This window comes from Bacillus canaveralius, from assembly GCF_002860125.1.
In the GTDB taxonomy this organism is placed as follows: domain Bacteria; phylum Bacillota; class Bacilli; order Bacillales; family Cytobacillaceae; genus Bacillus_BJ; species Bacillus_BJ canaveralius.
Map to the genome: position 1 here is coordinate 1 of NZ_PGVA01000055.1, position 56,754 is coordinate 56,754.

At 42.3% G+C, this 56,754-nt stretch carries 57 protein-coding genes, 2 tRNA genes and 1 rRNA gene; 3 read left to right on the plus strand and 57 right to left on the minus strand.

Going from position 1 to position 56,754, the window contains the following annotated elements; all coding sequences use genetic code 11:
• The 20 genes from CU635_RS18770 to spoIIE form a co-directional block, all read right to left on the minus strand.
• Positions 1 to 95 (minus strand): 16S ribosomal RNA (locus tag CU635_RS18770); the annotation flags it as partial.
• Positions 96 to 434: 339 nt separating this feature from the next.
• Positions 435 to 1,931 carry a lysine--tRNA ligase gene (gene lysS, locus CU635_RS18780; RefSeq protein ID WP_101578914.1) on the minus strand — a complete coding sequence of 499 codons (1,497 nt, stop codon included), beginning with the start codon at positions 1,929 to 1,931 and terminating at the stop codon, positions 435 to 437.
• A 186-nt stretch (positions 1,932 to 2,117) separates the two neighbouring features.
• On the minus strand, positions 2,118 to 3,119 hold the full coding sequence (gene dusB, locus CU635_RS18785; protein WP_101578915.1) for a tRNA dihydrouridine synthase DusB: 1,002 nt from the start codon (positions 3,117 to 3,119) through the stop codon (positions 2,118 to 2,120).
• A gap of 15 nt (positions 3,120 to 3,134) precedes the next feature.
• Positions 3,135 to 3,365 (minus strand): helix-turn-helix domain-containing protein, encoded by a 231-nt coding sequence (locus CU635_RS18790; protein ID WP_101578916.1) that lies wholly within the window; start codon positions 3,363 to 3,365, stop codon positions 3,135 to 3,137.
• On the minus strand, positions 3,317 to 3,847 hold the full coding sequence (gene folK, locus CU635_RS18795; RefSeq protein ID WP_101578917.1) for a 2-amino-4-hydroxy-6-hydroxymethyldihydropteridine diphosphokinase: 531 nt from the start codon (positions 3,845 to 3,847) through the stop codon (positions 3,317 to 3,319). Before folK ends, CU635_RS18790 begins: the two co-directional genes overlap by 49 nt.
• Before the next feature lie 4 nt (positions 3,848 to 3,851).
• Positions 3,852 to 4,211, minus strand: a complete 360-nt coding sequence (gene folB, locus CU635_RS18800; RefSeq protein ID WP_101578918.1) for a dihydroneopterin aldolase — start codon at positions 4,209 to 4,211, stop codon at positions 3,852 to 3,854.
• Positions 4,204 to 5,043, minus strand: a complete 840-nt coding sequence (gene folP, locus CU635_RS18805) for a dihydropteroate synthase (protein ID WP_101578919.1) — start codon at positions 5,041 to 5,043, stop codon at positions 4,204 to 4,206. Before folP ends, folB begins: the two co-directional genes overlap by 8 nt.
• Positions 5,044 to 5,054: 11 nt before the next feature.
• Positions 5,055 to 5,915: an aminodeoxychorismate lyase gene (gene pabC, locus CU635_RS18810; RefSeq protein ID WP_101578920.1), complete on the minus strand. Its 861-nt coding sequence runs from the start codon at positions 5,913 to 5,915 to the stop codon at positions 5,055 to 5,057.
• Positions 5,909 to 6,526, minus strand: coding sequence for an aminodeoxychorismate/anthranilate synthase component II (gene pabA / locus CU635_RS18815; protein WP_101578921.1), 618 nt, complete (start codon positions 6,524 to 6,526; stop codon positions 5,909 to 5,911). Before pabA ends, pabC begins: the two co-directional genes overlap by 7 nt.
• Positions 6,510 to 7,925: an anthranilate synthase component I family protein gene (locus CU635_RS18820; protein WP_101578922.1), complete on the minus strand. Its 1,416-nt coding sequence runs from the start codon at positions 7,923 to 7,925 to the stop codon at positions 6,510 to 6,512. Before CU635_RS18820 ends, pabA begins: the two co-directional genes overlap by 17 nt.
• 130 nt (positions 7,926 to 8,055) lie before the next feature.
• On the minus strand, positions 8,056 to 8,985 hold the full coding sequence (cysK, locus tag CU635_RS18825) for a cysteine synthase A (RefSeq protein WP_101578923.1): 930 nt from the start codon (positions 8,983 to 8,985) through the stop codon (positions 8,056 to 8,058).
• Between the two features lie 156 nt (positions 8,986 to 9,141).
• Positions 9,142 to 10,020, minus strand: a complete 879-nt coding sequence (locus CU635_RS18830; protein WP_101578924.1) for a peptidyl-prolyl cis-trans isomerase — start codon at positions 10,018 to 10,020, stop codon at positions 9,142 to 9,144.
• A gap of 23 nt (positions 10,021 to 10,043) precedes the next feature.
• Entirely contained in the window at positions 10,044 to 10,922 is an 879-nt protein-coding gene (gene hslO, locus CU635_RS18835) for an Hsp33 family molecular chaperone HslO (RefSeq protein WP_101578925.1), read from the minus strand.
• A gap of 7 nt (positions 10,923 to 10,929) precedes the next feature.
• Complete coding sequence (locus CU635_RS18840; RefSeq protein ID WP_373270836.1) at positions 10,930 to 11,781, minus strand: type III pantothenate kinase; 852 nt, start codon at positions 11,779 to 11,781, stop codon at positions 10,930 to 10,932.
• A 169-nt stretch (positions 11,782 to 11,950) separates the two neighbouring features.
• Positions 11,951 to 13,957 carry an ATP-dependent zinc metalloprotease FtsH gene (ftsH, locus tag CU635_RS18845; RefSeq protein WP_101578926.1) on the minus strand — a complete coding sequence of 669 codons (2,007 nt, stop codon included), beginning with the start codon at positions 13,955 to 13,957 and terminating at the stop codon, positions 11,951 to 11,953.
• A 131-nt stretch (positions 13,958 to 14,088) separates the two neighbouring features.
• Positions 14,089 to 14,634 carry a hypoxanthine phosphoribosyltransferase gene (gene hpt / locus CU635_RS18850; protein ID WP_101578927.1) on the minus strand — a complete coding sequence of 182 codons (546 nt, stop codon included), beginning with the start codon at positions 14,632 to 14,634 and terminating at the stop codon, positions 14,089 to 14,091.
• A gap of 22 nt (positions 14,635 to 14,656) precedes the next feature.
• Positions 14,657 to 16,045: a tRNA lysidine(34) synthetase TilS gene (gene tilS / locus CU635_RS18855; RefSeq protein ID WP_101578928.1), complete on the minus strand. Its 1,389-nt coding sequence runs from the start codon at positions 16,043 to 16,045 to the stop codon at positions 14,657 to 14,659.
• Positions 16,046 to 16,162: 117 nt separating this feature from the next.
• Positions 16,163 to 17,134, minus strand: coding sequence for a protein kinase domain-containing protein (locus CU635_RS18860; RefSeq protein ID WP_101578929.1), 972 nt, complete (start codon positions 17,132 to 17,134; stop codon positions 16,163 to 16,165).
• Positions 17,103 to 17,972, minus strand: a complete 870-nt coding sequence (locus CU635_RS18865) for a vWA domain-containing protein (RefSeq protein WP_257985636.1) — start codon at positions 17,970 to 17,972, stop codon at positions 17,103 to 17,105. Before CU635_RS18865 ends, CU635_RS18860 begins: the two co-directional genes overlap by 32 nt.
• Positions 17,930 to 20,407, minus strand: coding sequence for a stage II sporulation protein E (gene spoIIE / locus CU635_RS18870; protein WP_101578931.1), 2,478 nt, complete (start codon positions 20,405 to 20,407; stop codon positions 17,930 to 17,932). The genes CU635_RS18865 and spoIIE overlap by 43 nt, the downstream gene beginning before the upstream one ends.
• A gap of 329 nt (positions 20,408 to 20,736) precedes the next feature.
• On the opposite strand from spoIIE, the gene CU635_RS18875 reads away from it, so the two are divergent.
• A tRNA-Met gene (locus CU635_RS18875) sits at positions 20,737 to 20,813 on the plus strand.
• A gap of 13 nt (positions 20,814 to 20,826) precedes the next feature.
• Positions 20,827 to 20,898, plus strand: a tRNA-Glu gene (locus CU635_RS18880).
• Positions 20,899 to 21,070: 172 nt separating this feature from the next.
• Here CU635_RS18880 and CU635_RS18885 read toward each other — a convergent pair.
• The 26 genes from CU635_RS18885 to metG form a co-directional block, all read right to left on the minus strand.
• A complete protein-coding gene (locus CU635_RS18885) occupies positions 21,071 to 21,535 on the minus strand; it encodes a S1 domain-containing RNA-binding protein (protein WP_101578932.1) in 465 nt (154 codons plus the stop codon).
• Positions 21,536 to 21,619: 84 nt separating this feature from the next.
• On the minus strand, positions 21,620 to 22,015 hold the full coding sequence (locus CU635_RS18890; RefSeq protein WP_101578933.1) for an FtsB family cell division protein: 396 nt from the start codon (positions 22,013 to 22,015) through the stop codon (positions 21,620 to 21,622).
• Between the two features lie 16 nt (positions 22,016 to 22,031).
• The gene (yabQ, locus tag CU635_RS18895) at positions 22,032 to 22,661 is read right to left on the minus strand and encodes a spore cortex biosynthesis protein YabQ (protein WP_101578934.1); all 630 of its coding nucleotides are present in this window, start codon (positions 22,659 to 22,661) and stop codon (positions 22,032 to 22,034) included.
• On the minus strand, positions 22,658 to 22,963 hold the full coding sequence (gene yabP / locus CU635_RS18900; RefSeq protein WP_101578935.1) for a sporulation protein YabP: 306 nt from the start codon (positions 22,961 to 22,963) through the stop codon (positions 22,658 to 22,660). The genes yabQ and yabP overlap by 4 nt, the downstream gene beginning before the upstream one ends.
• A gap of 95 nt (positions 22,964 to 23,058) precedes the next feature.
• On the minus strand, positions 23,059 to 23,331 hold the full coding sequence (locus CU635_RS18905) for an RNA-binding S4 domain-containing protein (RefSeq protein ID WP_101578936.1): 273 nt from the start codon (positions 23,329 to 23,331) through the stop codon (positions 23,059 to 23,061).
• A gap of 27 nt (positions 23,332 to 23,358) precedes the next feature.
• On the minus strand, positions 23,359 to 24,819 hold the full coding sequence (gene yabN / locus CU635_RS18910) for a bifunctional methyltransferase/pyrophosphohydrolase YabN (RefSeq protein WP_101578937.1): 1,461 nt from the start codon (positions 24,817 to 24,819) through the stop codon (positions 23,359 to 23,361).
• Positions 24,816 to 26,444 (minus strand): putative polysaccharide biosynthesis protein, encoded by a 1,629-nt coding sequence (locus tag CU635_RS18915; protein ID WP_101578938.1) that lies wholly within the window; start codon positions 26,442 to 26,444, stop codon positions 24,816 to 24,818. Before CU635_RS18915 ends, yabN begins: the two co-directional genes overlap by 4 nt.
• A 157-nt stretch (positions 26,445 to 26,601) precedes the next feature.
• Positions 26,602 to 27,138 carry a stage V sporulation protein T gene (gene spoVT, locus CU635_RS18920; protein ID WP_101578939.1) on the minus strand — a complete coding sequence of 179 codons (537 nt, stop codon included), beginning with the start codon at positions 27,136 to 27,138 and terminating at the stop codon, positions 26,602 to 26,604.
• A 276-nt stretch (positions 27,139 to 27,414) separates the two neighbouring features.
• Positions 27,415 to 30,945, minus strand: a complete 3,531-nt coding sequence (gene mfd, locus CU635_RS18925; protein WP_101578940.1) for a transcription-repair coupling factor — start codon at positions 30,943 to 30,945, stop codon at positions 27,415 to 27,417.
• A gap of 133 nt (positions 30,946 to 31,078) precedes the next feature.
• Entirely contained in the window at positions 31,079 to 31,309 is a 231-nt protein-coding gene (fin, locus tag CU635_RS18930; RefSeq protein ID WP_101578941.1) for an anti-sigma-F factor Fin, read from the minus strand.
• 108 nt (positions 31,310 to 31,417) lie between these two features.
• Entirely contained in the window at positions 31,418 to 31,978 is a 561-nt protein-coding gene (gene pth, locus CU635_RS18935) for an aminoacyl-tRNA hydrolase (protein ID WP_101578942.1), read from the minus strand.
• 379 nt (positions 31,979 to 32,357) lie between these two features.
• Entirely contained in the window at positions 32,358 to 32,984 is a 627-nt protein-coding gene (locus tag CU635_RS18940) for a 50S ribosomal protein L25/general stress protein Ctc (RefSeq protein ID WP_101578943.1), read from the minus strand.
• A gap of 155 nt (positions 32,985 to 33,139) precedes the next feature.
• Entirely contained in the window at positions 33,140 to 34,096 is a 957-nt protein-coding gene (locus CU635_RS18945; protein WP_101578944.1) for a ribose-phosphate diphosphokinase, read from the minus strand.
• An 18-nt stretch (positions 34,097 to 34,114) separates the two neighbouring features.
• The gene (gene glmU, locus CU635_RS18950) at positions 34,115 to 35,488 is read right to left on the minus strand and encodes a bifunctional UDP-N-acetylglucosamine diphosphorylase/glucosamine-1-phosphate N-acetyltransferase GlmU (RefSeq protein WP_101578945.1); all 1,374 of its coding nucleotides are present in this window, start codon (positions 35,486 to 35,488) and stop codon (positions 34,115 to 34,117) included.
• Positions 35,489 to 35,901: 413 nt separating this feature from the next.
• Entirely contained in the window at positions 35,902 to 36,192 is a 291-nt protein-coding gene (gene spoVG / locus CU635_RS18955; protein WP_003347151.1) for a septation regulator SpoVG, read from the minus strand.
• A gap of 292 nt (positions 36,193 to 36,484) precedes the next feature.
• Positions 36,485 to 36,859, minus strand: a complete 375-nt coding sequence (gene ridA, locus CU635_RS18960) for a 2-iminobutanoate/2-iminopropanoate deaminase (RefSeq protein ID WP_101578946.1) — start codon at positions 36,857 to 36,859, stop codon at positions 36,485 to 36,487.
• Positions 36,860 to 36,883: 24 nt separating this feature from the next.
• Positions 36,884 to 37,705: a pur operon repressor gene (purR, locus tag CU635_RS18965; RefSeq protein WP_101578947.1), complete on the minus strand. Its 822-nt coding sequence runs from the start codon at positions 37,703 to 37,705 to the stop codon at positions 36,884 to 36,886.
• Between the two features lie 57 nt (positions 37,706 to 37,762).
• Positions 37,763 to 38,632: a 4-(cytidine 5'-diphospho)-2-C-methyl-D-erythritol kinase gene (ispE, locus tag CU635_RS18970; RefSeq protein WP_101578948.1), complete on the minus strand. Its 870-nt coding sequence runs from the start codon at positions 38,630 to 38,632 to the stop codon at positions 37,763 to 37,765.
• Between the two features lie 322 nt (positions 38,633 to 38,954).
• A complete protein-coding gene (locus tag CU635_RS18975; RefSeq protein WP_101578949.1) occupies positions 38,955 to 39,131 on the minus strand; it encodes a small, acid-soluble spore protein, alpha/beta type in 177 nt (58 codons plus the stop codon).
• A 159-nt stretch (positions 39,132 to 39,290) separates the two neighbouring features.
• Positions 39,291 to 39,554, minus strand: coding sequence for a biofilm formation stimulator Veg (gene veg, locus CU635_RS18980; protein ID WP_101578950.1), 264 nt, complete (start codon positions 39,552 to 39,554; stop codon positions 39,291 to 39,293).
• Positions 39,555 to 39,766: 212 nt separating this feature from the next.
• A complete protein-coding gene (gene yabG / locus CU635_RS18985) occupies positions 39,767 to 40,645 on the minus strand; it encodes a sporulation peptidase YabG (RefSeq protein WP_101578951.1) in 879 nt (292 codons plus the stop codon).
• A 214-nt stretch (positions 40,646 to 40,859) separates the two neighbouring features.
• Entirely contained in the window at positions 40,860 to 41,738 is an 879-nt protein-coding gene (gene rsmA / locus CU635_RS18990) for a 16S rRNA (adenine(1518)-N(6)/adenine(1519)-N(6))-dimethyltransferase RsmA (protein WP_101578952.1), read from the minus strand.
• Complete coding sequence (rnmV, locus tag CU635_RS18995; RefSeq protein WP_101578953.1) at positions 41,731 to 42,291, minus strand: ribonuclease M5; 561 nt, start codon at positions 42,289 to 42,291, stop codon at positions 41,731 to 41,733. Before rnmV ends, rsmA begins: the two co-directional genes overlap by 8 nt.
• Before the next feature lie 606 nt (positions 42,292 to 42,897).
• Entirely contained in the window at positions 42,898 to 44,091 is a 1,194-nt protein-coding gene (locus tag CU635_RS19000; RefSeq protein ID WP_101578954.1) for a resuscitation-promoting factor, read from the minus strand.
• A gap of 243 nt (positions 44,092 to 44,334) precedes the next feature.
• Positions 44,335 to 45,102 carry a TatD family hydrolase gene (locus CU635_RS19005; RefSeq protein ID WP_101578955.1) on the minus strand — a complete coding sequence of 256 codons (768 nt, stop codon included), beginning with the start codon at positions 45,100 to 45,102 and terminating at the stop codon, positions 44,335 to 44,337.
• A gap of 202 nt (positions 45,103 to 45,304) precedes the next feature.
• Complete coding sequence (metG, locus tag CU635_RS19010) at positions 45,305 to 47,257, minus strand: methionine--tRNA ligase (protein ID WP_101578956.1); 1,953 nt, start codon at positions 47,255 to 47,257, stop codon at positions 45,305 to 45,307.
• A gap of 689 nt (positions 47,258 to 47,946) precedes the next feature.
• Between metG and CU635_RS19015 the strand changes: the two genes are divergently transcribed.
• On the plus strand, positions 47,947 to 48,237 hold the full coding sequence (locus CU635_RS19015) for a transition state genes transcriptional regulator AbrB (RefSeq protein ID WP_180955677.1): 291 nt from the start codon (positions 47,947 to 47,949) through the stop codon (positions 48,235 to 48,237).
• A gap of 41 nt (positions 48,238 to 48,278) precedes the next feature.
• On the opposite strand, the gene rsmI is transcribed toward CU635_RS19015, so the two are convergent.
• From rsmI to CU635_RS19070, 11 genes are all read right to left on the minus strand, one after another.
• Positions 48,279 to 49,151, minus strand: a complete 873-nt coding sequence (gene rsmI / locus CU635_RS19020; RefSeq protein ID WP_101578958.1) for a 16S rRNA (cytidine(1402)-2'-O)-methyltransferase — start codon at positions 49,149 to 49,151, stop codon at positions 48,279 to 48,281.
• Positions 49,123 to 49,416 carry a GIY-YIG nuclease family protein gene (locus tag CU635_RS19025; RefSeq protein ID WP_101578959.1) on the minus strand — a complete coding sequence of 98 codons (294 nt, stop codon included), beginning with the start codon at positions 49,414 to 49,416 and terminating at the stop codon, positions 49,123 to 49,125. The genes rsmI and CU635_RS19025 overlap by 29 nt, the downstream gene beginning before the upstream one ends.
• The gene (locus CU635_RS19030; protein ID WP_101578960.1) at positions 49,406 to 50,146 is read right to left on the minus strand and encodes a tRNA1(Val) (adenine(37)-N6)-methyltransferase; all 741 of its coding nucleotides are present in this window, start codon (positions 50,144 to 50,146) and stop codon (positions 49,406 to 49,408) included. Before CU635_RS19030 ends, CU635_RS19025 begins: the two co-directional genes overlap by 11 nt.
• 93 nt (positions 50,147 to 50,239) lie before the next feature.
• On the minus strand, positions 50,240 to 50,614 hold the full coding sequence (gene yabA / locus CU635_RS19035; protein WP_101578961.1) for a DNA replication initiation control protein YabA: 375 nt from the start codon (positions 50,612 to 50,614) through the stop codon (positions 50,240 to 50,242).
• A 267-nt stretch (positions 50,615 to 50,881) separates the two neighbouring features.
• Positions 50,882 to 51,709, minus strand: coding sequence for a PSP1 domain-containing protein (locus tag CU635_RS19040; protein WP_101578962.1), 828 nt, complete (start codon positions 51,707 to 51,709; stop codon positions 50,882 to 50,884).
• A complete protein-coding gene (gene holB / locus CU635_RS19045; RefSeq protein ID WP_101578963.1) occupies positions 51,702 to 52,709 on the minus strand; it encodes a DNA polymerase III subunit delta' in 1,008 nt (335 codons plus the stop codon). Before holB ends, CU635_RS19040 begins: the two co-directional genes overlap by 8 nt.
• A gap of 13 nt (positions 52,710 to 52,722) precedes the next feature.
• Positions 52,723 to 53,163, minus strand: a complete 441-nt coding sequence (locus CU635_RS19050; protein ID WP_101578964.1) for a YaaR family protein — start codon at positions 53,161 to 53,163, stop codon at positions 52,723 to 52,725.
• A gap of 22 nt (positions 53,164 to 53,185) precedes the next feature.
• Positions 53,186 to 53,515 carry a cyclic-di-AMP receptor gene (locus tag CU635_RS19055; protein WP_101578965.1) on the minus strand — a complete coding sequence of 110 codons (330 nt, stop codon included), beginning with the start codon at positions 53,513 to 53,515 and terminating at the stop codon, positions 53,186 to 53,188.
• Positions 53,516 to 53,741: 226 nt separating this feature from the next.
• Positions 53,742 to 54,380 (minus strand): dTMP kinase, encoded by a 639-nt coding sequence (gene tmk, locus CU635_RS19060; RefSeq protein ID WP_101578966.1) that lies wholly within the window; start codon positions 54,378 to 54,380, stop codon positions 53,742 to 53,744.
• 3 nt (positions 54,381 to 54,383) lie between these two features.
• A complete protein-coding gene (locus CU635_RS19065; RefSeq protein WP_101578967.1) occupies positions 54,384 to 55,838 on the minus strand; it encodes an aminotransferase class I/II-fold pyridoxal phosphate-dependent enzyme in 1,455 nt (484 codons plus the stop codon).
• A 186-nt stretch (positions 55,839 to 56,024) separates the two neighbouring features.
• Positions 56,025 to 56,243, minus strand: coding sequence for a sigma factor G inhibitor Gin (locus CU635_RS19070; RefSeq protein WP_373270837.1), 219 nt, complete (start codon positions 56,241 to 56,243; stop codon positions 56,025 to 56,027).
• Positions 56,244 to 56,754 lie beyond the last annotated feature (511 nt).

Sequence of the window (56,754 nt, forward strand, 5' to 3'; positions counted from 1 at the left end):
ACGAACGGGAGCAAGCTCCCGCACGTCCGCTCGACTTGCATGTATTAGGCACGCCGCCAGCGTTCGTCCTGAGCCAGGATCAAACTCTCCAAAAAAGAGTAAGATTAGCTCTTAAATAAAAATAAACTTAACGTTGACGTTTTGCTTGCTTGTTCAGTTTTCAAAGAGCAATAAATAACTCGTTTGTCGCTCAAGGCGACTTTTTAATACTATCAGGTTTCAATTCGAAAGTCAATAATTTTTTTGTTGTTTCTTGCTTCGTTGCTTTCCGTCTCACAGGCAACAGATAATAATATAACACCTTTATTCCGAGGTGGCAATACATTTTAATCGAAATAGCACAAGAGAAATTTTCCCGCGAATTTTTATCTTCATTGCTATTCGTCTTTAAAATAAAAGCCCCAATTTCTTGGGGCTTTAGCTTTACCATCTGTTTATTTGTGTCTCATTAACGGGAACAACAGAACATCCCTTATCGAAGGTGAGTTCGTTAACAGCATGACAAGACGGTCGATTCCAATTCCCAAGCCGCCGGTGGGAGGCATGCCGTACTCCAAAGCTTCAACAAAGTCTTCATCCATCATATGGGCTTCATCATTACCCTGCTCACGTTCTTTAAGCTGCGCTTCGAAGCGTTCGCGCTGGTCGATTGGATCGTTTAGCTCTGTAAAAGCATTCGCATGTTCGCGAGCGACAATAAATAATTCGAAGCGATCTGTAAAGCGTGGGTCTTGATCATTCTTTTTAGCCAGCGGAGAAATCTCCACTGGATGCCCATATATAAAAGTAGGTTGAATAAGCTTTTCTTCTACTTTTTGTTCAAAAAACTCATTGACGATATGGCCATATTGCATATTTTCATTGATTTCCACATTATGTTCTTTCGCAAGCTGCCTTGCTTCTTCAATACTCATCTGTTTCCAAAAATCTGCTCCGGTAAATTCTTTAATCGCATCAACCATGTGCAGACGGGTCCATTCAGGCTTTAAATCCACTTCATAGTCGCCATATTGGACGGTTGTTGAGCCGGTAACTTCTTTGGCAATGTGCGCGATCAAGTTTTCTGTCAAGCTCATAATATCGCGATAATCAGCATAGGCTTCATAGAGCTCAATCATTGTGAATTCAGGATTATGCCGGGTTGAAACTCCTTCATTTCGGAAAACGCGGCCGATTTCATATACTTTTTCCATACCACCGACGATAAGACGTTTTAAATGAAGCTCAATCGCGATTCGCATAAACAATGGCATATCGAGCGCATTATGATGGGTTATAAACGGCCGTGCGGAAGCTCCGCCCGCAATACTGTGCATCATCGGTGTTTCTACTTCCAAGTAGCCGTGGTCATCCAAATAGCGGCGCATCGACTGAATAATGCGGCTGCGTGCAATAAATGTCGTCTTGCTCTCCTGGCTCATAATTAAATCCAGGTAGCGCTGGCGGTACCTTTGTTCAACATCCTTTAAACCATGGAATTTATCTGGCAATGGCCGAAGTGATTTTGTCAGTAATTCAAAGCTCTCCGCTTTAACTGATAATTCTCCTACCTTTGTTTTGAATAACGTTCCGGTAATGCCGACAATGTCACCAAGATCAGTTGTGTCGAAGAGCTCGTATTGCTCCTCTCCTACTGCATCTAGTCTGACATAAATTTGGATTTGCCCTGTTAAGTCCTGCAGATGGGCAAAACCCGCCTTTCCTTTTCCTCGTTTCGTCATGACCCGGCCGGCGATCGTAACGGAAATGTCTTTGGCTTCTAATTCATCTTTTTCAAGCTCGTCATATCGATCAACTAAATCCCGGGCATTATGGGAACGCTCAAATCTTTTTCCGAAAGGATCAAATCCTTTTTCACGGAGACTATTCATTTTTTCTCTTCTCACACGCAATTGGTCATTTAACTCTTCACTCACGCTCATCCACTCCATATTAAAAGTCACTTTATATACAGCTCAGTATATACACCGATTTCAATAGATACTATATTATTTTACACAAACTTATAAAAACAGACATCAAAAAGCAAATAAATAGAATAAAACTGCCAGTATAGGCACTGGCAGTTTCTTTTTGCAATACAGGTATTATAGAAAAAGAACGTCTCAGTGTCAAACTTAACCAACCTGAGAGTGAATCTCCTGCTTGCTTTCAATCTCAACTACTAAATTGTTTAAGAGTGCAGCAAGTTCATCTCGTGTGTTGCATTCATTAATCGCGTTGCGGACTCTGGCATTGCCACGGATTCCTTTTAAGTACCAGGCTGCATGCTTTCTCATTTCACGGACGGCAATGTCTTCATTTTTCAAAGCAATCAAGCGGTCCAGATGAAGAATACATACATCGATTTTTTCCCGAACAGGCGGTTCGTCCATTAATTCCCCTGTTTCCAGATAGTTAACGGTGCGATAAATCATCCACGGATTACCGAGTGCAGCCCTGCCGATCATAACACCGTCTACTCCGGTTTCATCAAGCATCCGTTTTGCATCTTGAGGGGTTTGTACATCACCATTTCCGATAACCGGAATGTTGACTGATTGCTTTACTTCCCGGATTATATCCCAATTTGCAGTACCTTCATACATTTGTACACGAGTCCGTCCATGAACGGCAACCGCTTTTCCGCCGGCCCTTTCGACTGCTTGAGCGTTTTTGACTGCATAAATATGATCTTCATCCCAACCGATGCGCATTTTTACCGTTACCGGCTTTTCGACCGCATCGACAACGGCAGAAACCATTTCATAAATTTTATTTGGGTCAAGCAGCCATTTAGCTCCCGCATCACATTTTGTAATTTTCGGGACTGGACAACCCATGTTTATATCAATAATATCCGCATTGCTATTTCGATCGACATACTTGGCAGCCTGGACTAAAGTTTCTTTTTCACCACCAAATATCTGCAGGCTTAATGGCTTTTCACGCTCATCAATATAAAGCATGTCCATTGTTTTTTCATTTTGGAATACGATCCCTTTATCGCTGACCATTTCAGCGCAGACAAGCCCTGCTCCGAATTCCTTGACCGTCAGCCTGAATGCTGAATTGCATACACCGGCCATCGGGGCAAGAACTACAGGATTTTTCATGGTGATATCACCGATTTTAAGCATTTTTTTACCTCCTTTTTAAGATTGATCTTCTCTATCGTGATCCTCAGGTGGAGTTAGTTCTTCTCTGTTTATATTTAAAAGATGGGCTGCACGGTGAAGAAACTCCTCCGTGGGCATTCGGTTACCTCTTTCTATTTCGCCGAGGATGGATACTGAAACACCGAGGCCTTTAGCAAAACCGTCTTGTGTAAACCCTTTTAGCTTTCGAAAAGCGCGAATACGTCTTCCCCATTTTTCTGCTTCCATATTCGAACTCCTTCTTTGTCAGATAATCCTTCCAACCAAAATTCAAGTATCTGGATGTCCACGACCGGCGGCATACTGCTGCGGCCAACCTCAAGCAGAGGTATGAGCACAAAAGCTCTTTCTTGGATCCGAGGGTGAGGAATGATTAGTTTCTCTGTTTCAATATTTTCTTGGTTATAGAGGAGAATGTCAAGATCTATTGTCCGGGGTCCCCATAATATTTCCCTTTTCCTGCCAAGGATTTGTTCGATATTTAAACAGACAGCCAATAGTTCAACAGGGTTCAACCCTGTCGATATTTGGATTACTAAGTTTAAAAAATTTTGTTGTTCCAAATAGCCAACTGGGTCTGTCTCATAAATCGACGAAATATTTACCACATGAATTTCTTTATGGTTTTCTAAATGGACAATCGCTTTTCTTAAATATTCGGCTCGATCTCCAATATTGGATCCTAAACCGATAAAGGCAGTGTTTTCCATTTTTTTATCTTCCCCTTGTGATTTCAACAGCAACCGATTGATAATGGCCCGGAATCGGGGGATCAGGCTTAATTACCTTCACAGTGCAATGCGTTACGGCTTGAAATTGTCCGAGAATACGTGCAGCAATCGTTTCGGCGACCGCTTCCACCAGCTTAAATGGTTTTCCTTCGACGACTTCTTGACAAGCTTGATACAGCTCTGCATAGTTGATTGAATCATCAAGGCTGTCACTTTTTCCGGCTTTCTTTAAATTCAATTCGACAGAAAGATCGACGATAAACCGCTGGCCGAGCTTTGTTTCTTCAGGGAAAACTCCGTGATAACCGTAAAACTCCATCTTGTTAACAAAAATTTTATCCATGATGCTCTCCTTTTCCGATCAGGGCGTCCATCATTCTCGCCACCCGGGTCATTTCCATCACATCGTGGATACGGATCATCTGACAGCCCATCTGAATACCGTAACAGACGGTTGCAGCAGTTCCTTCCATTCGTTCTGTGACAGGAAGATCGAGAACCTGCCCAATCATCGATTTCCTTGATGTTCCGAGCAACACAGGATAACCCAAGCCAACGAGTTTATCCAAATTACGCATCATTTCAAGGTTAAGCGAAAAATCTTTCGCAAATCCGATGCCTGGATCAAGGATGATTTTTTCGTCTTTCACTCCCGCTTGTTTTGCTAGCGTAATACTTTCATACAAATCATTGGTCACATCGCGAACGAAATACCGGTAATCAAGATTATCCCGATTGTGCATTAAAATGATCGGTACATCACATTCAGCAGCGACAGAAGCCATATGCTTATCCGCCTTTGCGCCCCATATATCATTTATAATATGGGCGCCCGCGTTTATGGCGCGCCTTGCTGTTTCTGCTTTGTACGTATCGATCGAAATCGGGACCTTCACCGCTGCTGAAACGGCTTCAATAACCGGAATCACTCTATCAAGCTCTTCCTCCAGGCTGACCGGATTGCCTCCGGGCCTTGTCGACTCACCACCGATATCGATGATATCCACACCATGTGCAACCATTTCTTCTGCACGCTTTACCGCGTTTTTGACCGTATGAAAACGTCCGCCATCCGAGAACGAGTCCGGCGTGGTATTTAAAATGCCCATCACGATTGTTTTCTTTTCATAGTTAAGTGTGTAAGGACCAGCTTGTATTTTATGTTGTCCCGTCATTGAAATGCCTCCTATCCAAGCTCTTTCCTGCTCCATAAAGATTGGCAGCCTTTTCGGTATTTTTGATGCAGAAGAGAAACAAACTGACCATCGCTCCCAATTAATCGTTGTCCGTTAAAAGATGAGAGGGGGACGAGCTCCTGAATCGAATTCGTAATAAACATCTCTTCAGCTTTCTCCGCATCCCCTGGCGTGAAAAAGCCTTCTTCGGTTTTATAACCAAGCATATCCGCGAGCCGAAGAATATATTGCCGCGTAATTCCATTTAATATCCCCGTCTGTACACATGGAGTGAACAGGGTATCTCCGATAAACCAAAAAAGGTTCGAAACAATTCCTTCGGCCAAATACCCTTTGCCTGTTAAAAATATTCCTTCGACATCCTGATCATCACCCAGTTCGCGTTTGGCGAGGACATTATTTAAAAAATGGTGTGATTTTAGCCGTTCCGCACCTTCAGGTGTATTTCTCGCTAGTTTTAAGAGCACTGCTTTTTTTTCGAGGATGCGGCCCGCTGGAGGAAGCAGCCTTGCAAATATCAAAAGATTAGGTTGCGGATAAGCATCTGTTTGCAGCCCAATTTCTCCAGTTCCAGCTGATACATTTATGCGGATATTGGCATTTTCAAAACCATTTACCTTTAAAACGACTTGTATAGCGTCGTTGATTTCCTGCCGCGAATAATGTGCGTTAATGTTAAGGGCCTTGAGGCCGCGGTTCAGTCGTTCAAGATGGTCATCAAGCAAAAAGGGATGGCGTTCGTAAACCCTGATTGTCTCAAACAGCCCGATTCCATATAAAAAGCCATGGTCAAAAGGAGAAATCGTGATATCTTCTTTTTTTATAAGATCGCCATTTTTATATATCAACATCCCTGTGACCTTCCTGTACCGACGCTGAGGACTGAACCGGCATCCTGATAATGAACCAGAAAATTTTCCAGCAGTTTTTTTCCATGCTTGGTCATGATCGATTCAGGGTGGAACTGAACACCTTCAATCGGATGCTCTTTATGGCGGATTCCCATTATTTCTCCCGCTTCGGTCCAGGCTGAGATTTCAAAGCAATCAGGAAGGGTGTCTTTTTTCACGATAAGCGAATGGTATCTCGTTGCTGAAAAAGGGTTGGGAATCCCGGTATAGATCGTTTTTCCATCATGAAAAACTTCAGAAGTTTTGCCGTGCATCAGGCGTTCTGCTTGAACGACTTCTCCGTAAAACACCTGGGCAATCGACTGATGCCCGAGACAAACGCCAAAAATCGGCATTTTTCCGGCAAAATGGCGGATCGCATCTTGGCTGATTCCCGCCTCATTCGGACTGCATGGTCCTGGTGAAATCATCAGGAATTTTGGCTTCAGCTTTTCAATCTCCGCCAATGTTATTTCATCATTTCTTTTAACGACAAGTTTTTCTCCGAATTCTCCTAAGTACTGAACCAGATTATATGTAAAGGAATCATAGTTATCAATCATTAAGATCATGCACAACACCTTCTGCCATTTCTTTTGCTTTCCAGAGGGCAAACGCTTTTTTTAACGATTCTTTATACTCATTTTTTGGATTTGAATCGATGACAATTCCAGCTCCGGCCTGAACATGGGCGATTGCATCTTTGACGAGCATCGTCCGGATAATAATATTTAATTCCAGATCTCCATTAAAGCCGATCCATCCCATCGATCCGGTATACGGTCCCCTGCTTACAGGTTCAAGCTCTTCAATAATTTCCATCGTACGAATCTTCGGCGCGCCAGTGATTGTCCCTCCCGGAAAAACCGCATCAATCAAATCAAATCCATCTTTGCCATCAACCAGCTTACCGCGGACGTTAGAAACGATATGCATAACATGCGAGTATTTTTCGATGACCATAAACTCGTTCACCTCAACCGAACCGTATTCACATACTCTCCCCAGATCGTTTCTTTCTAAATCCACCAACATCACATGCTCGGCACGTTCCTTTTCATTCTCTATTAATTCGCCGGCAAGTGCGCGGTCCTCATCTTCATCTTTCCCTCGAGAGCGAGTCCCGGCGATCGGACGGGTACTCACTTCCAACCCTTGCTTTTTAACAAGAAGCTCTGGGGAAGCACTGACAAGCTGAAAGTCCGGCGTGTGGAAATACCCCATATATGGGGAAGGATTCAGCAGCCTCAGCTTTGCATATACATCGAGAGCCGAGACTTGAAGAGGTTTTGACTGGCGAACTGACAGATTAACCTGGAACACGTCACCCCGGGAAATATAGTGCTGAATCTTTTCGACAGCCTCAATAAAATCCGCTTCCGATAATGACATTGCTAAATTATCTGTCTTTATTAACCAGCTCGCCTTATTGATACTCTCTGGACCGGCAGACCATTGCTGTTCCCAGAACTCTACCCTCTTTTCCGCTTCCCGGTATTCTCCTTCTTCATATAAACTGAGCAGGAATAATTCATTCCTGTCATGATCAAAGACAAACCACTCTTTATAAATCAAAAAATAAATATCTGGTATCAATAAGTCATCAACAGCATTAGCAGGAAGCCGTTCAATTTGCCGTGCATAATCGTAATTTAGGAAGCCCATCGCCCCGCCCTGAAAGTCAGGGAGTCCAGGCGCAGTCTCGATAATATAATGACTCATCCAGGATCTTAACAGATGAAGCGGATTTCCTTGAAGCGTTTCCGTTCCCGCTCCTGTCTGGATTAACAGCTCATTCCCTTTACCGTAACAGATCGTCTCCGGAAGTAAACCCGCGATGCTGTAACGCCCGCCGCGTCCGCTCTCGAGGAGGACGTGATGGCTCAGTTCCCTCGTTAAACAACTGTATTGGTTAAAAAACCGTTCAATCGTATAAGGAATAGTTTTTGAAAAAATTTTAAGCTGTTTCATTGGCCGTTCCTCCAAAATCATCTCTTTTTCCATCATACATGAAGAAGGTACAGCTTTCATTCGTAAAAATCAGCTAGGCTAATATTTTATATTATAAAAGGCAAAAGCACTATGCTTTTGCCTTCAAAAATTATTCGGTTTCAAATTGGTACAAAGGGGTGCTTAAATAGCGTTCTCCGTTGCTTGGGATAATCGCTAAGACCTTTTTGCCTGCACCAAGCTCTTTTGCTACTTTAAGAGCTGCATAGATCGCCGCTCCTGAAGAAATTCCACCGAGGATTCCTTCTTCTTTTGCAGCACGGCGCGCATATTCAAAAGCTTGATCGTTCGTTACTTGGATCACTTGATCATAGATTTCTGTGTCGAGAATATCTGGTACAAAACCTGCACCAATTCCCTGGATCTTATGCGGGCCTGGCTTTCCTCCGGATAATACCGGTGAGTCCGTCGGCTCGACAGCATAAATTTTCACATCCGGATATTGTTCACGGAGCACTTGTCCTGCACCTGTAATCGTGCCGCCTGTGCCGATGCCTGATATAAAAGCATCAAGCTGGTCGCCCATTTGCTCGACAATTTCTTTTCCTGTCGTTCTTTTGTGAACTTCAGGATTCGCCTCATTTTTAAATTGCTGTGGCATAAAATATCCTTTTTCTTTAGAAAGCTCTTCAGCTTGGCGAATTGCGCCACCCATTCCTTCAGGACCAGGAGTCAGAACCAACTCCGCACCATATGCACGCAATAGGTTTCTCCGTTCCATGCTCATTGTTTCCGGCATAACAATTACTGTTTTGTAACCTTTAGCAGCCGCAATCATCGCCAGGCCGATCCCTGTATTTCCGCTGGTCGGTTCAATAATCGTGTCGCCTGCCTTTAAGGCCCCTTTTTCTTCCGCGGCTTCAATCATAGCGAGGGCAATCCGGTCTTTTACACTGCTGCCCGGATTCATATACTCAAGCTTTAAATAGACCTCTGCACTGTTTTCTTCACCCAAACGGTTTAGTTTTACGATCGGGGTTTGCCCGACTAAATCAGCAATCGAATTTGCCACACGTACCACTGCTTCCACCCCTTAATCCGAGTATTTTTATTGGTTTTATTAAAATTTACCAATCTTTATGGCGGCTGTCAATTATTTTGCGAATTTTTAAAACGTATTTCCGGCAATCATGATTAAAAGCCTTCTTTCCTCAAAGATAGGCTTTCATAAGTCCCGCTAATTTTCCGTGTCTCCGTAAAACCAATCTACGTCTGCCTCATCCCAGAAAGGTTTCGCGGATGCCGGCATGTCCATTTGCTCAAGAGCAAGCTGCCGTCTTATTTCTGATTTTACTTCATCATAAGAATACTTCTTTCCAGGAATTTGTTCGTGTACAAACAAGATAGAATAGCCTTCCGCCGATTTGACCGGTTTGCTCCAAGTTGCAACTTTCAGATTCTGAACATGTTCAATCATCGATCTGTCGAGCCGGCCATCCGCTTCACTAACAAACCCAAGATCCCCGCCTTTGTTGGCGGAAAATTCATCGATTGACCGCTCCATCGCCAATGCGGCAAAACTTGAACCTTGTTCCAGCTCCTTGATCGTCTCGTTCGCAGCCTCTTTCGTTTTCACGACAATCTGTGAGACGTGATACGAAGGAGGAATATTAAATGAGCCGCTGTTTTGATCATAAAATGCTTTTAAGTCCTCTTCCTTGACCACGACGTCCCTAGTTAAAAGTTCTTCGAGTGCTAGTTGATGTTTTACCTGCCGCCTTAACTGCTTGTCATCGGCTGTTTGGCCATCATAGGTACGGTATATTGTTTTGATCATTAACAATTCCCTGTCGATTTCTTCCTTTGGAATCTCAATGTTGTATTTCCCCGCAAGCTGCTCAACCACTTTTTCATCAACAAGCGCGGACAAAATATCTTTCCCGTGACTTGCTTCGATTTCCTGCAGCCAATCTTCTCTTGTTATTGATTCATTTCCAATCGTTGCAACGGCTTCATCATCGGCACCAGATAAAGGTCGCCCAAGGAAAAATAATAATGTGAAAATATTAAAACCAATCAAGCCGGCGATTACCCACCACATCTGCTTTTTCCCCAACGTTCTTCCCCCAACATTCAAGCTTATTTTGATTCTGCTTTAAGCTCCTCAAGCTCTTCTTTTGTGAAATGATAGCTTTGGTTGCAGAAATGGCATTGTGCTTCCGCTTTGCCATCTTCTTCAATCATATCATTGATTTCAGACGCTCCTAAGCTAATAATAGCAGCAGCGAATCGTTCCTTGGAACAGTTACATTGAAATGATACAGGAAGCGTCTCAAGGAATTTTACATTATCCTTGCCAAAAAGCTCTTCCAACAACTGTTCCGGCGACAGGCCTTGTTTAATCAGTTTTGAAACTGGCGGAATTTCTTTCAGCCTGTTTTCTAAAAATGTAATCGTATCATCTTCAGCACCAGGCATAACCTGAAGAATGAACCCGCCCGCGGCCAAAACGGAATTATCCGGATTCACCAACACACCGACTCCGACAGAGGACGGTACCTGTTCTGATGTTGTTAAATAATAAGTGAAATCTTCTCCCAACTCTCCGGAAATGATCGGAACCTGGCCCGAAAAATGTTCGCGCATTCCGAGATCTTTGACAACGGTAAGGGTTCCTTCTGTCCCGACTGCTCTGCGGACATCCAGCTTCCCGTTTTCGTTTAAGTCAAAATGAACATGCGGATTAGATACATAACCCCGTGCATGGCCCTTCGCGTTGCTATCTACAAGCACCAGTCCGATCGGACCTCCGCCTTCTATTTTTATCGTCAGTTTGTCCTCGCCTTTTAGCATCGCGCCCATCATGGTTGCTGCTGTCATCGTTCTGCCTAAAGCGGCGGATGCAATCGGCCACATATGGTGGCGGCGCTGGGCCTCGCTGACCATGTCTGTACTTTTTACTGCATATGCACGCACTTGCCCATTGAAAGCGAGTGCTTTAACTAAATAATCATTCATTCCTATGTTAACCCCTTTCGATTTCCAAGCCGGGAACTTCTGGTCCATTTTTTAGACTCCCCATATTTCGCTTATAAATTAATTGCAGTCCCTTCAGAGTCAAAAACGGATCGATAATGTTAATTATTTCAGATTCTTTCGCGATTAAGTTAGCCAGTCCGCCAGTGGCAATAACATGCGGATCTTGCCGGCTTTGAAGCTTCATTCTTTTAACAATTCCCTCAACTTGGCCAACATAACCGTAAAAAATCCCTGCCTGCATTGCGGCAACGGTATTTTTTCCGACAATTTCATCAGGCCTGACAATTTCAATCCTCGGCAGCTTCGCTGCTTTGGAATACAACGCTTCTGTTGAGATGCTAATTCCCGGGGCAATTGCGCCTCCCATGTACTGTTTACGCTCATTAATATAGCAATAGGTGGTTGCGGTTCCAAAGTCGACAATAATAAGCGGGCTCCCATATTCATGTATGGCCGCAACTGCATTAACAATCCGGTCTGCCCCAACTTCCCGGGGATTTTCATACTTAATATTCAAACCTGTTTTAATGCCTGGTCCAACAACAAGAGGCTTTAGGTTAAAATACTTTTGGCACATTCTTTCGAGAACAAACATGATCGGTGGTACAACTGAAGAGATAATGATTCCATCTATTTCTGAAAAAGAAAGTTTTTCGTGTTCAAACAAGGATTTTATAAGCATTCCATATTCATCTTCGGTTTTGGAACGATTCGTTTCTATCCGCCAATGGTGCTTTAACTCATCGCCGGCAAAAACTCCGAGTACCATATTCGTATTTCCAATATCAAAAACAAAGATCAACAGACTCACCACTTCATTGTATATTCGTTTTTTCATTGCCCATCATATCACAGATTCCAAAAAGGTTGCGAAAATAACATATCACAGTGGACTAGAATTGCTCCATAACCGAGGATTTTATAATGAAGCAAAAAAAAGGATGCCCTTTTTAAGAGCACCCTATCTTATATTTAGTATTGTAAAACGTTCAGCGAACCAGTTTCATTTACGAATTGCGGCGGTCTTCATCAATATCTCTTGGTGAATCCAGATCGCTTCCTACTGGAATTTCCTTGATACCCTCATGGTCTTGAGGAGGAAGTTCGTCATCCTTTTTACTATTAATATTCACCTTGATATCGCCGTTATCTCCTGTTTCAGCAGGCGAAACCGGACGTTCAGGCAATTTGCCGTTCTCGACCAAATATTTTATCTGTTCAGCATCAAGTGTTTCAACTTCCAATAGCGTAGTGGCTATTAAATCAAGCTTGTCGCGATTTTCTGTTAAAACATTTTTTGCTTTTTCATAACAATCTTTAATGATCCGCTGAATTTCAAGATCGATTTCATAAGCAATCTTATCAGAGTAGTTTTGCTCATTATGGATATCACGGCCAAGGAAAACCTGTCCGCCTTGACCTTGACCAAACTGAAGCGGCCCCAGCTTATCGCTCATCCCATATTCTGTTACCATCCGGCGTGCGATTGCTGTTGCACGCTGGAAGTCATTATGAGCTCCTGTGCTCACTTCGCCAAAGACAACTTCTTCGGCTACACGCCCGCCCAGCAAACCAACAATTTTGTCAAGCAGCTCGGGCTTTGTCATAAGATAACGATCCTCTTTCGGCAGCATCACTGCATAACCGCCTGCCTGTCCACGAGGTACAATCGTCACTTTATGAACGGTTTCAGCTTCATCAAGCATTAAACCGATAACGGTATGTCCCGCTTCATGGAAGGCAACAATTTTACGTTCTTTTTGTGAAACGACACGGCTCGTTTTCGCCGGACCGGCAATGACCCGATCTGTCGCTTCATCGATATCTTCCATGTCAACCTTCTTCTTGTTTCGACGGGCCGCTACAAGCGCAGCCTCATTCAATAGATTTTCTAAATCAGCTCCGGAGAATCCCGGTGTCCGCGCAGCAATGCTCTTTAAGTTTACCGACTCCTCAAGCGGTTTATTGCGGGCATGAACCTTGAGGACCGCTTCCCGCCCAATAACATCCGGCCGGTCAACCGTAATCTGCCGGTCAAAACGTCCTGGACGCAATAACGCCGGGTCTAAAATGTCAGGTCTGTTTGTAGCTGCAATGATGATAATCCCTTCATTTGCACCAAAACCATCCATTTCAACAAGGAGCTGGTTCAACGTTTGCTCCCGCTCATCATGGCCTCCGCCTAAACCGGCACCGCGCTGGCGTCCGACTGCATCAATTTCATCAATAAAAATAATACACGGCGCATTTTTTTTAGCCGTTTCAAATAAATCACGAACACGGGATGCACCAACCCCGACAAACATTTCAACAAAATCCGATCCGCTTATTGAGAAGAACGGAACGCCCGCTTCACCGGCTACAGCCCGAGCAAGCAGGGTTTTCCCTGTACCTGGAGGGCCCACTAACAGGACACCTTTCGGAATACGTGCTCCAAGTTCCGCAAATTTGCGGGGATCTTTTAAAAATTCAACCACTTCAACAAGCTCTTGTTTTTCTTCATCCGCACCCGCAACATCTTTGAAACGGACCTTTTTCTTATCTTCGTTGTAAAGCTTCGCCTTGCTTTTACCAAAGTTCATGACCCGGCTGCCGCCGCCCTGAGCCTGGTTCAGCAAGAAGAAGAACAAGATAAAGATGATAACAAACGGAATAATCGACGTGAAGAATGTTACCCAGCCGCTCGTTTCTTTGGCAGGCATGATGTTAACTACATCAATTTCCCCGGCCGCGGCCGCTTCGTTAATGCGGTCAAGAATAGTGTCACTCGGCCAAACATAAGTCAGGAAATACTCGTCTTCTTTATATCCTTCGAGCTGTCCGCGCACCTCATAAACGCCCCTTACAGGCTCTGTCGAAAGATTCTCTATCTTTCCGTTTTCCAGGTGCTCTACAAATGTGTCGTAAGATATATCTTTTGTTGGTTCGTTGCTGCCGCTAAAAAAGCTAACAACCCCAATAATGACTAAAAATATTAATAAATAAAAGATGGTATTACGGAAGATCCGATTCATCTCTTACCTCCTCCCACAGTAAACAAACTATATAAAATAGTATCATAGAAAATCATGTCGATACAAGGAATAACCCTTATGTGAATGCTTGTTTCTCTTGACAGCCTGAAATTCCTCTTCATAGCTTTTGCTCAAACATTATTGCTGTATACCTCCGGTTTTAAAACCCCAATATATGGAAGGTTACGATACTTTTCTGCATAATCGAGACCGTAACCCACTACAAACTCGTCAGGAACGATAAATCCTACATAATCAGCGCTAATATCAGCCCTTCTTCCGGATGGCTTATCAAGCAGCGTGACAATCTTGATTGATTTTGCTTTTCGGTAGCGAAACAACTCAACCAGATAGCTCAGTGTTAAGCCGCTGTCGATAATATCTTCGATAATTAAAATATCCCTGCCTTCAACCGATGTGTCTAAATCCTTTAAGATTTTTACTTCACCGGAAGAAACCATCGCATTGCCATAGCTTGAAACATCCATAAAGTCCATTTCAAGATAGGTATCAATTCGTTTTAAGAGATCGCCCATAAAAGGCAAAGCTCCCTTTAAAACACCGATCGCCAGTGGAAAACGGTCTTGATATTCTGCTGTTAACTCGAAGGCAAGATCCTTTATTTTTTCCTGGATCTCCTTTTCCGAAATTAGAACTTTCTCAATATCATTGTGCATAAATGGTGTGCCCCCTAGAAGATCATTGCTTTTTATATGTTAACAGGATATAGCTTGCATCGTCGGATTTCTTAATAGGCAGGCTTGATTTTTTCAAGCCGGGCAGCCAGATGATATTGCCATCCTTATCCGTTACAATTGGCCATTCTTCCCGTTCGGACAGCGGAATCTTACGATCAATAAAGACAGCCTTTATCTTTTTTGTCCCTGTCATCCCTTTGATCGACATACGATCACCATTCTTCCTGGTCCTGATGATAATCGGGAATTGGACAGCACCGCTTTGAAAACAAAAACGGTCCAAGCCGTTATCGGACTCGCAGTCTTCGACGGTTTCTATTGTGATAACCCCTCCATTTGGCAAATTGACTGTTCCTGTTTTTGTAATTTCTATATAAAAAGGATGTATTTCGGCCTTTTCAAACTGAAAATGACAATTATCATAAGAACGGACAACTTTTAAGTCGTTAGGGAAATCCAGTGTTCCGGAAGGTTGAGGGCTGTTAAACAGCGAAAGAACTTGATCAATATGTATAGCAGAAAGAGAAGCAGGTTTTTCCTGATAAAGATAGTTTAATATTAGTTGAATCCCTCTCCTTTGTAAAGGCATTGGCATTGCGCGAAACGTTTTGCGGTCGATTGTGAGTTTGCCGGGATCCTTGTTCTTGATTACTGTATTCATTTTTTGGACAGTTAATTCGCGCAACAGCTCTTCATCGTCCTTTAGTTCCTCGCTAAAACGCTGGAATTGCTCGTGAACGCGTGGGTTTTCATCTTTTAAGAATGGCAGGACGTTTATCCGAAACCGGTTTCGTAAATAAATGCTTTTGTCGTTACTGTGATCCCGGCGCGGCTCCAGGTGATGCCTCTGACAATAACCCTCAATTTCCTGCTTGGAAACACACAAAAACGGCCTGATAATTTCCCGATTGGCAAATGGACGTTTAAACAAAATACCAGCTCTTGCCATTCCTGTGCTTCCACGTGTAAGCCTCATCAGTATCGTTTCAATTTGGTCATCGCCATGATGACCAAGTGCAAGAAGGTCGACATCGTTGTTGTTTATTACTTGTTCGTAAAAATCGTAGCGGCAATCACGCGCCGCTGTTTGCGAACTTTTCCCGGTTTTCTCCATATATTCAGCTACGTTAATTTGCGCCATTTCAAATGGGATATTGCGCTGAAAACAAAACTCCTTTACAAACATCGCTTCTTTATATGATACCTCTCCACGGAACATATGGTCGACATGAGCAGCCATAACAGTATGTCCCCAGCTCGCCTGCCTGCTCCATAGATAATGAAGCAAAGCGAGAGAGTCAGGTCCGCCTGAGACTCCAATCAGAATCCGCTTGCCTCGCAAATTTTGCCGATGGCTTTTAAGAAAATCCTCTACCTTTTTTTCTAACATTTTTAATCTTCCTTAGGCTTTCCAAAATATTTAGTTCCATTTACCCTTATGCCATGTTCAACAAACAAATAAAAAGTTCCTTATTGTTAGTTTGTACGTGTTAAACAAAAAAAGGTTTCATAAAATTTGCCCATACACGTAAACAGCATACAGAATAAAAATAACAAAAATAACTAAGACCGTCTCGGTTAAATTGCCCTTCTTTTTTTGTTTTTTATAGGTCTGGCGGCTCCGCGCCTGGCGAGTCCCCCGGCTGCCAACCGCATGAGGAACGGCTTTGTTTTTATCGCGGCGGTTTATCTCTATAATATCATGCCTCATAGCTGCTGCCGATTGATATTGCCCTTCAAGAGCCTTCTTAATGATGTTTTCATAGCTTTGAAGTTCATTTTTTTGCCTGATCGCAGAAATCAGCTGGTTAAGCCCCCCTGTTGTTTTTACAAATCTTTTTGGATAGGCGCTATTAATGATGATCATTCCAGCCGCAAACAAATCGTACGCTGGGTCTGCTTTCCGGGACCCCAAACCCCAGTAGCCCCTGTCATAAAACTCGGTAAACTCTTTAATCGCTCTTCCTTGAATCGTTGTTCCGCCAACATCAATACACCTGATTGTCGGAGGAGGACCGGTAATTATTAAGTTTTCCGGCTTTAAGTCGCCAAATACCCAGCCTTTTTGATGGAGCTTTTCAAGGTCTGATAGAAGCTGGAGCACTAAGACGCTTACCCACGCTTTCCCTTTTTGCTGTATAAAGGACATAAAATCCGGCCCATGGATATACTCCATCGTATAGAAAGAGATTTTGCCTGCTTTCGTTTCCCAATCATCAACATCGAGTAAAGAAGGCCCAAGGGCTAAACCCTGGGCCTTTGCAAACGATTTTAACACATTGACCTCTGAGGTTATCGACATTCCATTTTCGCTCATTTTGATTGCAACATGCTGATTTTGAAATTCCGCTAAATAAACAATCCCATTAGCTCCACAGCCAAGCTCTTTTATGATTGTATAACGGTTTCCGTGCCATTTCCCTTTTACGATCGTACCCGGGGTTACTTTAAATTGATTCTTCAAAGAATTGTTCATCATCACGAGAAAGCAGACTCCTTAACGAACGTTTTTTCTTGAATGACGTTAGTGCTTCGCGGAGCGCCGGGCCGGTAGGAGTCATTCCTCCTGTCGATAGCTTTGAAAAAATGCTTGTCAGAGATTCAAGCTTTGGTGTCCAATCCAATAATTTTTCGACATCATTCCTTTTCCCGGGAAATACAAATACCGAAAATTGATTATCGCCTGTACGGGCATTCAAGCTGAGGGACAAGTCCAACAATGCTTCTTTTACTGTTGGAAGCTTATGTTTCATGCTTGCACTTGTGTCGACAAGAATCAACACTTCTAATTCAACCGTCTCGCCCAGCTCGTCAACAACCTCCATAACCTCTCCTCTTTTCTCAGGCGGGAGATCCTCAACTGTTTGCGAGCGGCCAAGAATTTGCTGCAACTCCTTATTAACAACACCCTGCAGTGTTTGAGTCATTGCTTTTCTCGTTACCATCTGCACGGTCTGTGACAGCTGTTGGGAATAGACGACCTGACTGACGCCGCCTCCCGACATCGCAATATTGTCGATTTCCTTCATACCCTGTTCATCTATTACATCCTGTTCCATAACTCCAATGACATTGACCGTTATTCCCTGCTCCTTTGCTAACGCCGCCATAGCGACCGGGTCTTCCCCGTGATTCGAACATCCATCAGTAATAAGTAAAATTTGTTTTAACGTTCCCGTTTTCATAGAGTTCCCCTCCGTCTTCGAATTGTTACCATTTTCGACGACAATGAAGGGATTTATACATATTCCTGAAGAGACGCAATTTTGTGGGGTCAGGCCCTTTTGCGAATGCCTTGAACAGGTATCGACGACCATTTCGGCGTGTTATGTTGAATCTTCGCGACAACTACTGTCATATCGTCCTCGATTAAACCCGTCCGGGAACGGATCACATCTTCCATAATTAAATCAGCAACCTGTTGCGGGTCATCCGTTTGCAGCTCCTGGATTTTTCTTTTCATCCATAGATCATAGTTTTCGACGTGCTTCGGCCCTTCAAACACACCATCACTCATCATAATAAGAAGGTCTCCGGCTTTGAGTTGTTCACTGACAACATCGACCTCAAATTCGTGAAGAAATCCCATTGGAAGGTTGCTTGCCTGAATCTTGATCACTTTGCTGCCCCTCTTAATAAAACTGGGAGTTGAGCCAATTTTCAGGAATTTAATTGCGGCATTTTGCAAATCAACCATGGCAAGATCCAAGGTTGAAAAAATTTCGTCTGTGGTCCTTAAGGATAAAACCGAGTTTACTGATTTTATCGCTACTTTTTCTTCAATGCCTGATTGCAAAATTTGCTGCAATAACAACAATGTTTCCTGGCTTTCGGAATGGGCCCTTTCCCCGTTTCCCATGCCATCGCTGATCGCAATTGCAAATTTCCCTGTCCCGAGCTCGATCATCGAGTAGCTATCACCCGAAACAAAACCACCGTCCTTTGCCGCATGTGCTACGCCGGTTTCAACCATGTAAGCTTTTGCAGACCGAAAAGTAATCTGGCATAAACCGCCTGGATAGCTGCCGCACTCTTCCTTGTTCACGACAATCGTTTCTTCCAAAATGTCAGACAGCATTGGGGCAATCAGCTTTTCACATTCCCCATGCCCATTGCAGTACGGAATCGCCATATCAATATCGACATTGCCCTGCTCCAGGCTATATATTTCGACTTGTTCAATTTGAATGCCAAAATCCCGGAGCGCATCAAGAATTAATTCTTCCTGCTTGTGATGATTTTCCCGTTCCCGTTGAATCTCTTTTGCAAAATCACCCATTACTTCAGAAACACCTAACAGTTGGTCGGCTACGAGCCTTCGGCTTTCCTGGACTTGTTTTTTCAAGCGTTGATTGGCCTGGTAATACGTTAACTGCTGCTGCATCACTTCATAAACTTTTTTCGACCTCGAGCAATGCTTGTCCCATTCCCTTGTCAGCCCTTGCGAAACAATTCCAGCATTTTGATCCATTTCCATCATAATTTCCTTCATGTAATCATAGGTTGTATTAAAGTTTCTCGTCCAGCAATGCTCTTTCTTAAAACAAGTCTGGCAAGTCTTTTCGGTTACATTGCTTAAGAAATAATCCAATTCCCGGTCGGAAGAGTCTCGCTCCGCCATCGATTCATCAAAGGAAGAGAAGCTTCGTGACAGAGATTGGAAAACGGTTGAAAACTGGGCAACGCGCTGCGCTGTCACATCCCGCATTTTTCTCATATATTGCTGTTGTTCTGCCGCATATTCGGGAGTTCCCGGAATATATTTGGCAAGCCTCGATGTCAATGCCGATGGAGTTAGAAAGAATAAAAAAGCAGCTGCCGATGTTTCCAGAATGGTCGTTGTCAGCAGTTCTCCACCTTCTCCATACATGCCGATCAGCAGGGTTGCAATATATAAACCAATTGCCACCCCTATCTTTTTGCCTTCTTTTAAAAGGCCGCCCAGCAGGCCGGAAAATGCGAGCAGGCTCATATTGAAAAAACTCGTAACGTTGGCAAGGCTAAAGATCAAGCCTGTTACTACACCAACTGTCGAGCCTACAGTCGCTCCGGCCACAAACGCAAACAACAGAACAAGATAGCGTGACATAATATGTTCGACAGATAGATCATAAACCGACCAGCCAATTGTTCCTGTCATCACAGATGCAAGCATAATAATCAAGCAGACAATTTCCTCTGTTTTGAGTGATTGCCTCCGTTTACTTGGCGACAACAACGGAAGGCTCTGTAAAAAAATTAAGGTCAAGATATAGCCAAGACTGGCTTCGACTCCGGACATCAGTCCATCAAAAAGAGTGATCTGCCCGGTGATCACGAATCCGGAAGCTAGCTTTCCGCTTAATAAAACAAATAAGACATAGAGCGGCATTGCTTTCAGTTCATTTTTTAACCATTTCTTTGTGATCCGAAAAACGATTAAAAAAAGGGCTACTATTCCCCCGGTAATTGCCGCCTCCGTTATGGATAAAGTCGCTGCACCTGCCAGGACGCCAATGAGCGCCAGCGGAGCCTTATCCCTCCTGACATAATAAACTGCCGCAAAAAAAGCAAGGCTGAATGGTGTAAGCTGTGCCAATATCAGCGCTCTCCCCAGCAAGAATCCAATCAACAGCAAAAGGAAACCGTTTTTCAGAAAAAACGCTTCGAGTTTTAATTGAAATTTATGTAAACCATTGGCGAGTTCTATTTTAGGACCTTCAAAATTTACCTCCGCGACGGGTTCTATCAGATTCCGTTCGACCTTTCCCATAAACCCCACTCCTCGTTTTCATATTATTGCCACAATTATAAGAGTGTCGTTTATAAAAGTTTGTCAAAATGCCGGACAACCCATTAAATTTCGTTCGACTCATTCATCGAAAATTCTTTAATAATGAACGTGCCTGAGCATTTTTATCCAGGTCGATTAGAGGCTAATTTCTCATTTATCGACCAGCGATGCATGATTAAATTCAGCGTTATTATCTGATAGAAATATTTCACGACAATATGTATTTGGCAGGCGACATTTTCCTCTGAAAATCTAGTTGACATAGCCTTTTTTACTATGTATTATATTTCTTGTGCCAAAAAATCTATGGCGGTGTAGCTCAGCTGGCTAGAGCGTACGGTTCATACCCGTAAGGTCGGGGGTTCGATCCCCTTCGCCGCTACCATATCTAATATGACGGCCCGTTGGTCAAGCGGTTAAGACACCGCCCTTTCACGGCGGTAACACGGGTTCGAATCCCGTACGGGTCATACATTAAACGCAACGATTAAGCAGCAGCATAGTAACCAAAGAAGCTCCAGAGCGTCATTACTCTGGAGCTTCTTTTTTTTATGTAAAAAAGACAAGCCCGGGAACAGCCTGTCTTCATAAATATATATTAGTAGCGGATAGAACCTGCTATCTATTTAAATAAGCAGCAAGTTAACCTCTTCTGGCACCTCTGCCTCCACGCTTAGATTCTGTGTTGCGCTTTAAAGATGATAAACGGTCTTCACTGTCTTTTAGGAAGCGGGCCATTTTTGATTCAAAGTTTTCGCCTCTGCTGTTCACACGTTGATCGTTGGCTCTCCCTTGACGGGGACCGCCTGGCCGAGGGCCTCCCTGGCGCGGTGGACGTGGCGAATAAGATTGTGGTTTTGATGCTTCTGGTCTGTCTACTGCTTTTTTGATGGATAAACCAATCTTTCCATCCTTTTCGACATTGATAACTTTTACCTCAACCTGATCGCCTACCTTCAGGTGATCATTGATGTCCTTAACATAGTTATCAGCAACCTCACTGATATGCACTAAACCAGTTGATCCATCCGGCAGCTCCACAAACGCTCCGAAATTTGTAATCCCTGTTACCTTTCCCTGTAACTTGCTGCCTACTTCAATTGACATAAAAAGATGTTTCCTCCTTAAGGATATAAAAAAATCATACTTATTCTATATTATACAAAACTAAAAAAAAGAGTGTCAATAAACCTACTCTTCAGAAGAATTTACCTTTTTATCTTCCGGTAGTTGAAAAATGATTTCATTAATATCTGAAAGAAAATACTCCCTTCTTGCCAGCTTCGCAATATACTCATCATCATGGAGCTTGACGATTTCTTCTTCAAGCACAACCTGGTTTTTTTCCAATTTCGCAAGCTGTTGCAGCAGCTTCTCTTTTTCCACTTGTTTTTCTTCAATAGTGGAAGATTGGGCGATGAGTGTTGAAATCATCGAAAAAGAGATGATAATGACCAAAACAAAAAAAGCAGCCAGCCGCCTGAAAAGAAGTTTACGCCGTGATTGGGCAGAGAGTTCTGCCGTTTCCTGCTGTTTCGCATAGGTTGTTTGGATTCTTGCAACTTTTCGTTTTCTGATGGCACTCATGTTGTCGGCCTCCTTATCATTTCGTTTTCTTCCATCTATTTCGCACTGTCTCAATATAATTCTTGATCCGAACGCAAAACCCTTTTAGATTATTATATAACTTCTCGACGATTTTTTTAACATTTTTCGGTAAAAGTTTCCAAACAAAGAGAAATAACAGCTTAACTGGCTTCCAAAATACCTTTGTTATAAATAATAAAATGGACAGCCCGAGTTTGGCAAGAGAAAAAACGCCTCTTGCCAACAATAAGATGATTGAAATTAAAAATAATACCAGTGATTTCAACGGTCTGAATATCAGTAGTTCGATGCTTTTCACAACAATTTTATACACCGCAATGACGATTGCGATAGCTATTTCCAGCAGCTTTAAATAAAACTTTTTGAATAAGCTTTGGTAAGCAGCAAAACCACAGAGCAAGGCGATAAAAATGTAAAATCTTATTTCTCCGTGATTAATGAGATATAAAACATAAAAGATAACCAGCCCCTGCAGGAGCCAGAATAGAATATCATGGATAAAAACGATCCAACGCTTTCTTGCCGAACGATGCAAAAAACGGTTATAAGTATCAAGACAGGCGCCAAACAGGCTGCCCATTCCAATCATCGTAATCATCGTCACGAATTGTGTGGAGAGAGTCATCGAAATAACTTGCTAAAGAGCCCTTTAGCCTTCTCCCCATGCTGCTCATCCAAGTATACGAGGTCAAAAATCTTGCCTTTAATGGACACGACCCCTTTGTCAACATCCAGGTTTTTCATCTGCAGGTTTTGCCCCTTAATGGCTAAGAAGCCCATCACCGTTTCGAGCAAAAATTCCTCATTATCGAAGCTTTCCACCTGCTTTACACCCGTTATCTCAAGAAGCCTTCTTCCTCTCATGATGACATCATGCTCTTGTACTGTTGTGTTTTTACCTGCATTTTGATCATAATATTGGCTCATTATCCATCCCCCGAATCACATAGTACAACCTTTTTGTACATGTGTATGAGGAAAGTGTCCAAGTTAGAACAATCTGGTTTCATTCCGGTTCAAGACTATTCGTTTCCTGAAGCACCGGCATTCTCTTCCTTGAGAATCGTATACATTTCGGCCGCTTCTTCCTTTCGGCTCATTTCCTGAAGCCGCTCAACTTTTACGGTAACGAGCTTTTGCCCGAATCGGATTTTTAATTCATCGCCAACTTTAACTGTTGAACTCGCTTTAGCCTGCTGGCCGTTTATCAATATCCTTCCTTGATCGGATACTTCCTTTGCCAAAGTCCGCCTTTTAATTAACCGTGAAACCTTCAAAAACTTATCCAACCGCATCTTTCTCACTCTCCCCTTCCATCATCATTATAAACCTGCTTTTTTTGCTTCATCCCAGTAATAATCCAATTCTGCCAACGTAAAATCCTCAAATGTCCGACCGCTTTCGGCCACTTTATTTTCAATATAGGAAAATCTCCTGATAAACTTTTGGTTCGCTTCAAAAAGCGCCTCTTCCGGATTTATAGCAAAAAAACGGGCCACATTGACTAGGGCAAAAAGCAAATCTCCATATTCCTTGATTAAATTCTCGTCCGGACTGGTTTTTGTTAACTCTGCTTCAAGTTCGCAAACTTCTTCTTTTACCTTCTCCCAGGCCGGCGTTATCTCCTGCCAGTCAAATCCGACTTTAGCCGCTTCCCGCTGCAGCGATTCAGCTTTTAACAAGTTGGGCTGACCTTTACCGATTCCATCGAGCCGTGATGTTGATGTTCCTTTCTCTTGTTCCTTGATTTTTTGCCAGTTTTTTAATACTTCAGCCTCTGTGTCCGCATTTATTTCAGCAAAAACATGGGGGTGGCGTCGAATCATCTTTGCCGTTATTCCTTCAATGACATCCGTGATTGAAAAGTAACCCTCATCTTCGCCGATCTGGGCATGGAGCATCACTTGAAGAAGCACATCACCCAACTCTTCAATGATGTTGTCTATGTCATTTAGGTTAATCGCTTCAATTAATTCATACGATTCTTCTATTAAGTATTTTTTTAACGATTGATGAGTTTGTTTTTTATCCCACGGGCAGCCATTCGGTCCGCGCAGCTCGGCAATAACCTGGCGGAGTTTGCTGAATTGCTTATATAAAATCTCTTCGCGGGAAACGGGTGGCACATAGACCGTAGTTAAATTGTTTAAGCCGATTTCCCTGTCCAGTTCAAATAACGGCACCTTGTTAATCTGTTCATTTGCACTGCCCGCTGCGGTCACAATCGCGACTTCGTAATCATCAGGCAGCAGCTCCATCAAGGTCAGCTTCACATTGGAAGCGACGAATTGGTCATACACTTGAGCAATCATGATATGCTGGGTGATCTGCAATGCATCTTTCTGTATGTCGGTTCCGTCTAAAAGCTGAAAGCCTTCAATCGGATCAATGCGGACAGCTTGAAACAGCGAATCAATAAAGCTTTGGCCACCGCCTATTTCTATCTCAATCCCCCGGCTGCTTCCACCTTCGAGCAAAAGCTGGACGGTTCTTTCAGCAACGAGAGGATGTCCAGGCACCGCATAAATGAGCGGATCTTTTTCTGTTGATGCAAACAATGTCTCTGCAATTTCATGATAAACATCCTCAAATTGCTCGTGTTTTTCATAAATTGAATCAAAAGAGCGGAACACCGCACCCTCTTTTTCAAGCGCTTGCACAACCGGATGTTCCCTTGTTCTTAAGTAAACAACATCTGCCTGGATAAGTTTATTATAAATCCCAAGTGGAAGTTGGTCGATATCTCCGGCACCAAGGCCGACAACAACAATCTTCTTATTCATTCGCTTCGTCTCCTGTTCCTGTTAGGCAATAACCACGACAGCCTGCTCCCAAGCGGGAACAGTACGAGCTCCTCCTCTTTGAAAACAGATCCTTTTAAAATAACTGACAAATAAAGAAAACCGCCAAGCCCGGCGCCGAGCAGTGCCTGGGCAGCAGCGCCGATTCGATTTGTTTCACCTGAAAAGCCAATAGCGCCAGTTCCCCAGAGGAAGACTTTTAATGCCGCGACCATCACTGCCAGCGCAAATCCGGTAATCAAGTAGAAACGGGCTGGCAAAAAGGTGATCCCTGTTTCATTTCTTAATTTTACAATCATCAGTATTAACATGAATACAAGTGAAATATTCGAAGCAAGAGCTGCACCCATCGTTCCAAAAACAGGCACAAGCCAAATATTCAACATCCATTTCCCGGCGAACCCCAATAAAATGACGACAGCCGGATAGAGCGAAAAGCCAAGCCCCTGCAATACACTTGAAATCGTAATGATGACCGAACTCATCAAAATGATTAAACTTAAAAGAACTAAAACATTTGAGCCTAATGTATTTTCAAACAGCATTTGGTTAACGGGCCGGATAATGACGGATAAGCCAAAAGTAGCTCCAGCTCCGGCAACAATGCTGATTTGCAAGGCTAATGCGATTTTTTTCTTTAAAAGTTCCTTTTTGTGACGAAAAGCGCTGCTTGCAATAAGCGGAACGAGCGATAAAGATAAAGAAGTGGCAACCACAGTCCCCAGCTGGAGGAGCGGCTGCCCGCGATCATAGATTCCTTTGAGCTTTTTCGCTTCATCTCCATCAATCCCTGAACTGACAAGCAGGGAATATAAATTCAACGAATCTGCCAGCTGCAGAAAAATAAGCAACATTCCCGAAATACAGATTGCAAATCCCTGAACCGTTAATGCTTTCGCTATATCTTTTGCTTCTGTCCATTCATGATAACTAAATGAAATTCTACATAACTTTTGTTGCTTTCTTTTATAGATGAAAAAATATCCGAGAATGATAGCTGCAGCAATTCCACCAGTAATAGACCCGAATGCTGCCCCACCGCCTATATGGTAGAGGGAAAATCCTTTTTCCGTCAACAGAATGGCCAGCAGGAGGATCGTTATAACCCTTAATAACTGTTCACCAACCTGCGAAACAGCTGTCGGCACCATATTGCCCTGCCCTTGAAAATACCCACGTAAAACAGCGATAAATGGAAACAGTAAATAAACAAATGAGATAATTCGAAAAAGACCGGCAAGCTTGTGATCACCCATTGAAGCTGCAATCCACTCCGCCTGAAAATATAGACCAAAAAACGCAATCAAGCCGAAAATAAACAAATAGATAAACGAGAAGATCAGAAGCCTTGGCCCTGCCGCAGGCTCTTTATCCCACTTCCGTTCAGTATAAAGCTTCGAAATCACAACCGGAAAACCATAAGTGGACAGGATCAGTGCCAGTCCATAAAATGGGTAAACTTGTTGATATATGTAAAAACCGATATCACCGGTAATGTTTTGAAAAGGAATCCGATAGCCGGCACTTAGTATTTTCGTTAACAGAGCGGCAACGGTAAGAATAAATGCCCCTCTTAATAATTGTTTTGAATCGTTTCCGGGCTTCATCGCCCCTCTCCTTCCAAAAATGGAATATCGATAATTATAACATAGTGAAAAAGGCTGTGTTGATAAAACCAATTTTGCCTCAATTTTATGTAAAAGAAAAAAGGCAGCATTTATTGCTACCCCTTTCATCTGAGAATTATTTTTCCCACCCTATATATTATTGCTCCATTTGCCTTGCCAGAAAGCCTGCAGCCGTTTCTACTGCTTTCTGTTCCACTTCACCAAGAGATCCTTCTTTGGCAACAATCATGACTGCGCCAATAGGATCACCATTTGCTATAATTGGGCCGATCGTGTAAGCTGAAACAGGTTCTTCATTCCCATCAACCAAAGACACAGTCGATTGCTGGTTGGTCAGGACAGAGCTACGGTCTTCCATTGTTTTTTCCACGAGATCACTGATATTTTTGTTTAAATAATCCTTCTTTGAACCGCCTGCAACGGCTATATAAGTATCCCTGTCACAAATTAAAACTGGATTTCCCAAGCTATCATATAACGCTTCAGCATATTCTTTCGCAAAATCTCCCAATTCGCTGATTGGGGAATATTTTTTCAAGATGACTTCTCCATCACGATCCACAAAAATCTCTAATGGGTCCCCTTCACGGATTCGCAGTGTTCTGCGAATTTCTTTAGGGATGACGACACGACCCAAATCATCAATTCGACGCACTATTCCCGTTGCTTTCATTCACTGTTGCCCCACTTTCATATGATGATTTTTTTTTATTGGCCATGATTCATGTTGCCTTAATATGAAAACATCACCAAGTTTGAACTTAGTATCTTTCATAAGAAGAGTTCTATACACAGACTTCATTTTTTTCTCCTTTGTGATAAAGATGGCAAATACGGTTAATCATACCAGTCAGAATAGCTGCACACGGATAAAATACCCCCGTCCAAACCGGATAAAACATCGTTATCATTACAATTTGGTTACAAATGAAATCTTTTCCATAGAGAATTACTGTCCAACATGGTCTTTACTGGCTTCATGAAGGCCATTAATCATCACGAATGCAGCATTTAACCATTCCTTTGCTTCGATCCCTTTAATATGAAGAACCATTTTCAGCTTCTGCCCATCCATTCCCAGTCCGATCATTCTGCCGTACTTGCTGCTTAACTGAAAAAGTTTTTGCCCATCAATCCGACTGCTTCCTTTTTCAGAAAGTAAAATTAACACTTCGTGTTTTGTTTGTTTGATCAGCTCTACACCCGACTGCTGAGCGAGGACCTTCATCTCAGCAATTTGAAACAGGTAGGAAACTTCATCAGGATAATCTCCGAAACGGTCCCTCATTTCATCCTGTAATTCTTGTAAATCTTCAAGGGATTCAATCCCCCTGAATCGTTTATACATCTCAATTTTTAAATGGCCATCCGACAGATACGTGTCAGGGATATAGGCATCTACTTCCACATCAATCTCAATTGAAGATGTTTTCGTTACTTCGTAATCGCCTTTTCGTTCTTCAATGGCTTCCTTCAGCATTTGGGAATATAAATCAAACCCGACAGAATCAATAAAGCCATGCTGCTCTGCCCCTAATAAATTCCCGGCCCCGCGAATCGATAAATCGCGCATCGCAATTTTGAAGCCAGAGCCGAGCTCCGTAAATTCTTTAATGGCCTGCAGCCGCTTTTCTGCTACTTCGCTTAATACCTTATCCTTTCGATAAGTGAAATAAGCGTATGCGACCCGGTTTGAGCGGCCCACCCGTCCTCTCAGCTGGTAAAGCTGGGAAAGACCCATTTTATCAGCATCATACACGATCAATGTATTAACGTTTGGTATATCCACTCCCGTCTCAATAATCGTCGTACTGACGAGAACATCAAATTCACCTTCAAGGAAACCAAGCATCACTGATTCGAGTTCATTTTCGGACATTTGTCCGTGAGCATAAGCAACGCGGGCATCTGGAACAAGCATCGAAATTTCCTCCGCTTTTCTTTCAATATCTTCAACCCGGTTGTAAAGAAAATAGATTTGACCGCCTCTGGCCAGCTCTCTCTCAATTGATTCCCTGACCAGGCCGCCATTGTACTCCATTACATAGGTTTGGACAGGAAAGCGGTTTTCAGGTGGCGTTTCAATAACAGAAAGATCCCTTACTCCAAGCATCGACATGTGGAGGGTGCGCGGAATCGGAGTTGCTGTTAATGTTAAAACATCGACATTGGTTTTCAGTTGTTTAATCTTTTCTTTATGTGTTACGCCAAATCGCTGCTCTTCATCTATAATCAACAGGCCGAGATCGCGGTAGGTGACATCTTTTGAAAGAATCCGATGTGTGCCCACAACGATATCAACTATGCCAGCCTTAAGTCCTTTCAACGTTTCCGTTTGCTGTTTCCGCGTCCGAAAACGGCTTAGAAGGCCTATCTTAATCGGATAATCCTGAAATCTCTCACGCAGCGTTTCAAAATGCTGTTGAGCGAGAATCGTTGTTGGAACGAGAAACGCTACTTGCTTACCATCAGCTATCGCTTTAAAAGCGGCTCGAATGGCCACTTCTGTTTTCCCATAGCCCACATCGCCGCATAGGAGGCGATCCATCGGGCGCTCCCGCTCCATATCCTTTTTAATTTCGTGAATTGAACGCAGCTGATCAACCGTCTCCTGATAAGCAAATGCAGTCTCGAACTCTCTCTGCATGTCACCATCCGGCGCAAACGCATAACCCCTGGCAGCTTCGCGTTCTGCATACAGCTTAATTAAATCATCAGCAATATTTTGAACGGACGCATGAACTTTTTTCTTAACCCGTTTCCAATCGCTCCCGCCCAGTTTATAAATTTTTGGTTCTTTTCCTTCTGCACCAACATATTTCTGGACAAGGTCAATTTGCTCAACGGGAACATACAACTTGTCGCTCCCCTGATAGCGAATATGCAGATAATCTTTATGCAAGCCATTGATTAAAAGTGTTTCAATACCCAAATATTTACCAATTCCATGGTTTACATGGACCACATAGTCCCCGACCCTTAGTTCCGAATAGCTTTTAATTCGCTCTGCATTGGAAAGCTTTTGCCGGCGCGACGGCTTTTTAGGTCGTTTATTAAAAAGCTCTTCTTCTGTAATAACAGCGATTTTTTGAATCGGCAGCTCAAAGCCAGTATGCAGATTTCCTTCAACGATCTGGGCTTTTGCCTGTATTAAGTCATGATCATGATGAATGATTGTCGCTTCTATTTGATAATCCTCAAGAACACGTTCAAGCTTTTTTACTCTTTCTTTATCAGGTCCGAGAAAAATGATTGAATAATTGCCTTTCCTCCAGCGCTCAACCTCACCTTTTAGCACATTCATTTGCCCATGAAAGTTTTGCATTTGCTTGCACGAAATATTAACGATATTCTGTGGATTTGTATTCGGTACATGTCTTAAAAACAGCGACATATAAACGATTGGCCGATGTGATTGATGAAGGAGCGGCTGAAGCTGATGCGATATTTTCACATCATGAATCACTTTTCCTTCGCCAAGCAGGCTTGTGTACCACTCGGCCTCTTCCCGTTCCAGTGAGTCATTCATCTCTTGAACCCGGCTTATTTCATCAATAAAAACGAGTCCGTTTTCAGGCAGATAATCTACTAAACTATTTTCATTTTCATAGGCAAACGAAAGGTACTTAAATACTTGTTCAGGTTTTTGGCCATTTCTTAACTGTTCGAGTTCGAAGCCGATTTGTTGCGACAATAACGTTTTTATTTTGTCGTCCTTTATTTTCTTCAGGCTGCCTGCGAGACCGGTTTCCAGTTTTGCAATAATTCGGGCAAAATGTTCAGATTCTAAAAGCAGCTCGGTTGCCGGATTGATCGAAATAGAACTGAGTTTATCCTTTGAGCGCTGATCGTCTAACGAAAAAGTCCGGATCGAATCAATTTCTGTATCAAACAGCTCAATTCTGAGCGGATCAACTTCGGTTAAAGGGTAGATATCAATAATTCCGCCTCTAATACTAAATTCACCTGGAGCAGACACCATTTCGGAGCGAAGATACCCCATTGTGATAAATTGATGCAGCATCTCTTCCAACTGGATTTCATCACCGACCTGCAACGAAAGCCGGCTCTTATTCCATAGCGATTTTGGGGGCAATATTTTGCGTAACCCCGCAATCGGCACAATAGTAATTCCACGTTTCCGGACAGCTAAATGATTTAGCGCTTCCAAACGCTGCGCCCTAAGCTCAGGGCTTGCTATTCCCATTTCTGCAGCAATCAATTCATTGGCAGGAAATAAATAAACTTGCTCTTCTCCCAATAAATGAACAATATCATCAAAAAGCTTCTGTGCCTGGAGCAAATTGTGTGTTATCACCAGGATCGGCTTCTCCGTCCGTTCATACACCGATGCCAGAAACATCGTCCTTGCTGAACCGGAAAGACCGGCCACAAGCTGTTCTCTTAATCCTCCTGTCAGTCCATTAATGATTGATTGAATATCATCTTGCTTATTTAATAGCCTTTTAATGGCTTGCATTGATAAAGCCTCCTCTTCAAAACACCTTTGCCTTGTTGTGTTTTCTGCGGTACAGCAAGTTTTAACTGTTTGCCGTATACCGGTTGTTGGTTTTAATTAAAACAGAAAAACGCTTTGGATGGCTTTCCAAAGCTTAGTGAATAATAAAATCATATTGATGATAATCGGGATTCTTGTCGAGTCCTTCCTGACAATCCTCACAGATCGATTTAATTTTGATATCCCCGGTCAGTTCGTAAGAAATCATCTCTTGCCTCTCTTCATCCGTCAGCTTATGGAAGCCGAGACTTTCCGAGTGAACGGCCATTTTATCAAGGCTGCCGATTTTCACTCCGCAATGACGGCAATGGTAATGAATAGCCATGCCTGTCCCTCCCTATTACAATTAATAATAGTCCTATTATCTACATGATGGAAGGAACTTATTCATTTTGGCTTATTGTATGAAGACAATCACAAAATAATGAAATCGTTATTGATTAAAATCGTTCATCACTTGAAGAAATGGTTTTTGCAGCCATGCTTCGCATGCATCTGCACACTGGCCGGCCACTTCGTCGATTACTTCCTGTTCTTCCTTTAAAAACCGACCAAGCACATAGTCGGGCACATTCATACCGTGTGGAGGCCTGCCGACACCGACCCTGATTCTTTTAAACTCCTGGGATCCCAAATGGGCTATCGTTGATTTTAGCCCATTGTGGCCACCGGCACTTCCCTTTTGCCTCAATCTGATTTTTCCAACCGGCAAATCGAGATCGTCATATATAATCAATAAATCATCCAAACCGGCATCATAATAATCGAGAACGGCCCGGATTGATTCTCCTGATAAATTCATATACGTAAGCGGCTTTAAAAGAATTACCTTTTGTCCGTTCACATGGCCAATTCCATATATCCCTTTAAATTTTGATTGGTCAACAGGAATGTTAAGACGCGCAGACAGAAGATCAATGATCGCGAAGCCGATATTATGCCTTGTCTGCTCATACTGTTTACCCGGGTTTCCCAGTCCTGCAATGATTTTCATTATCCCACCCCTTATAAGAAAAACGCAAGCTTCTTGTTCAGCTCCGGCACCCCGCTGGATGACAAACACGTCAGGTCCTGTGGCATTGGCCGGCACTAGTATGTCCTGAACATTGGAACTCGACATCGATACGCCCAAACTATAATTTATAAAGTTTTTAAAAAAGTGCCAAACGCCTTGGTAACACACTACAAACTGCTTGTTCCTATCGCGGACACAAGCGTAATGCTGCTTGTTCCTATTACGAAAACAAACCTAAAATTCCCTATCACTCGAGCTTCTGCAATATATAAACTGTAAAAGACGTAACCCTTGAGGTTACGCCTGGTTTTGTTGCGACTTACTGCCGACTTGCTGTGCAGAAGTAAAGGCTTTCGTCTTATTCTTCACTTGGCTTTGCTGGTCCGCCTTGTTCATTTTCAGGAGTACCGCCTTCCTGTTGATCCCTTTCTTCCTCTTGTTTTGGAGGGAGAATGGAGACAATGACTTCCTCTGGATCATGGTTTATTTGATAATTGCGGTCGGATGTTATATCCCCAATTGTTAAGTTTTCGCCAATTTGAAGGTTGGTTACATCGACCTCAATTGCTGGCGGAATTTGATTTGGTTTCGCCGTAATCGTAACAGCGTGGACAGGCTGCTGCATAACTCCCCCATCCTTAACACCAGCGGCGTCGCCGACAAGCACCAGCCTGACCTCAGCATGTATCTCGGAAGACATGTCAACCGCCCTGAAATCAGCATGAATAATTTCATTCCTTAAAGGATCATGCTGATAGTCACTTAAGATTACTTCATGCTTGCTTCCGTTAATATCTAAAGAAATGATACCATTTCTGCCAATTTCGCGGATCATCTTAATTAAATCTGCTGAGCTGATATAAACTGATTTATTATCAACTTTCGTTCCATAAACAACCGCTGGAATATTCCCTTGTTCACGAAGCTCTCTTAAACTTGAATTGCGAAAATCTGAACGTTCCATTGCCTGCAAGACTGTACTCATCAAAAAGTCCCCTCCCTAATTTGTAGTGCAAATACTATTAATAAAAATGCCCTAAATAAAGAGTCGCTAAACACTTGATGGTGATATCCTGAAGTACTTGTTCCGATTTAACCATACAACTTCACTTGCCCAGAAAGAGAGCCTTACGTAAATTTTTAATCAAAAAGGGTGCTGACCGACTGCTCCTCATGGACGCGGATAATCGCTTCGCCGATTAAAGGTGCAACTGAAAGAGGAACGATTTTTCCGTTTTTCTTCTCCTCCGGCAATGCAATTGAATTGGTGATAACAAGCTCCTTGATTTTCGAGTTTTCAATCCGATCAATGGCCGGGCCTGATAGTACCGGGTGAGTACAGCATGCAAATACTTCTGATGCACCATTTTCGACTAATGCATTGGCAGCAAGGGTGATTGTTCCGGCAGTATCGATTATATCGTCAATTAAGATCGCGACCTTCCCTTCGATATTCCCGACAATGTTCATTACTTCGGCAACATTTGGCTTTGGACGGCGTTTATCAATGATCGCAATCGGTGCCTTTAACCGTTCCGCCATTTTTCTTGCTCTTGTAACCCCGCCATGATCAGGAGAGACAATGACGATATCATTTAGCCCTTTTTTGTTTTTAAAGTACTCGGATAAAATCGGTACACCCATTAAATGATCGATTGGGATATCGAAAAATCCTTGAATTTGCGGAGCGTGCAGGTCGAGCGTGATCACACGGGTCGCACCGGCCTTCTCAAGAAGGTTTGCCACCAATTTTGCTGTAATTGGTTCACGGGCCCTTGCTTTACGGTCCTGGCGCGCATAACCGTAATACGGCATGACAAGATTGATGGTTTTCGCCGAAGCGCGCTTTAACGCATCAATCATGATTAACAATTCCATCAAATGCTCATTTACAGGCAGGCTTGTAGATTGAATTACAAATACATCACAACCGCGAATGCTTTCTTCAATGTTTATTTGAATTTCACCGTCACTAAAACGGGTGACAGAGCATTTCCCTAACTCCACACCGATCACTTTCGCAATTTCGGTTGCAAGCTGCCGGTTCGAATTAAGCGTAAAAACTTTAAGGTTTGGATCTAAATACTGGTTCGACATGCGGGACCTCCAAATGGCTTATTTCTTTATATTTAAATTTTGAACATAGTTCTCTTTATTAACTTGACGGGCCCGGGCTATCGACAATGCTTCACCTGGAACATCCTCCGTGATCGTCGAGCCGGCCGCTACATAAGCACCTTTACCAATAGTAACTGGTGCGACAAGATTTGAGTTACAGCCGATAAAGACACCGTCTTCGATTTTCGTTAAAAACTTGTTTTTCCCGTCATAATTTACGGTTATCGATCCGCAGCCAATATTTACATCGCTGCCAACCTCTGCATCACCTATATAACTGAGATGGGAAGCTTTGCTGGCTTTACCAAACACAGCTTTCTTAATTTCAACAAAATTGCCGATTTTGACTTCATCATGAATGTCGGATTGCGGGCGTATATGGGCAAACGGGCCAATATTGACGTGCGAGCCAATAACGCTGTCATGCGCGACGGATTGGCGAATCACGGTAAGGTCACCTATTTGGCAATCCTTGATTTCCGTTCCCGGTCCAAGCTTGTTTTCTGCCCCAACAACCGTTTTTCCCGCCAGTATCGTCCCCGGATAAATAACTGTGTCCTGCCCGATAATGACATCAGGCCCGATATAAGTGTTGAGCGGGTCAATCAAAGTTACCCCGTTTCGCATATGGGCTTCATTAATTCTCAGCTTCATGAGCCGCTCTGCTTCTGCGAGTGCAACCCGGTCATTAACACCAAGAGTTTCACCAAAATCAGCGGTTTGATATGCGCTTACCGTTTCGCCTTGTTTTTTGAGAATTTCAATCACATCAGGCAAGTAATATTCACCCTGGACATTATCATTTGAAACATTTTGCAGTGCTTCAAACAAATGTTTATTGTCAAAACAATAGGTACCAGTGTTAATTTCGTGAATGTTTCGTTCTTCTAATGAAGCATCTTTATGCTCAACAATTTTTTCGACAAACCCTTCCCCGTTTCTGATAATCCGCCCATACCCGGTTGGATCGTTGGCCCAGGCAGTTAGCACCGTGGCTTTCGCTTCCGTCTGTTCATGGTGCGCGAAAAGGGCTTCAATTGTTTCCGACCTTATTAATGGAGTGTCACCGCAGACGACAACGGTTACCCCTTCTTTGCCGCTTAAGATTTCTTTCGCCTGCATAACAGCATGCGCTGTCCCTAATTGCTCCGCTTGCAATGCATAGCTGCTTTTTTCACCCAACTGGCTCTTGACGTCTTCAGCACCGTGGCCAATGATTGTTACCATTTCTTTTATATTAAGTTTTAATACTTGATCTACAACGTGTTGCACCATAGGTTTGCCGCAAACAGGATGAAGCACTTTATAGAGCTTTGATTTCATTCTTGTCCCCTGGCCGGCCGCTAAAATTACGGCATATCTAGTCAACATTTATAAGCCTCCAATTTACCTTTTTATCCATTAAGAATATATCTTAAAAAGCGGCTTATTTCAAGGATGGAACAGAAAGTACATATTTTTGTCATCAGGAAATGGGAAATAAAACAAACTGGTGAGCCTTAAAATTTTGCGGGAATGATGTTTAAAGGTGTGTCACAGGGGAAATTGAAAAGAAAAGTGAATGTGTTTTAAAAACAAACCTAAAGCCGTTAGTCCCGTCGCGGAGACAAGCCTAAACCTCTTGTTCCTATCGCGGAGACAAGCCTAAAACCGCTTGTTCCTATCTTAGCCAATTTTCGGCATCGGTATTTATATTTTGAAGCTAAACGCAATTAAGATAAATAAGAAGTTTTATTCATCAAAAAGAGCCTGACTCATGAAGTAGGCCCTTGCTGTTTATCTTTTTAGGAAGCTCCAGCTTCTTCAAATTCGACTTCTAATTCACCTAATCGGTGGTACTCTGCTAAAACAGCTTCTTGGATCTTCCCGCGAGTTCCCGAATTGATCGGATGTGCAATATCACGAAACTCCCCGTCCGGAGTACGTTTGCTTGGCATTGCGACAAATAAACCATTGTTTCCATCAATAACACGGATATCGTGAACAACGAATTCATTGTCCAAAGTGATTGAGGCAATAGCCCTCATGCGGCCATCCGTATTAACGCGGCGTAATCTTACGTCAGTAACTTCCATAATGTTCACCACCTTTTTCCCTAGATAGAAAACTAGTTAAGTTATTCAACAAAACTTCCCAATTTCCTGCTTTGCGAATAAAAAATTTTTTAAAAATTGGGGTGAATTCGCGCAATTGAGTAAATTTCACAATGTAATAAGCTAAACCGAAAATAGAATGAAGTTGTCTACATAAACACGAGTATTGCGATAGGAAACGAATAATACTATCTTAATTTTCAATAACTGTTCGTTTTTCAGTTAAAGAATTGCTTTATGAAATTCATTCCATTAATAAAAAAACGCCTGTCAGCTATTTGACAAGCGCAATTACTTCTATCTCAACTAGAGCATCCTTTGGCAGTCTTGCTACTTCAACACAAGAGCGAGCTGGCTTATGGTGCAAAAAATACTCCCCATATACTTCATTTATATCTGCAAAATCATCCATGTTTTTTATAAAAACCGTCGCTTTAATAACTGTTTCCAATGAAGCTCCTGCTTCTTTCAATACAGCTTTTAAATTCGCAAAAACCTGGTGGGTCTGTGCTTTAATATCACCTTCGACCATCATCCCTGCAGCAGTTAACGGGATTTGCCCGGAGCTGTAAAACAAATTATTCACAACAATACCTTGAGAATAAGGACCAATTGCTGCGGGTGCTTCATGTGTTTGTACAATTTTCATGTGATTTCCCCCTTGTAAGGATTTCTAATTCATCGTAAAAAAATTGCCTTCACCAACATTAATCCGTTTTTCCTTTACGTCGACATCAGAGAGCCTGACAAGCGACAGATATTCATCTACCAGCCGCTCTTCTATGTTTTCGGATTCTACTAAAACGGCAATACCGGCTACTTCTGCTTTGAACTCATCAAGCATACTGATCATTCCATTAACCGTTCCGCCAGCTTTCATGAAGTCGTCCACAATCAATACCTTTGACCCCTCTGCCATGCTTCTTTTTGAGAGGACCATTGTTTGAATTCTTTTCGCTGAGCCTGACAGATAATTAATGCTCACTGTTGAGCCTTCGGTAACTTTATTATCCCTTCTCACAATCACTACCGGTACATTGAGCTGGCTTGCCACTGCATAGGCAAGCGGAATCCCTTTTGTCGCCACTGTCATAACGACATCAATATTAGCCTCCGCATAGGCAGAAGCAAATAAACGCCCGACTTTTTGGACGATAGAAGGATCGCTTAAAATATCGGTCATGTACAGATAACCGCCGGGCAGGAGCCGTTCCGGGCTTGCGATCAGAGCACATAGATCCTCTATAAAAGGCTTCGCCTCATCTTTCCTGACTTTTACGTAGTATTTGACTCCCCCTGCTGCCCCATGAACAGTATGAAGGGATCCGATGCCTCTTTTTTCAAAGGTTTGTTTAATAATTGTCAGATCTTCACTAATAGAAGATTTGGCAGAATGATAACGATCCACAAAAAATGTCAAAGGAATTAACTGCCGCGGATGTTCTAACAAATAGTTCGTCATATCTATAAGGCGCTCGCTGCGACGAAATTTCAAAATGGAACCTCCTCAAACCCGAATATTCTACCGATAATATACCATTATTATACGGATTTAATCAAGGGTGTTCGGTTCACCAAGCATTTGAACGGCAAATACCTGGTCACAAAAACCCCGCAAGCCATTGTATATCCGGTGCATTCTTGAGTCATGCTGAACGAGCCCAAAAACGGTCGGCCCGCTCCCGCTCATTAATACAGCATCGGCTCCAAAACGCCTCATTTGTTCCTTAATATGGGCTACTTCCGGATACAGATTTAAAGTCACTTCCTCAAGAACATTGCCGACATTTTGGCAAACCCCGCTATAGTCATTTCTTTCAATTGCGTTAACCATGCTATCAATATTTGGATGTTTCTTTCCTTTTAGATCAAGACGGCGGTAAACATCCGAAGTCGAAACTCCGATGAACGGCTTCGCTAAAATGACCCAGCAGGTAGGAGGTGCAGGCAGCTGCGTGATTATTTCTCCTCTGCCTTTCGCCAGGGCCGTTCCTCCGTATACACAAAAAGAAACATCAGATCCGATCTCTGAGCCAATCTCGGCCAGTTCATCCATCGTCAGACCAAGGCCCCAAAGCTTGTTTAGACCTCTTAACGCTGCCGCAGCATCACTGCTGCCGCCTGCCAGGCCCGCAGCAACAGGTATAACCTTTTCGATCGCAATCGAAACTCCCTTTTTCACATCGTATCGCTCTTTTAATAATCGCGCCGCTTGATAAGCAAGGTTCCGCTGGTCATCCGGCACAAACCGGTTATGCGAGATAATTTTAATTTCATTTTTTTCTAATAAGGACAGTTCAAGCCGGTCTGCGAGGTCAATCGTCGTCATGATCATTTCCACCTCATGATAACCATCCATCCTTTTATGTAAAACATCTAAAGATAAATTAATCTTCGCGGGCGCTTTTACTAAAAGCTTCACTTATGTCCACCTACTTTTACAAAATTCGACGATCTCCGTATTTTGTCCTATTCTACCACAAATGGGATAACTCAAGACGTTATTCCCGACAATCATCACAAATACCTTATTTTATCATTTTTCTGTATTTGAAAAAAGACTAAATTAGCCGAAAAAAATGGCGAAATATAAGTAAATGGTTAGCAAGAACCTTTAGCTTTTATCATATTGATCGTGTGATAAAGCAAAATAGCCCGATCAACGAGATAAAAAGCCAGGACATGCGCCCTGGCTTCACCGCGGTAAATCCACAATTTCTGCTTGGTACAAAACGTAAGAAGTGTTATCGTCGTGCAGCTAGCTGCTGCTGGGCGAGCTCAACTGCCCGCTTTACCATGTTCCCAGCATCTTTGGCCCTAATTCCGCCCCAACCATCCCTTTGGACAACATCATAAAACCCAAGATCTTTAGCAAGCTCCTCTTTAAAACCCTCTGACATAATCCCTCTTCTTCTGCCCAAGAAAAACAACCCCTTTCTTTACACGCGGCATTATTAGTATTGATAAACCCGTTTATTTGATGTGAACCTTTATTTACCCTGATGCCTTGTTTACAAGAACAGGAAAAAGGCAAAATAAAAAGACAGTAAACAATTGTTTACTGCCTGCTTTGGGCCTTATTAACTTAAGGCAATATTTCTTGAAGCATCTTCATAGAAGGTAATTTGAACTGTCTCAGTTAAAACGTCCGCATAACTGTAAGATACACGTTCAAATGCATTTTCATCTTGATCTAATTCAATCACAAAAACGGAAGGGTATGTTTCTGCTAAAACACCGGAACGCTCAATCGTTTTTCTGCGTCCGCCGTTTGCCTTGAGCAAAAGTCTTTTACCTAGATTCGAATCGAGTGCTTTTTTAATATCCGATAATGTTTTTGGCATTCGGTCCACCTCACTATGTAAAGTATAACACGCTAACATAATTAAGTCAAACAAAAGGATAAATTATAACAGTCATTCAAAATGATTGTCAATATATTTTCTCTGACTTTTTCTTCGATATTTCAACAATTTTAGGTTGACCTTTTTCGACAAAGAATATGTGCGTTCTATTCAAAAAATAAGTCGTTAGTTAAAACGAACGACTTATTTTTTTACTGAAGTTGATCGAGTTTATATGGCATTCCTGTCCGCAATACACCCTTCGTTTCAATGCCCCCTAACCCTTTTTGTCCGGTAAGCGTATTTCGCAGCACGTCCCACACATTGATTCTTTCCATAAACGGTGTAAAGCTTATTTTTGCCACAATATAGACAGGATCAAGAGCATGGATATTTACCCTTGAAGGAGAGCTGGCAAAATTTGCGCCGGCATGGATGAGCGATTCAAAATGGGATTGGCAAGCGCCCGCAAAGATGACCAACTGATCCAGATGGGGGATTTTCCTTCTAGCTTCTTTGACTGTTTGGACGAAGTGGCGTGAATGCCGGTACGCATTTAAATCATTTATTTTTCCTTTCGCCTTTGAATAAGCATCATGGCCGGTTATCACAAGGATATCCGGGCGGTAATAATCAATGAGATGCACGATTTTGTCAGGCATCTCTTTTTCCGCGCAATGGATTCCGTATACAGGAACGCCAACCTTTTCATATAGCTGTAAGCACTTCTTTAAATAAACAGGATCGCCATCTAAATGCAGGACCCTTCCAGGCATTTGAAAAAAGTTGTGGGACTTGCTGTACCCTCCTGTTGCATCATACTCCTGCTTCTGTTTCAACAGGTCCACATCCTGCCGGAACAGCTTGAAGGACTGTTCTTCAAGTGATCTGAATTCGCGCGCCAATTTTGTTCGTTTAGATGGATCTATAATGATTAAGTCCTCATAGGGAGCATCTGCAATAAGCCGAACATCCTCTCCTGCCAACACAGCTGTTTTCCGGCCTGCTTCTTCCTTTATATCGATGACTCTAAACATTATGTCGCAATGATAAGAAATTCTCCCAACGATATCCATTACGTTAATATCCATAATCGTCACTCCCAGATCTTTCTCTGATAAGCTATGCAAATTCCTATCTCATTGTGATTGGGTTGACATAGAGCTCATAACGCCTGTTTACGGGAGTCAGCGGGGACAAATGCGTTTAGTTCAGGGAAGTTCTTTCTGCATATACCCTACTGCATATGATAAACCATCTTTGCTGGAGCTTATCACGCCGAAATAAATAAGACCCTTAAGGGTCTTAGCGGAAAAGCGGATATAGTAGGTTGCTCAGGTGCGCAAATTCTTCGATTGAAAGGGTTTCTCCTCTTCGGCCGGGATCAATGTCCGCTTCATGGAGAGTGGCCACAATTTCATCCTTCATCTCTTTTCCATTTGGCAGCTGGCTTGTTAAATTATTTAAAATTGTTTTTCGCCTTTGTGCAAAACTTGCTCTAGTAACTAAAAAAAAGAATTCTTCTTCAATCACTGATACAGCTGGTTTATCCCGTTTTGTTAAACGAATCACCGCTGAATCGACGTTTGGCTGTGGTACGAAAACAGTTTTGGGCACGATCATCACTGTTTCTGCTTCTGTATAATACTGAACAGCAATTGATAGAGATCCATAGTCCTTAGAACCAGGATTGGCAGATATCCGGTCTGCAACCTCTTTCTGAAGCATGACGACAATCCCCCTGATCGGAAGATGTTCTTCAAGAAGCTTCATGATAATTGGTGTAGTTACATAATACGGTAAATTAGCAACGACCGTAATATCGTTAATACCTGCAAATTCCTCATTAATTATTTTGCTAACATCGGCTTTTAAAACGTCCCCATGGATTATTTTTGTATTCGGATAGGGGCCGAGCGTATCTTTCAAAATAGGAAGCAGCCGCTGATCTATTTCTAAGGCGACTACCTTTTTGCTGTTTCTGGCAAGCTGTTCTGTCAATGCACCAATGCCGGGACCGATTTCGATCACTCCTGTATTGTCAGTCAATCCGGCATGATCGACAATATTTTTTAAAATATTGGTGTCAATCAAAAAATTTTGACCGAGACTCTTTTTGAATGAGAAGCCGTATTTCTCAAGAATGGCCCGTGTTCTTAAGGGGGTTGCGATATCCTTATTCATGTTGTTCCTCCTGACGTATTGCTGCCAGCGCAGCGGCGAACTCCTCCGGGCTAATTTGGAACATCATTAGCCGTTTATGAAGCTGTTTACCGTTCGTATAGCCAATTTTCAGCAGCTTTCCAAGTTTGATTCTACGTTCTTTAGATCCTTCTCCGCCGATTAAACCTGCTAAGATGAGATCATCCTGGCTTATTTCTTCTCTAACCTCGCCGTTCATTGTATGGGCAGCATTTAATGCCTTTCTTATCGCAGCTGGTGATGCATGCTCAACGCCAACTCCTTTGCCGTGCTTTTGCAATGCATCGCATTTTTCGAGAAAAGCATGCCGGCATCCTGGTACATTATCGGCAATCGTTTTTCTTATCTTCTCTCCTGGAAAGTCAGGATCGGTAAACACAATGACACCGCGGACTTTTTGGGCCAACTTAATTTTTTCGATCGTTTCTTTATTAATGGCAGAACCGTTAGTTTCGATTGTATCGGCATCGACAGCGTTTCTAATCGCAGTAGTATCATCTTTTCCCTCGACCACAATAATTTCCTTAATCTTCATTTTTCCTCCATTATACAGAAAAGCGCAAGCGCCTTGCTCAGCCCCGACAAGCGCTGGAGGGCCTGACGGTGAAGTCGTTTTTTGACTTCATTGGCAGGACCGAAGCGACTCGAGGGGCTAGGCGCTGGAACTAGACAATTAGAAAAGCGCAAGCGCCTTGCTCAGCCCCGACAAGCGCTGGCCGACTAAGATCGCCACGTCCTGTGGCAACGTCGGCACTAGTACGTCCTGTACGTCGGACGGCCTGACGGTGAAGTCGTTTTTTGACTTCATTGGCAGGACCGAAGCGACTCGAGGGGCTAGGCGCTGGAGCTAGACAATTAGAAAAGCGCAAGCGCCTCTACAGACGCGATTGTATTAACCCGCACTGAAACTTTAATTTTTTTTTGTTATTTTTGAAAAAAACCTGAAACATTTTTGTAACATTAAACGTCTATATAAAAGAAAGCAGCATAAAATGAAATGGAGAATTTAAGAAATCTCCATCGTGTTACTCATAAATGCATGGATCAAGTCATTCTAAAACTTCATTTACGCTTGTTTAACAATTATAAATAAAATTAATTAAAATGCAAAATGCAGAGGATTGCTCCCCTGCATCAAAGCCTAATCTAATATTTTGATCTTTACTTTTTTTCTGCCCCAGCGATAGGCTTCGGATGTTCCAGCAAAGAAGACATCGATTTTATGGCCTTTAATTGCTGAGCCTGTATCGGAAGCAACAGCATAACCATAGCCATCCACATAAACCTTTGTACCAAGCGGAATAACACTTGGGTCCACGGCGATTACTTTGGCATTTGGGTTTGCGTTGAGGTTAACCCCGGTTGCAGTAACGCCTGAACAGCCATTGCAACTGGCCGTATATGCTGTTGAGTCTACATAAAACTCCCGGCCCGCAGATGGTTCAGACTGAGCTGCTTGGCGGGATACTTGCTGGGCGATTATCTTCGTTCCGAGGGCTACGACCTTATCCTGTTTGTCTTTAATCTTCTTCTCGCTGATTAATTTTCGGGAAATTTCCTGTCCGTTTTCTTTCACCACTTCAAATTCTTTCGCAACTAGACCGTTTACGCCTTCAGTAATAACTTTTTCGGTACCTTGAGCAAGGCTGCCATCTTTCTTTGTTTCAATGGCAAAGCTAATTGGTTCTTCCACTACATCGGTGACTTTTTCAACTCGAATGACGTTGACAACGCCATTTTCTGTGATTGTCTCTTCTAGATTAGGTTCAACACGGTCTGAATCAGCCAGTGGAATACCTTGCTGCACTAAAAAGTCAGCGACCGTAGTCGAAGTGGACCAGACTTCCAGTTTATTACCTCCATCGATAAGCGTTAAAGGAAAGGCTTTTTGAATGGAAATTTCAAGATCATTTTTAATCTTTTCGTCAAGCTTTGGGAGAACCTTATCATGCTCACTTAAAACAATCTGGTGTTCTTTTAAAAGCTCTCCAACCGTCGCGGCTGTCGTCCAAACTGTCTTGTTTTCTTCACCTTGCACAATCTGAACCTGCTTCGCCTGTTCCCAAACCACTTTTATATTGTTTTCAACCTTTGTGTTTGCCACTGGAAACACATAGTCTTCTGAGCGTACTGCAATGTTAAGTTCATCGAATATATCTTTTATCTCAGCTGCGTGTGTTTTGATGACTTTTTCTTCGCCGTTCAGCGTCAGGGCTACTGTTTTCTTCGTAGTTTCATAAAACAAGAATCCGGTTGCTGCCGCAAAAACTACGAAACTAGCTGAAATAACGGCTAACTTCTTTTTACTCAAAGACTTGGAAAACAGGTTTTTCATGGTTTCAATTACGATGAAAAACGCCTCCTTTTCTCTTCGGAGTGATTATAGTAAACTATCTCGTCTTCTGTCAACCTAAATACCTTTCCTTCAGGGCGCACCTCTTATTATGCAAAATGTATTTCGGAAAAGAAAGGAAGACTTATCGACATGGTTATCCTATGAGTGAAAGGAGATATGTAGAACTTTTTAGAATAGTAAGAAAATAGGACAAGCTTTCACATGTATCGACAAAAAAGCTTATCAATTTATGCCGAATATTTTTTTTGCGTTTGCCGTTGCAGCCTCAGCAAACTCCGGCAATGACAGCCCTTTAATCTCAGCAATTTGTTCAGCAACCAATTTTACATAACCCGGTTCATTTCTTTTTCCGCGAAATGGGTGCGGCGTTAAATACGGACAATCTGTTTCAATTAACAAACGGTCTAACGGAATTGCCGCTGCTACTTCTTTCGGCGTTTTGGCATTTTTAAATGTTACGGGACCACCCAATGAAATATAAAAATTCATATCCAAACACTGTTTAGCAATCTCAACGCTCCCGCTGAAGCTATGCATGATCCCCCCTATTTCCTCTGCACCCTCTTCCTTAAGGATTTGTACAGTGTCCGCAGTCGCATCCCTGTTATGGATAACGATCGGCAGCTTTACCTTTTTCGCCAGCCTGATTTGCTTGCGAAAAACCTCTTTCTGGATCTCTTTAGGCGATTTATCCCAATGATAATCGAGACCCATTTCTCCAAGCGCCACAACCTTTGGGTGTGCTGCGAGCTCTTCAAGCCACTGTAAATCTTCCGCAGTCATATCAATCGCATCAACCGGATGCCAGCCAACACTTGCATGAATAAACTCATATGTTTCAGCAAGTTCAATTGCCTTTGTGATGGTTGGTTTGTCAAACCCGACCACAACAATATTTGTGACACCAGCTTCGAGTGCTCTGTTAATAACTTCCGGCAAATCTTCATTAAACTGTTCTGCATTTAAATGGGCATGTGTGTCAAAAAGCAATCTAAAAACTCCTTTAAACTAGAATTTTATTTTTTGATTACAATTATTAAATTTAAAAAACTATCCATTCAATAACTTTATGTAATGAATATATAAAGATATAGACGCCTAAATTGATGAAATTTATTATATTAGAATAAAAAACATAGAACTGTTTCCTTGTAGCTGTAACATGTGAAACAATTCTATGTTTTATTCTTTTTTATTTTACCTGTGATCCGTTCGGGAGAGTCTGGTCAACAGTAGCCAAGGATAGTTCTCCGTCTTTTCCTCCAGCTAAAATCATTCCTTCTGAAAGCTCACCGCGAAGCTTGACCGGTTTTAAATTCGTCACACAAATGACTTTTCGGCCGATGATTTCCTCTGCAGTATAATACTTTGCAATCCCGGAAACAACCTGGCGTTTTTCATAGCCTAAATCAAGCTGGAGCTTTAAAAGCTTATCCGTTTTCTTCACAGGCTCTGCATGAATGACCTCTGCTACCCGCAAATCCACCTTCATAAAATCATCAATCGTTATTTCTTCCGTCTCCGGCTTTTCTTCAGGCTTAGTTTCGGCTGTTACAGATGGGGCTTGCATTTGTTCTTTAATAAACTCGACCTCCTCTTGTATTTCCAGCCGAGGAAATAAAGGCTCCCCTTTTCTTATCGCAGTGCCCTCGGGAATTTGGCCAAATGATTCAAGGCTGTCCCAGGAAGTCAGTGTTTCTTCGTTAACATTCAGTTGCTCAAAAATCCGTTCAGGTGTACGGGTTAAAAATGGCTTTAATAAAATCCCAATCCGGCGTAGCGACTCTGCTAAATGAATCATCACACTCGCCAATTGTTCCCGGCCCTGTTCTGATTTAGCCAACACCCACGGCTGCGTTTCATCAATATATTTATTTGTTCTGCTGACAAGCTGCCAAACTGTACTCAAGGCCACTGAAAACTCCATTTTTTCCATTGCTTCTTCATATTTACCGATCACATCGACGTTGGCGTCGAGCAACAACCGGTCAAATTCGCCGTTGGAACCTTTATATGAAGGAATAATCCCGTCAAAATATTTTTCAATCATCGCAATCGTACGGTTTAAGAGATTTCCAAGGTCATTCGCCAAATCAAAATTGATTCGCTCCACAAATCCTTCCGGAGTAAACACTCCATCCGCCCCAAAAGGTACTTCTCTAAGCAGATAATAACGGAGTGCATCAAGGCCATAGCGATCGATTAAGGTAACAGGGTCGACGACATTTCCTTTCGATTTGGACATCTTTCCATCCTTCATTAATAACCAGCCATGGGCAAAGACCTTTTTTGGAAGAGGGATATCAAGCGCCATTAACATGATCGGCCAATAAATTGTATGGAACCTGACAATCTCTTTGCCAACTAAATGGACATCGGCAGGCCAATAATTTAAATACTTTGCATCATTCTCAGTCCCATAGCCAAGCGCAGTAATGTAATTGGACAGGGCATCAATCCATACATAGATAACATGCTTCGGATCACCAGGTACCTTTACGCCCCAATCAAAGGTAGTTCGTGATACAGCCAAATCTTCCAAACCAGGTTTAATAAAGTTATTAATCATTTCATTTTTTCGTGATTCCGGCTGGATGAAGTCGGGGTTTTCTTCGTAATATTTGAGGAGCCGATCCGCATATTTACTCATTTTAAAGAAATAAGAAGCTTCTTTTACCTTTTCGACAGGACGGCCGCAATCGGGACAGTTACCATTCTCAAGCTGCCTGTCCGTATAAAAGGATTCACAAGGCGTGCAATACCAGCCTTCATATTCATCTAAATAAATATCGCCCTGCTCAACCAGCCTGGCAAAAATCTTTTCCACCGTTTGTTTATGGCGATCCTGGGTTGTACGGATGAAGTCATCGTAAGAGATTTCGAGTTTGCCCCAAAGCTCCTGGATTCCATCGACGATTTCGTCCACGTATGTTTGAGGAGTAATCCCTCTTTCCCCAGCTTTACGCTGAATTTTTTGTCCGTGTTCGTCAGTTCCGGTTAAATACATCACGTCATAACCGCGCAGCCGTTTATAACGGGCCATTGCATCGCCCGCAACTGTCGTATAGGCATGACCGATATGGAGATTGCCACTTGGATAATAAATGGGAGTAGTAATATAAAATGTATTCAATTTTTCCTGCATCGGATATTCCCTCCTTATTTAAAAAAGCACTATAAATGAAACCTATCCTGAACAGCTAAGGAAAAAATCCCGCCCAATGGGACGAGATCTCTAAATATCCTGCCTTGATTGAGCTGTTTTATCCTGTTTTTTAGCGAAGTTAACAACCATCTGATGTTCTAGTCCGCCTAGAGACATCATAACCGCTTATATCCTCAAAATATACCTAAAAATGTGAAAATGTGCAACCAATTAAGGAGCTTTACAAGCAACAAAGCATGTGATGTAAAATTTTATGGATAACGCTGGTTTTTATTAAAAATAATATTTTTTTAGACTAGAGGTTTAACCAGCCGTCCTGGAGGGAATATAATGACATTAGTTTTTTGTATCTTGCCGTCTGAAAAGCGGATTTTTGTAGATTTTTGTCGAAAAAAGTATAAATATTATACACTTTAAAGCTTTTTTGATAAAATGCCATAAATAAATTTTACTTATTACAGGATTTTTTTTTTATATTTTTTATAATTTTAACCGTTAACAACCTTTTTATATCAAGGTTTTTATAAAATGTTGTAAAATTACACTCGGAATTATAAATAAAATAATTGACGTTTATGGGAAAGGCTGGTATTATTATATTAAATAAAGAATTTGTCGAATTATGACGAATTCCAATAAAAATAGAGATAAAGGTTGAGAGGAGATTAATTAAGATGAAATCTACAGGTATTGTTCGTAAAGTTGATGAATTAGGTCGTGTGGTGATTCCGATTGAATTAAGACGTACGCTCGGTATTGCTGAAAAGGATGCTCTAGAGATTTACGTAGATGATGAAAAAATCATCTTGAAAAAGTACAAGCCTAACATGACTTGCCATGTTACTGGTGAAGTTTCCGATGATAACGTAACTCTTGCAGGCGGAAAATTAATCCTTAGCCGTGATGGCGCTGAGCAGTTATTAAAAGAAATCCAAAGTTCTTTTGAACTTTCCAAGTAATAATCAAAAGCTTCTCCAAATAAATGGAGAAGCTCTTTTTATTATGATTCGATATGATAGACATGATATACATCGCGTTTCTGAATATTTCTGTCCTTCGCTGTTTGCTTAATCGCATCTTTCGGAGCCATTCCTTCCGAAATGTAATGCTCAATATGTTCCTTAATGGTTAAGCGATCCCACCACAGTTGTTGATCCGAAGCGGATTCGGATCCGCCTTCAACCACAAGGCAAAACTCACCCCTTACTTCTTCACGGTTTGCCCAGTCCATCGCTTCAGCGATTGTGCCCCTTATCAGTTCTTCATATTTTTTCGTTAGTTCCCTGCAAAGAACAATCTTTCTCTCGCCAAGGACTTCTGCCATTAGTTGTAATGTATCTTTTAATCGATGGGGCGCTTCATAGATAAGAAGTGTAGCTGTTTGCTTACCCAGCTCTTCCAGTTCTTTTCTTTTCTCCTTTTTATGCCTGCTCAGAAAGCCATAAAAATAAAATGGCTGAGTCGCTAAGCCCGATGCAATCAGGGCTGTTAAGGCAGCATTAGCACCGGGAAGGGAGACAACCGTAAGCTGTTCCTCTGTTGCCTTTTTCACCAGTTCATATCCGGGATCCGAAATAGCCGGCATTCCTGCATCACTGACGAGGGCAATTTTTGCTCCATTTTTGAGCAGTTTCACAATTTTCTCTCCACTGACATCTTTATTATGTTCATGGTGGCTCATCAATGGAGTATCAATTTCAAAGTAATGGCATAGTTTTTTCGTGTTTCGCGTGTCTTCTGCAGCGATGAAATCCATTTCTTTCAGGATTCTAACTGCCCGAAAACTCATATCCTCCAGGTTCCCGATTGGAGTTGGAACGAGATACAGGATTCCTTTGCTTTCTTCATTCTGGAAGCTCTTTTGCTGCCACATATGCCCCTCCTGTTTCCTGAAGCAGGAAATCTTCCTTCTTTTTTCTCGGCAATTTTTTAAAATCATATTCGGCTTTCAACGCCTCACCTTTATTAGCGAACTGTTTGTAAAAAATAAGTGTCACCGGCCCTCTGCCTCTTGTATATTTTGCCCCTTTCCCTTCATTATGAAGCTTCACTCTTCTTTTTAAATTGTTCGTATATCCTCCATAAAAACTTCCATCATTGCATGTTAATACATAAAAATAATGACAGTTATTCTCCATATAAAAGTTCGCTCACTTCTCGGGTATATTCATTTCGCTCATTATAAACAAATAACGGCGCCAAGATTTTCAGATCTGGTTTCCCGTCTTTCGTTGCTTCAATCAATAAAGTATTCGCTTCACTTCCAGGCTTCGGATGAACAAGTTGAATCCGCTTCGGCTCGAGCCTGTATTGCCTCATTAATGTTATTATATCAAGAAGCCTGCCGGGCCGATGAACAAAAGCAGCCTTTCCTCCCTGCCTGAGCAGCTGGCTTGAAACGCTCACAGCGTCTTCAAGGGTACACAGGATTTCATGACGGGCAATCGCCAAATGTTCATTTTCATTGATTTCAGCGTTCGATGGTGTCGGAAAGTAAGGTGGATTGCATGTAACGACATCAAACTTTCCATAGCCGAGCTGCTTTGGCATATCTTTAATATCGCCATGTATCATCGTGATTCTTGATTCGAGGCTATTATAGCGAACGCTCCGCACAGCCATATCATACAATCGTTCCTGTATTTCCACGCCGGTAATTCTCCCTTTTGTTCGTGCACTCAAAAATAACGGAATTACTCCATTCCCGCTGCAGAGGTCGATAAGATTCCCTTTTTGGATCGGAACGTATGCAAACCTTGCCAATAAAGCAGCATCCAAAGAAAAGGAAAATACGGACGGGCTCTGAATAATCCGCAAATTTTCTGCCAGAAGATAATCGAGCCTCTCGTCATCTTTTAACATTACCATCGTCGTTCCTCCAAGAGCTATTTGTTGTTATGTAAAAGATCTTTGTTGTATGACAGGAGAAAAACAGCCTTCCTGCAATAAGGAAGGCTGAGCTTATTTCTTATTTAAAAAAGATAAACAAAACAGGCAATCGCCTTCCTTACGGGGGCTTCCAAAATGCAAATTGCAAATATGAAACCCTTCCTGATAAAGGCGGGCAAGATTATCATAGCCTTCACCAATATCAAGAGGATGTTTGCCATCCTGTTCCGAATGGCTGTCACCCTCTTTTCCCTTGCCGACATTTTGCTGCTCTTTTTCTGTAGTTTTCTCCAGACGGAGCCTTAAATGGTCATTCTCAATTTTTAAAGAATTATTCTCTTCCAGTATTTCCGCAAGATGGACTTTAAGCTCCCCAAGCTGGCGGTACAACTGGCCGATCTGAGTTTCCATATTTGTAACTGAATCAAAAATTTCTTTTTTATCCACGCGTTCCACCTCATTGTCCAGCTACGGCTCCTAGCTTCCTAAGGTCATAAACCAGTCACAGAAGCATCCTTCAAAGTATAAAATGCTTCTGCAGCATAGCAAAGTCGAAGAAACTATGTTCGTCCCGTTGCAAGGCTCCATGATGGTCATTCGAAGATGTTTGTCGTGTTGCCTTGTTTGTTGCGGCTAAAAAAACAGCCTCGTTCCTATTGTGGCTTCCAATGCTCGGGTACCTATGAACAAGCCTGAAGCCGCTTGTTCCTCTTACTAATCTGTTGATTGTAGCGAGACAGCGCCTTCTTTTAAAATTTCATCCAGCGTGTACTCCAGAACGCGATCAGGTTCAGATAACTCCACTTGCAGGACGCGTTCCAATATATTTAAACCGACAACCTTGCCGCGTCCACTAGGGGTTTTAATAAACTCACCCAAGTCCGGAAGCTGTTCTTTTGCTAATTCATACTCATCATTTTCATATTTTAAACAACACATAAGACGACCGCATAAACCGGAAATCTTGGTAGGGTTTAACGATAAATTTTGGTCTTTCGCCATTTTAATCGAAACCGGATCAAAATCTCCTAAAAACGTTGAACAGCAAAGCATTCTTCCGCACGGGCCAATTCCGCCCAGCATTTTCGCTTCATCCCGAACACCGATTTGGCGCAATTCAATTCTAGTCCGAAAGATCGCTGCTAAATCCTTGACTAGCTCTCGAAAATCAACTCGTCCATCCGCTGTAAAGTAGAATATAACTTTATTCCGGTCAAATGTATATTCCACATCTACAAGCTTCATATCTAATTGATGTTCATTTACTTTCTCACAGCAAATATCATATGATTCCTTTGCTGCCTGTTTGTTCTCTTCGACAATCAACCGATCCTTGTGATCTGCAATTCTCAAGACTTTTTTAAGAGGGAGGACTACATCATTTTGTTCAACCTGCTTACGGGCGATCACTACTTTCCCGTACTCTACACCCCGAACCGTTTCTACAATAACGAAGTCCCCTTTTTGAATTGAGAGCTCCCCGGGATCAAAATAATATATTTTGCCAGCTTTTTTAAAGCGTACACCTACTACATCATACAAATGAAGATCCCTCCTGCAATTTTAACACAAGCTGTTCCATTAACAGCTGCGGATTCATATTTGCATGCAGCTTTCTTTTTGCTTCTAAAATGGCCGTCATCTGTTCGATTAGACGCCGTCCCGATGTTTGCAAAGCATATTGCTCCAAGCGTGATTTTTCGCTTGTATAAACAATCTGCTCCTGCTTTCCGATCTGGATATATAATAAATCCTTAAACACAAGAAGTAGTAAATCTAAACCACGATCAAGCTGATCTTTCTCTTTAAAGTGCAGAAACCAATTCTCCTGAAGGTTGACCATTGCTTCAAGGGGATTCTTTTTAAGCACTTCATATAATTTTAACACTATTTTTTGAGCTTGTGCAAACCAATCGTCATTGCTAAGCTCCAATGCTTCAGTTAAATTATTTGTCAGCTGGGAAAGCAGCGGCGCCATGCTCGCTGTTACGCCATTTTCAACAAGCTGGCTCGCCATTTTTTCTGGAGGTAAAGGCTTAAATGTAATAATTTGGCACCTAGAGAGAATCGTCGGCAATATTTGCTGGGCTTGTTCAGTGATTAAGATCGCAAACGTTTGAGCATGAGGCTCCTCCAAAAACTTCAGGAGACTGTTCGCTGCATTTACAGTCATTCGATCAGCATGAACAATCAAATATAGCTTTCGTTTCGATTCCACGCCCGTTTTTGAGAATTCTTCTTGCAGTGCTTGAATTTGGCTTTTTTTGATGGAAAGGCCATCAGGCTCAACTACATGAATATCAGGATGGTTTCCGCTGTTAATCCTCTTACAATTTAAACAGCTTTCACAAGGTTCATAACCGTTCGCTGGATTTTGGCAAAAAAGGCTTTTCGCCAGAAGCAGGCCTGCGTCCTTCTTTCCCGTACCTCTTGCACCCTCAAATAAATAAGCATGCGCCACACGGTCCTTTACCAGGCTGTTTTGAACCATTTTTAACACTGTCGGCTGTATTTCCTCTAATTGCTCCCATGTCCTAGCCAATCCAATCACTCTCTTACGTGTATAAATTAATGAGAAGTCCTTTGATTTCCCCGATCTTCCCTAAAATATCAATTGATGTTTCTTCTTGCTTCATGACATTGTCTGTTAGTTCGACTAGCTTGTCATCAATCGTGTCAACAATTTTTAAGGAACGGCCCTGTCCAAATTGATTCCAACTGTGGGATTGCTTGAGTTCCATCCCGAAATCGACTGTTTCCTTAACAAATCGTTTCACAAGCGCTTTAAACTTGGCTAAGTCCTTAAATGTCCGTGACCGGGCCAGCCGGTCGCCTGCCTGGTCGATATCACCCATCAGCTGCTGGAGCTGTGTCACTTGCATCTTTTGATCTTGCTTTTGAACGTATTCGTTGAATTTTATCCCGACAACATTTTGCTGTTTCTGCTCATGGCGGCCTTTATCGAGATTTAACCGCATATCTTGGTTAATTTTCATAATGAAACCTCCGGATGTTTCCTTAAAATTGGAGAAATTGATCGACTGGAAGAACAAACACGGTTGCCCCGCCTACTTCAACTTCTACCGGGTATGGAACATACGAATCTGCATTACCGCCCATCGGTGAGACAGGTGCAACCAGCTGGTCTCTTGATTTACAGTTTTCCTTGATGATTTGCAGAGCGCGGTCCACTCGAATATCGTCGGTACCGACCATGAAAGTCGTATTTCCTGATTTTAAAAAGCCGCCTGTTGTAGCGAGTTTTGTAGCCCGGAAATTATTTGCCATTAAAGCTGTTGATAAACGATTGCTATCCTGGTCCTGAACAACTGCAATGATTAACTTCATTTTTTCATCCTCCTTAATAGGAAAAAGCGTTTGGCTTGTTTCCAAATTTTTTTCCGAAAATCCATTTATTCTTATTATAGCAGGTATTTCGATTGCTGATAGCCTTCTTTTTACAAAAATAGGAATTCCACTCTTAAATCTGCTTGAAAATTTTTAATTGAGCAAAATTGGACCAATGTAACTTTATGCCTGTCCCTCATTATTTCCATATGTAACCTGTAAAAATTCACACTGGTTTATCGATGGTTTTTTTTATTTTTTCTGCTGATTGCTCATACACGTTTTGAATAGGCTGGGAAGCATCGATTCTGTGTATTCTTTCAGGGAATCTTTTCATTAAAATATAATAACCTTCCCTTACTTTATAATGGAACTCAATCGTTTCCAAATCGAGCCGGTTTACTTCCCTGCCCGCATTTTTGCTGATTCGTCCCAAACCTTCTTCCGGATCAATATCAAAGTATAGGGTTACAGAAGGCATCATTTGCTCAATAGCAAACTGGTTAATCGATAATACTTCATCAATTCCAAGTCCTCGTGCGTAGCCCTGGTAAGCGAGCGAGCTATCGATGAAGCGGTCACACAATACAACAGCACCATCTTCGAGAGCAGGTTTCACTTTTTCAACGAGATGCTGCCTTCTTGCAGCGGCGTATAATAACGCCTCTGTCCGAGGGTCCATAGCTGTATTATGTGTATTAAGGATTACCTTGCGAATCTGTTCAGCGATATCAATCCCGCCCGGTTCCCTCGTCATCATGACTTTATGGCCTTCCGTTTCAAGCTCCTTTGCAAGCAGGCTGAGCACAGTCGTCTTGCCAGCCCCTTCTGGACCTTCAACCGAAATAAAGATTCCTTTTTTCATTCTTTAACCCCCAGATGAGAACTCTTTCTGTATTTTGTATACCTTTATTTTTCTTTCCAGCAAAGCCTCTCCCCCTTGGAACCGCGCTCCACTTTTGAGAAGGAGGTTAAGGCTTTCCAGATCTGCTTGATCAATTAATTCTCCAGGATATAGTAAAGGAATGCCTGGAGGATAAGGCACGATCATTTCAGCACAGATTTGCCCGGCTGCTTCACTAAAATGCAGTTCTTCTATTTCTAAGTTTTTTGCCTGTTTTCCACTTAAAAGGAGCGGTGAAACAGGCTTCTTCTTAAAAAAAACATCCCTTTGTTCATTTACCTGATCGAATTCATTTTTCAGCGCTCTCGTCAGTTTATCAATAACCAGTGCAAATGGATATTCCTGATCTTGTTTTAATAATGGAAGAACAAAAAGAACATTATTCGGATCTGCCAGCTCGACAAATACACCTTCCTGCTCCATCCGCTTCTGTATATCAAATCCATTCAGGGTACATGTTGATTGCAACGTTAATTTTAATAAATCGCCATTGCCGCTCTCCAATACCTTTACCCCTTCTATGTTTGATAATTCCTGCTTAAAAAGTCTCACGGCCTTCTCCGTGTAATCAAGGTCATACTGATTGAAAGAAGCCAAATAGCTCCTGGCTACGTCTAAAGAAGCCAAAATCGGATAAGAAGGGCTGCTCGATTGGATAACTCGCAAATAATATTTTAAAGTGTCCACCGATAACAGTTGACTATTAAAATGCAAAAACGAGCCCATTGTCATTGCCGGCAGCGTCTTGTGCGCCGACTGGACGGTGATATCCGCCCCCAACTCAACTGCGGACAACGGAAAGGGACGGCCCACGATAAAATGAGCACCGTGTGCCTCATCAACAAGTACTGGTATATCATGCTGGTGAGCCACATTTATAATACTTTTTAAGTCATAAGTAAGACCGTAATAGTTTGGATATGTGACGATAATAGCTTTAGCATGCGGATACAAATAGATGGCCTCTTCTACAGTTTCGATTGATACTCCTCCGGCAACCTGCCATTCCTCGTCCAGCATCGGCCCTAAAAACACGGGATTTCCCCCAGCAAGCTCGATTCCATTTAAAATCGATTTATGGCAATTTCTCTGCACAAGGACAATGTCGTCCTCTTTAATCGCAGCCAATATCATCGCGAGATTGCCGCCCGTCGATCCATTAACTAAAAAAAAGCTCTCTTTGACACCGTATAATTCAGCCAGGAGCCTTTCTGCCGCCAAAATGACTCCCTCAGGCGAATGAAGATCATCCAATCCTGTCAATTCCGTCGCATCAAGCTGTAAAAATTTCGCAAAGCCAAAATCTTTTTCTATAGGAAATAACGAACCATACTTATGGCCAGGGACATGCAACGAAATCGGCTTCTTTTCACTATGGCGAACTAAAGCCTCTAATAAAGGCGTTTCTTTTTGATCCATGTTATCACCGATTTCTTATTCAGGATTCTTATCTATTTTATCAAAATAAACCTTCGGCTGCTCCTTTTTTAATAATACATCCCGAGCGCACCCGTTTGTCTCTGTTTAGATTTGCTGCACAAGAAATGGCGCACAAACGCCTCATCATGGAAATGGCAAAAAAGAAAGCCTCCGTTTCGGAAGCCTTCATGAATGAATTTCAGGTTTAGTTATCTTTTTTAACTGTTTCAAAAAGTACTTATATTTAGGATCATCCGTATCCGTAATAATAAGATCATGTTCACAATCAATACATATAAAAGAAGTGTATAGATGTATGCCCTTCCATTTTATTTGTTCGCAAACGACACATGTTTTCCCCGTCTGTTTCTTCGCTAACAAATTGTTCAATACCTCCACCTCCACACCCCTATTCTCACCAAACAACTGTATTTGTATACAATTTTTCGAATATTCCTCAGTGCTCCATTGTATGTATTACATGCTAATTAAGTGTATGTCTATACTACATATCGGCTTCGTTCAGAATATAATAATAACAGGCCGGAGATGAGTTTTTCCCTGAATCTTGCCATGAACTAGTTTTGACGTACTTATAAATACTGTTACTTACTTCCCGAACTTGGGCGTTTTTGCGAATGAATTAAAGAAATCAGAAAATCCAGGCATTGTATTAGAAAATCCTAACAATTTATTGAGTGATAAAAAAGAATTAAGCGGAAATTCCGGTGATTCGCGCGAAAGTACGGAGGAATTAAGCGGAATCTTGGCTTAATTAAGCGGAAAATCCAGGAATTAAGCGATAATCGTAATTAATTAAGCGAAACGGTGTGTCGGATGGTTTCTCCGTATCTAATGTAGAGTAGAAAACAGGAATTAGATATTGTCTTCTTGTCCTCGGGTTTCAGGGTGTTCC

Excerpts from the sequence above, each read along its gene's own strand:
- lysS (WP_101578914.1), bottom strand. The coding sequence starts at position 1,931 with ATGGAGTGGATGAGCGTGAGTGAAGAGTTAAATGACCAATTGCGTGTG.
- dusB (WP_101578915.1), bottom strand. The coding sequence starts at position 3,119 with ATGCTTAAAATCGGTGATATCACCATGAAAAATCCTGTAGTTCTTGCC.
- CU635_RS18790 (WP_101578916.1), bottom strand. The coding sequence starts at position 3,365 with ATGGAAGCAGAAAAATGGGGAAGACGTATTCGCGCTTTTCGAAAGCTA.
- folK (WP_101578917.1), bottom strand. The coding sequence starts at position 3,847 with ATGGAAAACACTGCCTTTATCGGTTTAGGATCCAATATTGGAGATCGA.
- folB (WP_101578918.1), bottom strand. The coding sequence starts at position 4,211 with ATGGATAAAATTTTTGTTAACAAGATGGAGTTTTACGGTTATCACGGA.
- folP (WP_101578919.1), bottom strand. The coding sequence starts at position 5,043 with ATGACGGGACAACATAAAATACAAGCTGGTCCTTACACACTTAACTAT.
- pabC (WP_101578920.1), bottom strand. The coding sequence starts at position 5,915 with ATGTTGATATATAAAAATGGCGATCTTATAAAAAAAGAAGATATCACG.
- pabA (WP_101578921.1), bottom strand. The coding sequence starts at position 6,526 with ATGATCTTAATGATTGATAACTATGATTCCTTTACATATAATCTGGTT.
- CU635_RS18820 (WP_101578922.1), bottom strand. The coding sequence starts at position 7,925 with ATGAAACAGCTTAAAATTTTTTCAAAAACTATTCCTTATACGATTGAA.
- hslO (WP_101578925.1), bottom strand. The coding sequence starts at position 10,922 with ATGAATGATTATTTAGTTAAAGCACTCGCTTTCAATGGGCAAGTGCGT.
- CU635_RS18840 (WP_373270836.1), bottom strand. The coding sequence starts at position 11,781 with ATGAAAAAACGAATATACAATGAAGTGGTGAGTCTGTTGATCTTTGTT.
- ftsH (WP_101578926.1), bottom strand. The coding sequence starts at position 13,957 with ATGAATCGGATCTTCCGTAATACCATCTTTTATTTATTAATATTTTTA.
- hpt (WP_101578927.1), bottom strand. The coding sequence starts at position 14,634 with ATGCACAATGATATTGAGAAAGTTCTAATTTCGGAAAAGGAGATCCAG.
- tilS (WP_101578928.1), bottom strand. The coding sequence starts at position 16,045 with ATGTTAGAAAAAAAGGTAGAGGATTTTCTTAAAAGCCATCGGCAAAAT.
- CU635_RS18860 (WP_101578929.1), bottom strand. The coding sequence starts at position 17,134 with ATGATGAACAATTCTTTGAAGAATCAATTTAAAGTAACCCCGGGTACG.
- CU635_RS18865 (WP_257985636.1), bottom strand. The coding sequence starts at position 17,972 with ATGGTCGTCGATACCTGTTCAAGGCATTCGCAAAAGGGCCTGACCCCA.
- spoIIE (WP_101578931.1), bottom strand. The coding sequence starts at position 20,407 with ATGGGAAAGGTCGAACGGAATCTGATAGAACCCGTCGCGGAGGTAAAT.
- CU635_RS18885 (WP_101578932.1), bottom strand. The coding sequence starts at position 21,535 with ATGTCAATTGAAGTAGGCAGCAAGTTACAGGGAAAGGTAACAGGGATT.
- CU635_RS18890 (WP_101578933.1), bottom strand. The coding sequence starts at position 22,015 with ATGAGTGCCATCAGAAAACGAAAAGTTGCAAGAATCCAAACAACCTAT.
- yabQ (WP_101578934.1), bottom strand. The coding sequence starts at position 22,661 with ATGACTCTCTCCACACAATTCGTGACGATGATTACGATGATTGGAATG.
- yabP (WP_101578935.1), bottom strand. The coding sequence starts at position 22,963 with ATGAGCCAATATTATGATCAAAATGCAGGTAAAAACACAACAGTACAA.
- CU635_RS18905 (WP_101578936.1), bottom strand. The coding sequence starts at position 23,331 with ATGCGGTTGGATAAGTTTTTGAAGGTTTCACGGTTAATTAAAAGGCGG.
- yabN (WP_101578937.1), bottom strand. The coding sequence starts at position 24,819 with ATGAATAAGAAGATTGTTGTTGTCGGCCTTGGTGCCGGAGATATCGAC.
- CU635_RS18915 (WP_101578938.1), bottom strand. The coding sequence starts at position 26,444 with ATGAAGCCCGGAAACGATTCAAAACAATTATTAAGAGGGGCATTTATT.
- spoVT (WP_101578939.1), bottom strand. The coding sequence starts at position 27,138 with ATGAAAGCAACGGGAATAGTGCGTCGAATTGATGATTTGGGTCGTGTC.
- mfd (WP_101578940.1), bottom strand. The coding sequence starts at position 30,945 with ATGCAAGCCATTAAAAGGCTATTAAATAAGCAAGATGATATTCAATCA.
- fin (WP_101578941.1), bottom strand. The coding sequence starts at position 31,309 with ATGGCTATTCATTACCATTGCCGTCATTGCGGAGTGAAAATCGGCAGC.
- pth (WP_101578942.1), bottom strand. The coding sequence starts at position 31,978 with ATGAAAATCATTGCAGGACTGGGAAACCCGGGTAAACAGTATGAGCAG.
- CU635_RS18940 (WP_101578943.1), bottom strand. The coding sequence starts at position 32,984 with ATGAGTACAGTCTTGCAGGCAATGGAACGTTCAGATTTTCGCAATTCA.
- CU635_RS18945 (WP_101578944.1), bottom strand. The coding sequence starts at position 34,096 with ATGTCGAACCAGTATTTAGATCCAAACCTTAAAGTTTTTACGCTTAAT.
- glmU (WP_101578945.1), bottom strand. The coding sequence starts at position 35,488 with ATGTTGACTAGATATGCCGTAATTTTAGCGGCCGGCCAGGGGACAAGA.
- spoVG (WP_003347151.1), bottom strand. The coding sequence starts at position 36,192 with ATGGAAGTTACTGACGTAAGATTACGCCGCGTTAATACGGATGGCCGC.
- ridA (WP_101578946.1), bottom strand. The coding sequence starts at position 36,859 with ATGAAAATTGTACAAACACATGAAGCACCCGCAGCAATTGGTCCTTAT.
- veg (WP_101578950.1), bottom strand. The coding sequence starts at position 39,554 with ATGCCAAAAACATTATCGGATATTAAAAAAGCACTCGATTCGAATCTA.
- yabG (WP_101578951.1), bottom strand. The coding sequence starts at position 40,645 with ATGGATATTAACGTAATGGATATCGTTGGGAGAATTTCTTATCATTGC.
- rsmA (WP_101578952.1), bottom strand. The coding sequence starts at position 41,738 with ATGAATAAGGATATCGCAACCCCCTTAAGAACACGGGCCATTCTTGAG.
- rnmV (WP_101578953.1), bottom strand. The coding sequence starts at position 42,291 with ATGAAGATTAAGGAAATTATTGTGGTCGAGGGAAAAGATGATACTACT.
- CU635_RS19000 (WP_101578954.1), bottom strand. The coding sequence starts at position 44,091 with ATGAAAAACCTGTTTTCCAAGTCTTTGAGTAAAAAGAAGTTAGCCGTT.
- metG (WP_101578956.1), bottom strand. The coding sequence starts at position 47,257 with ATGCAGGAAAAATTGAATACATTTTATATTACTACTCCCATTTATTAT.
- rsmI (WP_101578958.1), bottom strand. The coding sequence starts at position 49,151 with ATGTGGCAGCAAAAGAGCTTCCAGAATGAAGAAAGCAAAGGAATCCTG.
- CU635_RS19025 (WP_101578959.1), bottom strand. The coding sequence starts at position 49,416 with ATGGAGAATAACTGTCATTATTTTTATGTATTAACATGCAATGATGGA.
- CU635_RS19030 (WP_101578960.1), bottom strand. The coding sequence starts at position 50,146 with ATGGTAATGTTAAAAGATGACGAGAGGCTCGATTATCTTCTGGCAGAA.
- CU635_RS19050 (WP_101578964.1), bottom strand. The coding sequence starts at position 53,163 with ATGAAAATTAACCAAGATATGCGGTTAAATCTCGATAAAGGCCGCCAT.
- CU635_RS19055 (WP_101578965.1), bottom strand. The coding sequence starts at position 53,515 with ATGAAGTTAATCATTGCAGTTGTTCAGGACCAGGATAGCAATCGTTTA.
- tmk (WP_101578966.1), bottom strand. The coding sequence starts at position 54,380 with ATGAAAAAAGGAATCTTTATTTCGGTTGAAGGTCCAGAAGGGGCTGGC.
- CU635_RS19065 (WP_101578967.1), bottom strand. The coding sequence starts at position 55,838 with ATGGATCAAAAAGAAACGCCTTTATTAGAGGCTTTAGTTCGCCATAGT.